The organism is Frankia nepalensis, assembly GCF_016786325.1.
GTDB lineage: Bacteria > Actinomycetota > Actinomycetes > Frankiales > Frankiaceae > Pseudofrankia > Pseudofrankia nepalensis.
Map to the genome: position 1 here is coordinate 697 of NZ_JADWYU010000094.1, position 57,671 is coordinate 58,367.

General features: G+C 70.5%; 50 protein-coding genes (1 of these 50 running past the window's edge). 18 read left to right on the forward strand and 32 right to left on the reverse strand.

All coding sequences use genetic code 11. From position 1 onward, the window contains the following. Nucleotides 1-49: 49 nt before the first annotated feature. Nucleotides 50-373, reverse strand: a complete 324-nt coding sequence (locus I6A81_RS07470) for an FDXHR family putative zinc-binding protein (RefSeq protein WP_202999625.1) — start codon at nucleotides 371-373, stop codon at nucleotides 50-52. A 782-nt stretch (nucleotides 374-1,155) separates the two neighbouring features. Here I6A81_RS07470 and I6A81_RS07475 point away from each other — a divergent pair. Together I6A81_RS07475 and I6A81_RS07480 are read left to right on the forward strand one after the other, a co-directional pair. Then, nucleotides 1,156-2,187 carry an ABC transporter ATP-binding protein gene (locus tag I6A81_RS07475; RefSeq protein WP_202999623.1) on the forward strand — a complete coding sequence of 344 codons (1,032 nt, stop codon included), beginning with the start codon at nucleotides 1,156-1,158 and terminating at the stop codon, nucleotides 2,185-2,187. A 5-nt stretch (nucleotides 2,188-2,192) separates the two neighbouring features. Further along, a complete protein-coding gene (locus I6A81_RS07480; RefSeq protein WP_202999646.1) occupies nucleotides 2,193-2,957 on the forward strand; it encodes an ABC transporter permease in 765 nt (254 codons plus the stop codon). A gap of 120 nt (nucleotides 2,958-3,077) precedes the next feature. Here I6A81_RS07480 and I6A81_RS07485 read toward each other — a convergent pair whose 3' ends face one another. The 5 genes from I6A81_RS07485 to I6A81_RS07505 form a co-directional block, all read right to left on the reverse strand. Next, nucleotides 3,078-3,467 carry a hypothetical protein gene (locus I6A81_RS07485; RefSeq protein ID WP_202999644.1) on the reverse strand — a complete coding sequence of 130 codons (390 nt, stop codon included), beginning with the start codon at nucleotides 3,465-3,467 and terminating at the stop codon, nucleotides 3,078-3,080. A 633-nt stretch (nucleotides 3,468-4,100) separates the two neighbouring features. Beyond that, nucleotides 4,101-6,080 carry an ABC transporter ATP-binding protein gene (locus I6A81_RS07490; protein WP_238428197.1) on the reverse strand — a complete coding sequence of 660 codons (1,980 nt, stop codon included), beginning with the start codon at nucleotides 6,078-6,080 and terminating at the stop codon, nucleotides 4,101-4,103. Nucleotides 6,081-6,439: 359 nt separating this feature from the next. Continuing rightward, nucleotides 6,440-7,057 carry a lasso peptide biosynthesis B2 protein gene (locus I6A81_RS07495; protein ID WP_307874524.1) on the reverse strand — a complete coding sequence of 206 codons (618 nt, stop codon included), beginning with the start codon at nucleotides 7,055-7,057 and terminating at the stop codon, nucleotides 6,440-6,442. Between the two features lie 4 nt (nucleotides 7,058-7,061). Beyond that, nucleotides 7,062-7,499 carry a lasso peptide biosynthesis PqqD family chaperone gene (locus tag I6A81_RS07500; RefSeq protein ID WP_202999621.1) on the reverse strand — a complete coding sequence of 146 codons (438 nt, stop codon included), beginning with the start codon at nucleotides 7,497-7,499 and terminating at the stop codon, nucleotides 7,062-7,064. A gap of 644 nt (nucleotides 7,500-8,143) precedes the next feature. Continuing rightward, the gene (locus I6A81_RS07505) at nucleotides 8,144-9,049 is read right to left on the reverse strand and encodes an AfsR/SARP family transcriptional regulator (protein ID WP_202999619.1); all 906 of its coding nucleotides are present in this window, start codon (nucleotides 9,047-9,049) and stop codon (nucleotides 8,144-8,146) included. A gap of 312 nt (nucleotides 9,050-9,361) precedes the next feature. Between I6A81_RS07505 and I6A81_RS07510 the strand changes: the two genes are divergently transcribed. After that, complete coding sequence (locus I6A81_RS07510; protein WP_202999617.1) at nucleotides 9,362-10,261, forward strand: class II glutamine amidotransferase; 900 nt, start codon at nucleotides 9,362-9,364, stop codon at nucleotides 10,259-10,261. Nucleotides 10,262-10,312: 51 nt separating this feature from the next. On the opposite strand, the gene I6A81_RS07515 is transcribed toward I6A81_RS07510, so the two are convergent. Then, the gene (locus I6A81_RS07515; protein ID WP_202999638.1) at nucleotides 10,313-11,281 is read right to left on the reverse strand and encodes an AraC family transcriptional regulator; all 969 of its coding nucleotides are present in this window, start codon (nucleotides 11,279-11,281) and stop codon (nucleotides 10,313-10,315) included. 115 nt (nucleotides 11,282-11,396) lie between these two features. On the opposite strand from I6A81_RS07515, the gene I6A81_RS07520 reads away from it, so the two are divergent. Both I6A81_RS07520 and I6A81_RS07525 read left to right on the forward strand, forming a co-directional pair. Next, nucleotides 11,397-12,275 carry an NmrA family NAD(P)-binding protein gene (locus tag I6A81_RS07520; RefSeq protein ID WP_202999615.1) on the forward strand — a complete coding sequence of 293 codons (879 nt, stop codon included), beginning with the start codon at nucleotides 11,397-11,399 and terminating at the stop codon, nucleotides 12,273-12,275. A gap of 64 nt (nucleotides 12,276-12,339) precedes the next feature. Next, entirely contained in the window at nucleotides 12,340-13,248 is a 909-nt protein-coding gene (locus I6A81_RS07525; RefSeq protein ID WP_202999613.1) for an SDR family NAD(P)-dependent oxidoreductase, read from the forward strand. 374 nt (nucleotides 13,249-13,622) lie between these two features. Here I6A81_RS07525 and I6A81_RS07530 read toward each other — a convergent pair whose 3' ends face one another. From I6A81_RS07530 to I6A81_RS07550, 5 genes are all read right to left on the reverse strand, one after another. After that, the gene (locus I6A81_RS07530) at nucleotides 13,623-14,003 is read right to left on the reverse strand and encodes a helix-turn-helix domain-containing protein (RefSeq protein ID WP_202999611.1); all 381 of its coding nucleotides are present in this window, start codon (nucleotides 14,001-14,003) and stop codon (nucleotides 13,623-13,625) included. Beyond that, a complete protein-coding gene (locus I6A81_RS07535; protein WP_202999609.1) occupies nucleotides 14,000-14,407 on the reverse strand; it encodes a hypothetical protein in 408 nt (135 codons plus the stop codon). The genes I6A81_RS07530 and I6A81_RS07535 overlap by 4 nt, the downstream gene beginning before the upstream one ends. 293 nt (nucleotides 14,408-14,700) lie before the next feature. Further along, entirely contained in the window at nucleotides 14,701-15,228 is a 528-nt protein-coding gene (locus I6A81_RS07540) for a helix-turn-helix domain-containing protein (protein ID WP_202999607.1), read from the reverse strand. A gap of 241 nt (nucleotides 15,229-15,469) precedes the next feature. Beyond that, on the reverse strand, nucleotides 15,470-15,730 hold the full coding sequence (locus tag I6A81_RS44745; protein WP_202999605.1) for a helix-turn-helix domain-containing protein: 261 nt from the start codon (nucleotides 15,728-15,730) through the stop codon (nucleotides 15,470-15,472). Between the two features lie 283 nt (nucleotides 15,731-16,013). After that, a complete protein-coding gene (locus I6A81_RS07550; RefSeq protein WP_202999603.1) occupies nucleotides 16,014-16,682 on the reverse strand; it encodes a hypothetical protein in 669 nt (222 codons plus the stop codon). A gap of 206 nt (nucleotides 16,683-16,888) precedes the next feature. On the opposite strand from I6A81_RS07550, the gene I6A81_RS07555 reads away from it, so the two are divergent. The 3 genes from I6A81_RS07555 (at nucleotide 16,889) to I6A81_RS07565 (ending at nucleotide 18,759) form a co-directional block, all read left to right on the forward strand. After that, nucleotides 16,889-17,365 carry an HflX-like GTP-binding protein gene (locus I6A81_RS07555; RefSeq protein WP_202999601.1) on the forward strand — a complete coding sequence of 159 codons (477 nt, stop codon included), beginning with the start codon at nucleotides 16,889-16,891 and terminating at the stop codon, nucleotides 17,363-17,365. 225 nt (nucleotides 17,366-17,590) lie between these two features. Continuing rightward, nucleotides 17,591-18,310, forward strand: a complete 720-nt coding sequence (locus I6A81_RS07560; RefSeq protein ID WP_202999599.1) for a hypothetical protein — start codon at nucleotides 17,591-17,593, stop codon at nucleotides 18,308-18,310. After that, nucleotides 18,307-18,759: a hypothetical protein gene (locus I6A81_RS07565; RefSeq protein ID WP_202999597.1), complete on the forward strand. Its 453-nt coding sequence runs from the start codon at nucleotides 18,307-18,309 to the stop codon at nucleotides 18,757-18,759. Before I6A81_RS07560 ends, I6A81_RS07565 begins: the two co-directional genes overlap by 4 nt. A gap of 127 nt (nucleotides 18,760-18,886) precedes the next feature. On the opposite strand, the gene I6A81_RS07570 is transcribed toward I6A81_RS07565, so the two are convergent. The 18 genes from I6A81_RS07570 to I6A81_RS07655 form a co-directional block, all read right to left on the reverse strand. Further along, on the reverse strand, nucleotides 18,887-19,297 hold the full coding sequence (locus tag I6A81_RS07570) for a type II toxin-antitoxin system VapC family toxin (RefSeq protein WP_202999595.1): 411 nt from the start codon (nucleotides 19,295-19,297) through the stop codon (nucleotides 18,887-18,889). Further along, nucleotides 19,294-19,542: an antitoxin gene (locus tag I6A81_RS07575; RefSeq protein WP_202999593.1), complete on the reverse strand. Its 249-nt coding sequence runs from the start codon at nucleotides 19,540-19,542 to the stop codon at nucleotides 19,294-19,296. The genes I6A81_RS07570 and I6A81_RS07575 overlap by 4 nt, the downstream gene beginning before the upstream one ends. Before the next feature lie 271 nt (nucleotides 19,543-19,813). Continuing rightward, complete coding sequence (locus I6A81_RS07580) at nucleotides 19,814-20,845, reverse strand: helix-turn-helix domain-containing protein (protein WP_202999591.1); 1,032 nt, start codon at nucleotides 20,843-20,845, stop codon at nucleotides 19,814-19,816. An 82-nt stretch (nucleotides 20,846-20,927) separates the two neighbouring features. Continuing rightward, nucleotides 20,928-21,134 carry a hypothetical protein gene (locus I6A81_RS07585; RefSeq protein WP_202999589.1) on the reverse strand — a complete coding sequence of 69 codons (207 nt, stop codon included), beginning with the start codon at nucleotides 21,132-21,134 and terminating at the stop codon, nucleotides 20,928-20,930. Nucleotides 21,135-21,168: 34 nt separating this feature from the next. After that, a complete protein-coding gene (locus tag I6A81_RS07590; protein ID WP_202999587.1) occupies nucleotides 21,169-21,363 on the reverse strand; it encodes a hypothetical protein in 195 nt (64 codons plus the stop codon). A 78-nt stretch (nucleotides 21,364-21,441) separates the two neighbouring features. After that, nucleotides 21,442-21,720, reverse strand: a complete 279-nt coding sequence (locus tag I6A81_RS07595; RefSeq protein ID WP_202999586.1) for a ribbon-helix-helix protein, CopG family — start codon at nucleotides 21,718-21,720, stop codon at nucleotides 21,442-21,444. Between the two features lie 127 nt (nucleotides 21,721-21,847). Further along, the gene (locus I6A81_RS07600) at nucleotides 21,848-22,267 is read right to left on the reverse strand and encodes a DUF6924 domain-containing protein (protein ID WP_202999585.1); all 420 of its coding nucleotides are present in this window, start codon (nucleotides 22,265-22,267) and stop codon (nucleotides 21,848-21,850) included. A 119-nt stretch (nucleotides 22,268-22,386) separates the two neighbouring features. Further along, nucleotides 22,387-23,418, reverse strand: a complete 1,032-nt coding sequence (locus I6A81_RS07605; protein WP_202999584.1) for a NucA/NucB deoxyribonuclease domain-containing protein — start codon at nucleotides 23,416-23,418, stop codon at nucleotides 22,387-22,389. Between the two features lie 917 nt (nucleotides 23,419-24,335). After that, nucleotides 24,336-24,560 (reverse strand): hypothetical protein, encoded by a 225-nt coding sequence (locus tag I6A81_RS07610; protein ID WP_202999583.1) that lies wholly within the window; start codon nucleotides 24,558-24,560, stop codon nucleotides 24,336-24,338. Then, a complete protein-coding gene (locus I6A81_RS07615; RefSeq protein WP_202999582.1) occupies nucleotides 24,557-26,917 on the reverse strand; it encodes a type I restriction-modification system subunit M/S in 2,361 nt (786 codons plus the stop codon). The genes I6A81_RS07610 and I6A81_RS07615 overlap by 4 nt, the downstream gene beginning before the upstream one ends. Nucleotides 26,918-27,217: 300 nt before the next feature. Further along, complete coding sequence (locus I6A81_RS07620) at nucleotides 27,218-27,637, reverse strand: hypothetical protein (protein WP_202999581.1); 420 nt, start codon at nucleotides 27,635-27,637, stop codon at nucleotides 27,218-27,220. 52 nt (nucleotides 27,638-27,689) lie between these two features. Further along, the gene (locus tag I6A81_RS07625; protein WP_238441461.1) at nucleotides 27,690-28,037 is read right to left on the reverse strand and encodes a hypothetical protein; all 348 of its coding nucleotides are present in this window, start codon (nucleotides 28,035-28,037) and stop codon (nucleotides 27,690-27,692) included. 3 nt (nucleotides 28,038-28,040) lie between these two features. After that, nucleotides 28,041-28,328 carry a hypothetical protein gene (locus tag I6A81_RS07630; RefSeq protein WP_238428195.1) on the reverse strand — a complete coding sequence of 96 codons (288 nt, stop codon included), beginning with the start codon at nucleotides 28,326-28,328 and terminating at the stop codon, nucleotides 28,041-28,043. A gap of 341 nt (nucleotides 28,329-28,669) precedes the next feature. After that, entirely contained in the window at nucleotides 28,670-29,239 is a 570-nt protein-coding gene (locus I6A81_RS07635) for a GNAT family N-acetyltransferase (protein WP_202999578.1), read from the reverse strand. After that, nucleotides 29,236-30,516 carry a helix-turn-helix domain-containing protein gene (locus I6A81_RS07640; protein WP_202999577.1) on the reverse strand — a complete coding sequence of 427 codons (1,281 nt, stop codon included), beginning with the start codon at nucleotides 30,514-30,516 and terminating at the stop codon, nucleotides 29,236-29,238. Before I6A81_RS07640 ends, I6A81_RS07635 begins: the two co-directional genes overlap by 4 nt. Nucleotides 30,517-30,691: 175 nt before the next feature. Next, a complete protein-coding gene (locus I6A81_RS07645) occupies nucleotides 30,692-31,825 on the reverse strand; it encodes a coiled-coil domain-containing protein (RefSeq protein WP_202999575.1) in 1,134 nt (377 codons plus the stop codon). A 384-nt stretch (nucleotides 31,826-32,209) separates the two neighbouring features. Beyond that, nucleotides 32,210-32,626, reverse strand: coding sequence for a recombinase family protein (locus I6A81_RS07650; protein ID WP_202999573.1), 417 nt, complete (start codon nucleotides 32,624-32,626; stop codon nucleotides 32,210-32,212). Next, a complete protein-coding gene (locus tag I6A81_RS07655) occupies nucleotides 32,623-33,120 on the reverse strand; it encodes a hypothetical protein (protein WP_238428194.1) in 498 nt (165 codons plus the stop codon). The genes I6A81_RS07650 and I6A81_RS07655 overlap by 4 nt, the downstream gene beginning before the upstream one ends. Before the next feature lie 384 nt (nucleotides 33,121-33,504). Between I6A81_RS07655 and I6A81_RS07660 the strand changes: the two genes are divergently transcribed. The 8 genes from I6A81_RS07660 (at nucleotide 33,505) to I6A81_RS07695 (ending at nucleotide 53,734) form a co-directional block, all read left to right on the forward strand. After that, complete coding sequence (locus tag I6A81_RS07660) at nucleotides 33,505-34,908, forward strand: hypothetical protein (protein ID WP_202999572.1); 1,404 nt, start codon at nucleotides 33,505-33,507, stop codon at nucleotides 34,906-34,908. Between the two features lie 526 nt (nucleotides 34,909-35,434). Then, nucleotides 35,435-40,738, forward strand: a complete 5,304-nt coding sequence (locus tag I6A81_RS07665; RefSeq protein WP_202999571.1) for a DEAD/DEAH box helicase — start codon at nucleotides 35,435-35,437, stop codon at nucleotides 40,736-40,738. Continuing rightward, nucleotides 40,735-43,680, forward strand: coding sequence for a helicase-related protein (locus I6A81_RS07670; RefSeq protein WP_202999570.1), 2,946 nt, complete (start codon nucleotides 40,735-40,737; stop codon nucleotides 43,678-43,680). The genes I6A81_RS07665 and I6A81_RS07670 overlap by 4 nt, the downstream gene beginning before the upstream one ends. Further along, nucleotides 43,677-47,927, forward strand: coding sequence for an Eco57I restriction-modification methylase domain-containing protein (locus I6A81_RS07675; RefSeq protein ID WP_202999569.1), 4,251 nt, complete (start codon nucleotides 43,677-43,679; stop codon nucleotides 47,925-47,927). Before I6A81_RS07670 ends, I6A81_RS07675 begins: the two co-directional genes overlap by 4 nt. An 85-nt stretch (nucleotides 47,928-48,012) precedes the next feature. Continuing rightward, nucleotides 48,013-50,328: an McrB family protein gene (locus I6A81_RS07680; protein ID WP_202999568.1), complete on the forward strand. Its 2,316-nt coding sequence runs from the start codon at nucleotides 48,013-48,015 to the stop codon at nucleotides 50,326-50,328. Beyond that, entirely contained in the window at nucleotides 50,325-51,530 is a 1,206-nt protein-coding gene (locus I6A81_RS07685; RefSeq protein WP_202999567.1) for an McrC family protein, read from the forward strand. Before I6A81_RS07680 ends, I6A81_RS07685 begins: the two co-directional genes overlap by 4 nt. 425 nt (nucleotides 51,531-51,955) lie before the next feature. Beyond that, entirely contained in the window at nucleotides 51,956-52,861 is a 906-nt protein-coding gene (locus I6A81_RS07690) for a hypothetical protein (RefSeq protein WP_203031749.1), read from the forward strand. A gap of 21 nt (nucleotides 52,862-52,882) precedes the next feature. Further along, nucleotides 52,883-53,734, forward strand: a complete 852-nt coding sequence (locus I6A81_RS07695) for a class I SAM-dependent methyltransferase (RefSeq protein WP_202999564.1) — start codon at nucleotides 52,883-52,885, stop codon at nucleotides 53,732-53,734. An 84-nt stretch (nucleotides 53,735-53,818) separates the two neighbouring features. Here I6A81_RS07695 and I6A81_RS07700 read toward each other — a convergent pair whose 3' ends face one another. Further along, complete coding sequence (locus I6A81_RS07700) at nucleotides 53,819-54,175, reverse strand: hypothetical protein (protein WP_202999562.1); 357 nt, start codon at nucleotides 54,173-54,175, stop codon at nucleotides 53,819-53,821. On the opposite strand from I6A81_RS07700, the gene I6A81_RS07705 reads away from it, so the two are divergent. Next, the gene (locus I6A81_RS07705) at nucleotides 54,162-54,356 is read left to right on the forward strand and encodes a hypothetical protein (protein ID WP_202999560.1); all 195 of its coding nucleotides are present in this window, start codon (nucleotides 54,162-54,164) and stop codon (nucleotides 54,354-54,356) included. The two genes, I6A81_RS07700 and I6A81_RS07705, sit on opposite strands and share 14 nt — an antisense overlap. Nucleotides 54,357-55,007: 651 nt before the next feature. Here the strand turns inward: I6A81_RS07705 and I6A81_RS07710 are convergent. Continuing rightward, a complete protein-coding gene (locus I6A81_RS07710) occupies nucleotides 55,008-55,994 on the reverse strand; it encodes a phosphotransferase family protein (protein ID WP_202999558.1) in 987 nt (328 codons plus the stop codon). A 384-nt stretch (nucleotides 55,995-56,378) separates the two neighbouring features. On the opposite strand from I6A81_RS07710, the gene mobF reads away from it, so the two are divergent. Further along, nucleotides 56,379-57,671: the beginning of a MobF family relaxase gene (gene mobF, locus I6A81_RS07715; RefSeq protein WP_203010136.1), read on the forward strand. 3,417 nt of this gene lie beyond the right edge of the window; the window shows 1,293 of its 4,710 coding nt (coding positions 1-1,293); its start codon is at nucleotides 56,379-56,381; its stop codon lies beyond the right edge, outside the window.

The following is a 57,671-nucleotide window of genomic DNA, read 5'->3' on the forward strand; positions in this document are numbered from 1 at the left end:
CCCGGCCGTGCCGCCGCGGCCCCCCCCCCGGGGCGGACGGGCGAGGCGGTCAGGAGGCCTTGCGGACCCTGCTACGGCTCGGCGGCTCGATCGGGATGTAGGTCGGGCACGCGGCCAGGTGCTCGTCGAAGCCCGCGAGGTCCGGCCAGTGGCCGTGGCAGCCACGGCAGTGCGTCGCGTCCTCCTCGGTCCAGCGGTGGTCACAACCGCCGCAGCTGGCCGTCACCGGAATGTGCCTGGCCCCGCGGCCCGGCTGGCCGAGGCCGCGCAGGGGGACGGGGAGCGTCTGCTGCACGCCGGCCGCCCGGCCGGAGTCCCTGCCGGACCGGCGCCGCCGGTCCGGGAGGTCCGGGGTGGCTCGACCGGTGGTCACGGCAGACGCCCTGGCCGACGGCTCACCGTGACCGGCGGCCGGAACCGGCTGGACCGGCGAGGACGCGACCGGCGGCGAGGCGGCAAGGGATGCGGACGAAGGGGACCGGCGGGCAGGCACCGGGCCATCCTGTCGCACCCCTGTCCGACCGTCACGGGGCACCCCTCCTACCCGCGGCCTTTCGGGCCGTGACCGACTTGACAGTGATCCTCCATATCGGGTCATACCCTGACCACCGCGTGGCCGCGCGCGTGACCAACCCCACCACCGACCCCGGCTCCTGGGCTCGCCCCCGGCGGGCCGAGCTCTTGGCTGGTCGTACCAGCGAATCCCCGATCGCTTTCGAACATGAGTTCGGATGATATGCGGCTCGATCGCTCCGGCGTCCGACGGTCGACCGCCGGGCGAGTCGCGCCCGCGCGCCGCCAGCCGCACTTCTGGCGCACGGCGACGGTCCACGTCGCGGCCGGCCGGTGGTCCGGTGAGCTCGCCATCGGGAGCGGGGGTCGGCCGGGCCCAGAACCGTAGGGTTAGCCGGATGGTGACGGGCTCGTCCCAGCCTGTTGACTGTGGTGACGAGAGCCAGGTAGCCGCGACTGGGCGCCGGGCGATCCCACCACCGTGACGCCGACCTTGTGTTCTCGATGCCCTCGACGTTCCCCGATGCCCTCGACGCGGCCGCTCCCGGCTGGCGGCGCGGCGGAAGGGTTCTCGGCCTCGCAAAAAAGTGATATCAGTTTGATAGTTGATAACCAGGAAGCCCACCCGACCAAGGGAGAGTGATGATCGAGGCGCGCGGGCTCACCAAGCGTTACGGTCGCACGCTTGCCGTCAACGATCTGTCCTTCACCGTGCAACCCGGCCGGGTCACCGGCTTCCTCGGGCCGAACGGAGCGGGCAAGTCGACCACGATGCGGATGATCCTCGGGCTGGACCGCCCGACAGCCGGGGACGTCCGCATCGACGGGAAGCGGTATGCCGACCTGAAGGAGCCACTTCGACACGTCGGAGCCTTGCTGGACGCGAGGTGGGTTCATCCGAACCGGTCTGCCCGCGCCCACCTGCGCTGGCTGGCCGTCTCCAACCGACTGCCGGAGAAGCGGGTCGGCGAGGTGCTGGAGCTCGTGGGCCTGACCCAGGTCGCCGGCCGGCGCGCCGGCGGGTATTCGCTGGGCATGTCGCAGCGACTCGGCATCGCCGGCGCGCTGCTCGGCGACCCGGGCGTGCTGCTGTTCGACGAGCCGGTCAACGGGCTCGACCCGGAGGGCATCCTCTGGATCCGCCAGTTCATGCACCGGCTGGCCGCCGAGGGCCGGACGGTGTTCGTCTCCAGCCACCTGCTGTCGGAGATGGCGCTGACCGCGCAGGACCTGGTCGTGATCGGCCGGGGCCGGCTGATCTCCCAGACCAGCACCAGTGCCTTCATCGAGGCGGCCTCCGGCAGCACCGTCCGGGTGCGCGGGCCGGAGCTCGGGCGGCTGCGCGAGGTGATCGTCGCCGGCGGGCTCGCGGCCGACGACGCGCCGGCCTCCGACGAGGGCCCGGCCGCGCTGGTCGTCCACGGCGCGACCACCGACGCCGTCGGCGAGCTGGCCGGCCGCGCCGGCCTCGTCCTGCACGAGCTCGCCGCCCAGCGCGGCTCGCTGGAGCAGGCCTTCATCCAGATGACCGGCGGGGATGTCGAGTACCGCACCGGCACGCCGGTCGGCGTCGCCGCGCCGGCCGGCGGCCCGGTCATGGCCGTTCCCGGCCAGCCGGCCGGTGCCGGGATCCTGAGTGGCGCCGCGCCGGCAGGGAAGGGGGAGCCGCGATGACGGCGTTGACCTTGGTGAAGGTCGAGCGGATCAAGCTGTTCTCGACCAGGTCTCCGTGGTGGTGCATCGCGGCCGCCATGGTGCTCACGGTCGGGTTCGTCGCGCTCGCGGCCGGGCTGATAACCGACACGGACGCCCAGGAGTTCACCGCCCCGCAGACCCAGGGGCCCTACCGGTTCGGGTTCATGATCATGATGATCATGGCGGTCCTGGCCGTGACGACCGAGTACCGCTTCGGGACGATCCGGGCGACCTTCCTCGCGGTGCCGAACCGCACCAGCGCGCTGCTCGCGAAGGCCGCCGTCATCGCCCTGGTGGCCGCCGCCGTCGGCGAGGTCGCCGGCGTCGCCTCCTGGGGGCTGGCGAAGGCGATCCGGGGGTCCGAGGCACCGCTGGACTTCTACACCGCCCGGGACTACCGGGTCGTGTTCGGCGTCGGCCTGTACTACCTGGTGGCCGCGGTCTTCGCCGTCGCGATCGGGGTGCTCATCCGGCAGTCCGCCGGCGCGATCGCCCTGGTGCTGCTGTGGCCCCTGCTCGTCGAGAACCTGATCCTGATCATCCCGAGGGTCGGCGACGACATCCAGAAATGGCTGCCGTTCACCGCCGGGAACAACTTCCTCGCGGCCGGGACGGACCACGTCGGCAACGCCGGCGACGGCCCGGGCGACATGCCGTTCGGACCCTGGGGCTCGCTGGTCTACTTCGCGGTCATCACGGCCGCGCTGCTCGCCCTCGCCCTCGTCACGGCCAAGCGCCGCGACGCCTGACCCCGCGCCGGCCGCGACCGGCGGCGCCGCACCTGAGATCGCCGGCTCCACGCCCGGGCCCAGGGCCCCGACCCCGTCGGGTCCCCAGGCCTGGACCGGGAGCCGGCGATCCGCGTTCGGTCAGGCCCCGGAACCCCAGGGGTCGCGACCGGCGTCGCCACGTTCGGTGGCCTTCATCCGGGCCTCGTGCACATGCCGGCGGCCGCCCGTGAAGCGGATCCGGATCCGCTCGTCGGCCTCGACGAACGGCCGGTAGTAAAGATCGTCATACTCCTCGACGATCTGGAACGTCCAGCGCCCGTCAAGCACGTTGCGCCCGAACAGCTCCCGGCGCAGCTGCGCGGCGGCGCGCGGGTGGCCGGCGGCGGCCAGGTCCTCGATCGCCTCGGCCAGTGTCTTGTCGGCGTGACCGGACAGCTGGTGGAACTCGTACAGCGCGCCCCGGGCCCGTTCCACCCATTCCAGCGCTTCGCTGAGCTTTCCGACGGCCGCGCTGGTCGCCTCGTCCACCTTGGGCGCGGTGCGGTCCTCCCCGGGCTGCCGGGTCGTCGCGGGATCCGCCGCTGCGGCGGACGGCGTGGTACGTGTCACCCTGACGGCATGCCCCGTCACCGCGAGCCGACACGTCCCGCGCCGCGGCTCGCCGGGCGGCACGAACATCGGCCGGCCGCGGCAGTGCTGGTGGCGACGGCGCTGGTGGCGACGGCGCTGGTGGCGACGGCCCGCGCGCCGATCCGCCGACCCCGCTCACGCCGCCGCGCGCGAGCGGTGGCACGGAAAGTCGGGTGTCTGCACTGACCGGCGCAGATCGGCAGGGAGCGGCACGGAGCGCGGAACCGCTAGGAGTCAGTGGAACAAGCAGAAGGCCGACCGCGAGGCGCCATCGCCCGCGGCGCTTCCACTGAATCTTGCATGGTCCCGGAACGCCGAACCGGGCCCACAACTGACGATCTCCAGCCCGTCTCAGCCTGGTCCGGTCCGTAGATCGCCAGATCTGCGCCGAAATTCAAAACGGACAGGAGTCGCCAGATTGCGCACACATCTGACGATCAAGGAAGTCGCCGGGCTTCTGGCGGCTCCTGATCGTCAGATGTGTGCGCGAATCAGCGGTCGAGCACCCCGACCAAGATCACAGGAAGGGCCTCAGGTCGTCGCCGGGGCCGTGGCTTCCAGGTCGGTCGCGGACAGGCGACGGTAGAGCGGACAGGTCTCGACCAGCCGTTCGTGGGTACCCGTCGCGATCACCTGACCCTCGTCCAGGACGACGATCCGGTCAGCGGCCCGGACCGTGGACATCCGGTGCGCGATGACCAGCAACGCCCTTTCCTGGGCGATGTCGTGCATCACCTGCGTGAGCGCGCGCTCGTTGACGCTGTCCATCTGCGAGGTCGGCTCGTCCAGCAGCAGCACGGCCGGTCGCGCCAGCAGCGCCCGCGCGATCGCGACCCGCTGGCGTTCCCCGCCGGACAGCAGCACGCCATGGTCGCCGACCTCCGTCCACACGCCGTTCGGCATCCGGGTGACCAGCTCGCCCAGGCGCGCTGTCTCCACGGCCTCGTCGATCTCGGCTTCGTTCGCGTTCGGGGACGCGTAGGTGATGTTGTCGCGCAATGAGCCCTGCAGCACCGGAGCGTTCTGCTCGACGAGGTTCACCTGACCGCGGGCGGCTTCTCGGCTCATCGCGCGCACATCCACGCCCTGGAGCAGGATCTCGCCGCGGTCCGGGTCATAGAACCGTTCGAGCAGCTCGAGTGCCGTCGACTTACCGGCGCCCGACGGCCCGACCAGCGCGATGTGCCCCCGCCCCGGCACGGTGAACGAGACATCACGCAACACGGGCTGGCTCGGGGTGTAGCCGAACCACACCCCGCGGAACTCCACCGCCGGCGCGCCGGACGATCCGTCCTCCCCGGCGGGCGCACGGTCCACGGCACGCGCCACGGGGTTCGCGCGGCCCGTCGCCGCGGCCACGCGGCTCCCGCCGGCCTCGGCCGCGCCGTCGGCCCCGGCCGCCCCCGCCGGGATGACCCGGATCAGGCAGCTGCCCGCAGCGTCATCGGCCGACTCCGCCCGGCCGCCCCGCTCCCCGTCACGAGGGCTCGCCGTGATTGGCCGGCCGTCGAGGCCGGCCGCCGGGATCCCCTCCAGGCCAGGAGTCCCCTCCAGGCCGGAGGTCGCGTCGAGGTCGGGGACCGCGTCGAGCTCGGGCTCGCGCGGCAGCGCGAAGACGGCGTCGACGCGGTCGAGCGCGCCCATCCCGCGCTGCATGATCCCGGTTGCCTCGATCAGCTGCGACATCGGCATGACCAGGTACGTCGCATAGAGCAGGAATGCGACCAGTGAGCCGAGCGAGGTGACGCCGTGGGCGACCAGCACGCCGCCGACCAGCAGGACGACGAGCACGGAACCCTGCACGGCCAGCTCCATCGCCGGCGCGATGACCGAGTTGAGCCGGGCCATCCGCACGCCGAGCCGGTAGGCCTCCCGGGAGTGCGCGTCGATCCGCTCGGCCTCGCGGCCCTCGGCGCGGCTCGCCCGCACCGTGCGGATCGCGGCCAGCGAGCGCTCCAGGTCGGCGGTCATCCGGCCCAGGGTCGCCTGGCCCTGCTCGGAGGTGGTCCGGATCCGGCGCAGCGCCGTGAACACGCCGACGCCGGCGACGGTGACCGCGACGACGACCAGCAGGAACAGCCGGGCGTCTATGTAGATCATCAACGCGATCGCGCCGAACGCCCCGACGAGGCTCGTCAGGAAGGCCGCGAAACTGTACGCGACGGCCTCCCGGACTACCACGGTGTCGGTGTTCGCCCGGGAGATCAGATCACCCATCCGCCGCTCGTCGTACACGCTGATCCGCAGCCGCAGCAGGTGCGTGACCAGCCGTCGGCGCAGCCCGAGCAGGACGCCCTGGCCGGTGCGTTCCAGCAGGTAGTGCCCGAGCGTGTTGATCAGCGCCTCACCGACGAACAGCACCAGCAGAGTGATCAGCAGCCAGGACGCGACCCCGCCGTGCTGGGCGCCGTCGATGACGCGCTTGACCAGCAACGGCTGGATCACCCCGCACAGGGTGCCGGCCACCGTCAGGCCGACGCCGAGCAGGATGGGCCGCTTGTGCCCCCGCATCAGCCGCCAGAGCCGCCCGAACGGGAGCCCGCCGAGCCGCGGGCCGCCGGGACCGGGCCGCGGGCCTGGCGGACCGCCTGGCCATGGGCCCGGCCCAGGGCCTGGGCCGCGGACCGGACCTGGCCCGAACCCGCCGGGCGGATCCGGTGGGAATCCTGGCGGGCCGGTCATCGGCCCTGGCGGTGGCCCGCCCGGCGGGGCGTTCCCCCCGGGACCGGACCCGTCCCCGCGGCCGTCCGGCCCACCGACGAGCCCGGGGGCTCCGAGGCCTGGCCCTCGACCGGGCCGGCGACCAGGCCCCGGTCCGGGGCTTCCGGCGACGCCGAACTCGGGCAGGTCGGGGTAGCCCGACACGCCGGTCACCGCGTCACCACCGGCGCTCGGCGCCCCGCCGGCGCGGCCGCGCCTTCGGCCGTGATCACGGCCTGGGCCGAGGCCGCGCCTTCGGCCGTGGCATCGGCAGAGGCTGTGGCATCGGCAGAGGCTGTGGCATCGGTCGCGGTCCCGGGCATGGCCGGGACCGGGCGCCGCGGTTCGGCCGTGTCCCATCGCGCGCGGGTGGGCGCGACGGTCATCAGCGGGCGGAAGTAGCCGTCTGGCGCGCTCTCGCCGACCAGATGACCGTCGACCTCGACCCATGCGTGCGCGGCGAACGGCGCGACGGCGCGCACGCCGACGCGCCACGTGGGCCAGCTGCCCGACATCCGGCACAGCAGGGCCGTCGCCACCGACCGCGGCAGGCAGCCGCTCTCGTTCCGGCACAGCTGGCTGACCGCGGTGACGTCGTCCCCCGCGCGCTGGGCCGTCCCCCAGGTCGCGGGGACGGCGCCGCGGCTGGCCGCGGCGAGCACCGCCCGGATTCTGGCCGGCGGCTGGGTCGAGAGCGCGCGGGCCGCGGCCACCGCGAGCCGCGCGCGCAGGCGCCGGCCCATTGGCGGCTGTGGGGCTGGTGGGCGCACCGACATCGGCGTCGTCACGTCGTCAACCTCCCTCGCGTCGGCCCGCTCGGTGCGAGCCTTCCTGCCGTGGGTTCCCGCGGTGCCGCGGGGTCGTGCCGCGCGCGCGCCGGTCGAGCAGCCTGCGCATGGTGCCCTTGGCGGTCCCCGCGCCTCTGGTGTCCAGCGCGGTCCTCGCGCCGGCTCTGGACGTCCCGGCGGCGCGGCCGGAGACAGTCACCAGGCCCGCGACCGACAGCTCGTCGACGAGTCGGTCGACGTCGGCGCGCGCGGTCGCGGGCGCCACGTCGTACTCGTCCAGCAGGGCTCGGGCCGCGTGCGCCTGGTCGCCGCCGTCGAGGAGCACCCGCAGCGCGAGGGCGGCCGTCGGGTTCAGCGTCCAGTACCGGCCGGACCGCTGGTCGAGCAGCGCCGTCCCGAAGTCGGTGTCCGTCGACACGACCTGTTGGCTCAACGTCAACATGTCCACTCCAGCGGCTCGGCGTCACGGCGCGGGCCGTGACGGAACGGCGCGGCGCCCGGGTGTCCCGGCAGGTGGCACCTGGCCGGGTCTCACGGCGAGACCAGCCGGGGCGCGCCGGAGCCGGTCGGCGCCTCGTCAGCGCCAGGTGGCGGGGCCAGGGCGGGATACAGAGGTTCGGATGGGCCTGGGTTCGGATGGCCTGGTTCGGATGGCCTGGTTCGGGTGGCCTGGGTTCGGATGGGCCGGGTTCAGGTGGGCCGGGCCGGCCTGAACTCAGCGACCGGTGGCCGGGCCGGATGGCCTCGCCGTCTGGGTGAGGGCGCGCCGAGGTCCGGGGGGACGACGCGCTGAGCCCTCCGGGGACATCCCTTCGGCAACCAGCACAACCGCCCAGCGCGATGCCTTGGGCGCGGTGGGCGGTGCCCTTGCCCGCGGAGGTACCCGGGTCGTGGCCTCCGCCACGACTGGCGGTCGCCTTCGGCAGGCCGTCCTGACGACACCTGGTCGTCCGTAGGCCTGGGGCAGCCGCCGGGTTCTGCCTCCGCGCGCCTGTATCTCTCCGATCGACTCTGTTCGGATCCGCGTCCGATGGCCGCGCGGGCGGTTGAAGTGGGCATACCCGGCCTGGATTCAGCGCGGGTTCATCACGGTGGGTGAGACCGCCGGGGCGGCGCGGCGTCATCCTCGGCGCCGTGCAGGACGCGCTGGTGCGCCTGGCGCAGGTGCTCGCCGGGCTCGATGCCGAGCTGTTCGGTCAGTGTCCGGTACACCGTCTGGTACGCGCGGAGCGCCTCCGCGCGCCGGCCGTCCTGGTCGAGCGCGGCAACCAGCTGCGCCCACAGGCGCTCCCTGGTCGGATGCTCGATGGCGAGGGCTCGCAGGGCCGGCAGCACCCGGTCGTGCTGGCCGAGCCGCAGCCGCGAGTCGACCAGGTTCTCCCACACCGCCCAGCGCAGCTCCTCGAGGCGGGTGGTCTCGGCGACCACCACCTCGGCCGGCAGGTCCTCGTACGGCCGGCCACGCCACAGCGTGAGCGCGTGCTCAAGCCGACGCGCGGCCTCGGCGGCCCGGCCGGCGGCCAGCGCCTCGTCGCCGGCCCGGGCGTCCGACTCGAAGAGGTCCACGTCGAGCTCGCCCGGTCGCAGCGCCAGGGTGTACTCCCCGCCCCGGCTCCTGATCCGGCCCGCCGACTCGGGCGCCGACGGGTCACGGTCCCACTCGTCGAGCTGGTCGCCACCCGCCGACGGCGGCAGGGGTGGCAGCGCGTGGCGCAGCTCGGAGACGTAGGTCTTGATGTTGCCGAGCGCGGACCTCGGCGGGTTGTCCTCCCACAGCGCCACGCCGATCTCCTCGGTGCTCACCCAGCCGCCCGCGTGCAGCAGGAGCAGGGCCAGCAGCCTGCGCTTCTTGCGCTGCCCGATGAACACGGGTTCCCCGTCGCCGGCTCGGACGCCCAAGGGCCCCAGCGTCACGAACCGGGCCACGCCCACCTCGCCGCCCAGCTGGGGAAGGCCGCCCAGCTGGGGAAGACGGTCACTGATAGTGGCCACGTCGGCGGTCTACCCGGGCACGCCGCCGCCAGACGGGCCGACCGGGCCGCGGGGGCGAAGCGCCCACGGCGGGCTACCTCGGTGGGTGACTCGGTGGGTGCCGTCGGTGGGTGCCGTCGGTGGGTGAGGACGGCCCGGGCCGATGAGGCGGTCAGGCGCGGCGTGACGGGGGGCGGATCGGGGCACATCCACAGTCCGCGAAGGAACCGTGGTCCCGAGAAGGAGGGCGCGAACGTGTTTCCTGCCGGCAGCGAGCCCTGGTCGACCGAGAAAGGCCCTGGCGCCGCCCGCGACAGCTGGGCGGGGTAGCCCATGTGTCACATGTTCGCGCTGACGAGCGGCGCGCGGCCGGTGGAGGCCACGTTCTGGCTGCTCGACGCACCGGACACGGACCGGGCACAAACGGCCCGCGCGCCGGATGGAGCCGGTCTTGCCGTGTTCGGCCAAGGGGGCACCCCACACGTCATCAAGCAGCCGATCACGAGCCGGATCGGCGCCGATTTCGCCCACCAACCGCGAACCGTCGTCTCGTCCACTTTTGTCGCTCATGTTCGGCATGCCTCCACCGGACGGGCAAACCTCGCGAACACTCATCCGTTCCAGCATGAGAACCGGGTGTTCGCCCACAACGGAGTCATCGAGGGCTTGGACCGGCTGGAGGCCCAGCTCGGCGAGGATCGCGCGATGGTCCAGGGCGACACGGACTCCGAACGTTACTTCGCCCTGATCAACCGAGAGATCGCCGCCCGGGACGGCGACGTCGGCGCCGGCATCGTCGCGGCCGTTCAGTGGATCGCGGCCAACCTGCCGCTCTACTCGGTCAACATGGTGCTCGCCACGGCCGACGAGCTGTGGGCGCTCCGCTATCCCGACACGAACCGGCTGTACATGCTGCGCCGCGAGCCCGGCGGCCGCCACCACCGCCACCTCGACCACGCAAGCCCGTTCAGCGAGATCAGGGCCCGCTCGCTCGACCTGGCGGACCGGCCGGCCGTGGCCGTCGAAAGCGAACGGATGGACGAGGATCCCGCCTGGCGCCTGATGACCTCCGGCGAGCTGCTGCACGTCGCCCCCGACCTCACGGTCACCTCCCGCGTCGTGATCTCCATCCCGCCGGCCCATCAGCTCTCCCTCGACGACCTCCGTCCCGAGGCCGCCCGCTCCCAGACGGTCAACGTCGACCCCGCCGACTCCACCCCCGCCGTGGCCTGACCGGCCGCCGCGCCACCGACGCCGCCCGCCGCGGCAGGAGCCCGAACGGCTTCATCGCGAGCCGAGACCGACCGAGTCGAGACCGGCTGTTCTTTCGTCGCGGTAGCGCGTGGGCGACACTCCGCGGACGCGTTTGAATGCGACGCTCAACGCGAACGCGTTGGCGTAGCCAACCTGGTGGGCGACGCTTTCAACGGTGAGGTCGGACGTGCGCAGCAGGTCGGCCGCGAGCGCGATTCGCCAGCCGGTCAGGTACCTCACGGGAGGTTCGCCGACCAGCGTGGTGAAACGGCGCGCGAAGGCCGCCCTGGAACAGCCCACTCTTGAGGCAAGGGACGCGACCGTCCAGGGATGGCCAGGGTCGTCGTGTATCAGCCGCAACGCCGGACCGACCAGCGCGTCGCTGTAGGCGCGGTACCAGCCCGGCGCCGCCGTCTCCAGGTGGTCGAACCAGGCACGAATCGTGGCGACGAGGGCGATGTCCAGCAGTCGGTCAAGCACGATCTGCTGGCCAGGACCGTCCCGGCCGAGCTCGTGCGCCAACAACGTCATCACCGGGCTCTGCGGATCGGCCTTTGGTACCAGCACAATGTCCGGTAACGCGTTCAGCAGCCGCTCGGTCACGTCATTGCCGACCTGGTAGGTCCCGCTCGCCACGATTGCCGAATCATCGCGGGAGCGTCCACTGGTACGCGATCCGAGTCGCAGGTCGTCCGTGACGTCGACACCGTCCATGGTGATCACGCGATTGTCGGCGCCGACGACGACGTCCGGGACGGTACATGGATCGTCGCCGACGGTGTACGGGGCCGGGCCCTTGATGACGGCCACGTCTCCCGTGCGCATCAGTACCGGCTCGCCCCGGTCCGGCACGATCCAGGCATGCCCGCGCTGCGCCGTGGCCAGCGCGAGGGCAGCTCCGTCGGCGATGCGCAATGCCCACGGAGGCTCCAGGATCGCCCGGCAGAACGCCGTGGTACGCGCCCGAACCCCATTCAGTAGATCACCCAGCGGATCCACGCGCTCAAGCGTAGACGCAGAGACATGGAATCGGGACCACCAGATATGGATCGACACCACGCTCGCGGGTCTCCTGGATACCAACGAACCAGCCCAACAAGCAGGGAGAAGCCCGATGTACACGATCACAGGGGCGACCGGCCACGTCGGCGCGGTGGCCGCCCAGGAGCTGCTGCGCGCGGGCGCGCCGGTGCGGGTGGTGGTCCGCGACGCGACCAGGCGCGAGACGTGGGCCCAGCACGGAGCCGAGACCGCCGTCGCGGACTTCAACGACCAGGTGGCGCTTACGCGGGCGCTGGGCGGAAGCGACGGGGCCTTCATCCTTCTGCCCACCATCCCGACCGGTGGCGACGCCGAGCACCGCCAGCTCGCGGACTCGATCGCCAGCGCGGTCGGCGCCAGCGGCGTCCCCCACGTCGTCCTGCTGTCCTCGATCGGCGCCGACCTGGCCGACGGGACCGGGCCCATCCGCTGGCTGCACCACCTGGAAAACCGGCTGCGCCAGACGGACGTCCTGCTGACGGCGATCCGTTCCTGGCATTTCCAGGAGAAGGTCGAGACGATTCTCGGCGCCGCCCTGCACGCCGACATCTATCCCGTCTTCGGCGAGACGGCCGACGTGCCCACCACGATGATCGCCACCCGTGACATCGGGAAGGCGGTCGCCGAGGCGCTGCTCGCGCCGCCGCCGGCCAGCGAGGTCATCGACCTGGAAGGGCCCGAATACACCGAGCGGGAAGTCGCCGCCGAGCTGGCTGCCGCGCTCGGGAAGCCTTTGCGGGTCGTCACCATTCCGCGGCCGGGATGGGTCGACGCCCTGGTCGGCGCCGGCCTGCCGACGCCGTTCGCCCACGAGCTCGCGGCGCTCTACGACGCCGAACAACGAGGCGACCTCCAGGCCCGCGGTAACCGTCGGCTGACCTGCGCCACCCCGATCGACGAGACGGTTCGCCGCGTCGTCGCGGCCTCCGCCGGCCCGATTCCCGCGACGTGACGGCGCCCGGAGCACCGCCTTCCCAGGCGGCGCGGCTCAGGCGGCCGGCTTCGGAGGGGGCGGCATGCCGACGATGGTCATGACCGGCGGCACCTCGGGATTCGGCGCGCACGCGGCGCGGCGGCTGACACTGTCGAACGACGTTCGGCTGATCCTCGGCGCGCGCCGGCCGACGTCCGCCGGCGAGTTCGTCCCGCTCGACCTGGCGGAGCTCGACTCGGCGCGAGCCTTCGCGAAGGCGGTCCACGAGCGGCTCGGCGGCGTTCCGGTCGACGCGCTGGTGCTCAACGCGGGCGTGGTCCTTCCCGACGTCACCGGTCGAACCCTCGACGGCCTCGAGACGACCTTCGCCGTCAACCACCTCGCGCACTACCTGCTGGCGCGCCTACTGCTTCTCACCCTGGCGGACGGGGCCGTCGTCGTCCTGACCACGAGCGGCACGCACGACCCCGACACCCGCTCCGGGCTGAGGCCACCACGGCACGCGGACGCGGAGCTGCTGGCGCATCCGGATCGTGACCCCGGCCGTGACACCCGGCCGCGCCGGGCGGGCGAGCACGCGTACACCGCGTCCAAGCTGTGCGTCGCGCTCACCGCGCGGTCGCTGTCCGAGCACCCCGACGCGCGGGCCCGGCGCGTCAGGGTGGTCGCCTACGATCCCGGGCAGGTGTTCGGAACCGGGCTGGCCAGGGACCTGCCGTTCCCCCTGGGGACGGCCTGGTCGCTGCTGGGCACGCCGGCGCTGGGGTGGCCGCTGCGCAGGCTCAACCGGAATCTCAACAGCCGCGCCGCCGCGGGACACACCCTGGCCGACCTGGCTCTCGGCCTCGCGAAGCCGCCGAGCGGACGCACCTATGCCGCCCTGCGAAGGGGACGGCTCACCTGGCCGGACCCCTCCAGACTGGCCCGCCGAGACGACGTCGCGCGGGCGCTCTGGAACGACAGCGCCCGGCTCGTCGGCCTGCCAGGCTGAACGCGCCGCGGTCGGGCGGCGGGCCGCCGCCTGGTGAACGCCGTCCCGGTCCGCGCGCCGCCATACCCACCCCGACGCCCACGACAAGCTTCAGGGACTTCCGGACGATCCACCCAGCGGACAAACGTGCAGGTAGAGAGCGGAGGGCGTGGGATTCGAACCCACGATGAGGTTGCCCCCATAGCGGTTTTCAAGCCAAGATCATCTTATGTCGCCAAGTGTCATAGATGGTTGCGCGATGCCGCAAAGTCCAACAACCGCAGGGGTTTTCGGGACGCACCCTGACGCCGGCCGCCGCCCGGTGCCGGCCGGTGTCGGGGCGTCCACGCCCACAATGATCTTGCCGTGTTGGGGTGACGACGCTGCTTGCGTTGTCAGGCGACCCGAGCGCCGCGAACGCTGCCGAGGTCGAGCTCGATGCGGCGCCCGTGGACGGTGACGACGATGCTGGCCGCGTCGGCGCCGGTCGCGGTGAGGTAGTCGTAGAGAGTGGACAGGAGCATGTCCTCGCGGCTTTCGAGACGGGAGACGGCGGCCTGGCCGACGCCGAGCTTCTTGGCAACCTCGGCCTGGGTCATCTGGGCGGCCTTGCGGATCATCGCCAGGTTCATGGCGTAGACCCGGTCCATCTCCTCCGCTGCCGCGTGCGCCTCGGCGACGTCGGCGGCGAGCTGTGGATCGGACAGGAGCCGGTCCAGGTGGTCGTTCCCACGGACGAACTTCGACGGCGGCTGCGGCGTGGCGTCCTCGGTCATGGCTTCTCCTCGTAGGATGTCTCGCGCTTCCACTGATCGATCATCGGATCGGCTCTGGCAGCTACCCCGTCGTAGAAAACGTCTCCCAACTTGGCCTTGTCGGCGGCGAACAGCGTGACGACCACGGTGCCGGTGCCTGGGGGGAACCAACAGATCAACCGGACAGCTGCCCGCGGGTCGTAGGCGTGCGAGACCCGCCAGAGCGGGTACCGGCGGGACTGCCGTACCCATCGGAGGGTCGCCGTCTCGCCGTCCCTCGTGGGCGGGTCCGTCAGGCGTCGCAGCTGGTCGAGCGCACGGGCGGTGTACGCCAGGAGGAGACGCGAGCGTTCGTCCCCGGCGCGCGCCTCCTCCTCGAGGCGGTCGAGCCATCGACCGAAGTCCTCGGGCCAGTCGATGTCCACCTCAACAGCATTACATCGAGGGGATATTCCATGCAAGGCATGTGCACAGTGACGGGCGGCGAGTCGACGCGGCCTGATTCTGGCCGCACCGGTGCGGCCAGTGGTCGCGCGCGGTCTGGCACACGCCGGAGTTCGCCCGCGACGCGGAGCTATGGGTCGTTACGCTCGGGGGTGTGCCGGTGGGTCGGCTACCTCTGACATACGGCGTACTGGCAGCGCGTTAGGAGGGAAGTCCGCGAGGCCGTCCGTGGCGATCACGTCGACGCGGGTGCGAGGAACGCCGAACACGTCCGTCAGCCTTGGGTCTTCTTGCGGGCGGCCTTCAGTGCCGCCCGTGTCGCGTCGGGGTCGTCGTCGTACAGGCCAAGACGCTCGGTGTCGGCGACCATGCCGGCGAAGGCGAGGTCGGCGGCGCGGCGTTGGCGTCCGCGGTATTCGAGGAGATCGTCGAGGCGGACCCTGCGGTGGCGGCTGGGCTTCTCGAACGGGATGACTCCCGTCTCCAACAGCCGGATCAGCGTGGTCCGCGAGATCCGTAGCAGGTCGGCTGCCTCCTGGGTGGACAGCAGCAGGCGATGCGGCGCGACCGTGACCGCTAGGCCCGCCTTCATCGCGGCGGCGACCCGCAGGAGAACGTCGTACATGGGCTCGGGCAGCTCGACGCTGCGCCCGTCGGGTCCAACGGTCAGCCGAGGACGCGGCTCGGCCGCTTGCCGGCCGCAGTCACGCAGGGCGGCGAGGAAGTCGACGATCTCGCCGGCTTCCTCGTGTGGCAGGTAGGTCTCGGCGTGCAGCGGCTCGTTTCTCGCTGGCGACGTCATGACCGCCTCCGAACTCGATCGATACGAGCGGCACGCTCGTTTTGCTCGATTCTGACCCTGCCAGATCCTGATCACCCGTCTGCCGGAGCGCGCCGCCACCCCGTCGGCTGGACGGTTCGTCCCGCGTCGCCGGCGTCGTCGCTCAGTCAGCGAAACATTTGGTCCGCACGAGGCGACCACAACCGTGAGGCCACCCCGCCGACCACCCTGGCGCGGATCAGGTCGGTCTCGCCGGCGGTGGTCATTCGGTCAGGCCGAGTTCGTTCTGTACGGCGGCCAGGTCGGCGAGTGCCTCGCGCCGTCGGGGGCGCTCGTTGTCCAGGAACGCCCGGATCGACGAGACGCGCACGCGGTGGTGGGTACCGACCTTGCGGAACTCCAGCAGGCCGCGGTCCATCAGCTTGCGGACCCGGGGACGTGACATGCCCAGCAGCAGCACCGCCGCCTCCGTCGGCGTGACCTCGGCGGCGCGGGGCGTCGCGACGAGTTCCTCGCCTCTCACCCGGGCGTCGAGCAGCCGCGAGACCAGTTCGAATTCACCACACGTTGCATATTCTCGAAGGCGTCGCCGCCGAGGGCGAAGAATGGGCTGCCAGATCATCCCGAAAGATAGTCGCTCACACGGACCGACTGGCGTCGGCCAAGTCGGACGGTGATGCGATCGAGATCCGTCCTCGGCGGCGACCTCGTTCGACAGCGCAGCGCATCCGCCGGGCGGACCCGGTCATGGTCTCCTCGCCCGAACAGGTTGATCGGGATGGCGGCGCCTGAGTCGACGACTGGAGTCAGTGAGTAACCGGGTATCCGATCTGCTCGGCATCTGACCGGATGTCGGCGAGAGTGAGATCCGGGTTCAGCGCGGTGACGGTCGCGTCGTCGAGCGGACGAAGCGCCCAGATGTGCCTTACGGCGGCGGTGTCGAGGGTGACCTCGTGGTAGTCGGTGGCGAAGTCGAGGTAGGTGTTCGGGCTGGGGTCGCAGAGCGGGACCAGCAGTTCCGCGCCGTCAGGACTCGTGCCGTGGCCTCCGTGGGGCGGGAGATCGATCGTGCCGGTCTGCCAGCGCTTGTCGTGGGGCTGGCGCCAGAGTACGAAGGTGGCCTCCAGTCGGCCGTTGTAGCTGAAGGCGGGCTCGGTGACATGGGCGTGAAAGGCGTCTGGGACGGCGTCGACCAGCCCGGGCCACAGATCGCCGGTGCGGGCCGGGCTCATGGGTGACTCGTGGGCGAAGCCGCGGATGAACGCCCCGGCCGGGCCGAAGACGATCGAGTAGGCGTCCCCGCTGCCGTCGCGCATTGAGGCCATGTCCTCGCCGGGTGACCAGGTCGCGTCGAAGGAGTAGTAGCGGAACTGCCACTCCGGGCACACGATCGCGTCAAGCATTGCCAGCGCGCGGCAATGGTCTCGCAGGGGCGGGATGTCGGGCAGCCGGGCGGCCACGTCGTACACGTTCACCCGAGTATCGAACCAAACCCGACAAGACGCCTCCGGCAACGGCGCAACGATCAGGCCGTCGGCCGTGGGCGGCTGCGCGGCGGGCCGTCGGGTTCTGGCCGTGTCCGGCGTGTGCGGCGCGGGGTGCATCTCCATCAGGGGTGGGCGCGAAGAAACCGCCTGCGCGTGGCTCGCACACTCTGGGCTGGCAGCTTCCGACCGACCGGATGTCCCGCGACGCGAAGCGGCTGACCCAGGATGCTGTCCTGGTGACCTCCATCGGTTCCGGGGTCCTGGTGGGGCTGTTCTCGGCGAAGGACCGCGACTACCAGGTCCGACTCGACATCCTCGACGCACGGGTGACGGCGCTGGGCGGACATGTGCTGGAGCGGTTCGTCCAGTGCAGGGGCGTCTCCGATGGCGGGGTACGGCTGATGACCGCCCCACTGTCCCGGCGTTTCCTCATCGGTCCGGGAAAACTCGAAGAGATCGCGACGACCTGTTCGAGCAAGAACATCGACGCCGTCATCTTCATCAATGATCTGAGCGACTACCAGCGCCGTTGGCTGTCGACCCGACTCGGGCGTCCAGTACTCACCCAGGCCGACCTTGACCTGTCAGCGGAGAGGCTGATCAGCCCGACCCGATCTCAACCTCTCGCAGGCCAGGGCCACAGACCCAACCGCCGTCGCAGTCGCAGATAGTCACTTCATCACCGGCCAGTGCCTCACCATCGACGGCAGCTGGTGCCTGACATGGCCCAGAGATCTTGCCCCGAGAAACCGTGACCAGGGGGACTGGTCGCGGCCACGGGACAATCGCCGCTGGCGGATCGGCGGCTGGCCGCCCCAGGATGGTTAGCTGATCCGATAGCACCGGCACATCCATGACGGCGTCGAATTGTCCGTGGCGGGCGGTACGGTCCGCACGTGGTGACGCCTGTCTTCTACGCTCGACCCCAGGTCGGCGGCCGCATGCTGGGTGTCGAGCCCGCGCTCGCGAGCTGGGACAGGGCCGGGTCGCCTGGCCAGGCGCGGTCGGCTGCCTTCATCGACGACGTGTGTATGGCCGTCGCCGGGCAGGCCCGGGCGACGCCCGGTCCGCTCGCCTTGCGGCTTGAGGTCGGGCTGGCGGACACCGTGCCGCTGTACGCGCTGAACGATCTCGACAACTACCTGTTCCCGCTCATACCGAAGCTGACCGAGCGGACAGGGCGGGCCTTCGCCTCCGTGCGGGCGACCAAACAGCACGCGGCGACGTCGTCGGTAGAGGTAGGCCCCGCGGTACCGGCCGACGACCCGCGCGGGGCGCACACGTTCGAGGTGACCACGACGGCGTCGGCCAGCGCGACCGCCTACAAGGAACAGATCCGCGACCAGATCGCCTCCGCCAGCCCGTTGCCGGGCGACGGCGTCGCATTGCAGCTCGCGTTCGTCGTCGGTCCCCGCCGTGCCTGGCCGAACCTGTGGAAGGCGACGATCGACGCGCTCGGCTCGATCCTCGGCCACGATGACGGCGCCCGCGAGTGGAACGCCCGTGACGGCCGCATCGTCGACCTCGGGCTGCACTGCGCGGTCGACCCGGCGGCGGGCAACGAGGTCACGATCGCGATCCGCGCGTCGACGATCGGCGAGGAGGCAGCCGCGTGACGGAGATCCTGCCCGAGGTACCAGCCGGCGACAGCAAGGTCCAACGGGACGCGGAGACCGAGGCGGTGGCCCTGCTGTCAGCCAAGGTCGGGGTGCCGCTGGCGCCGACTCACGTCGTACTGGCCGACGGCAGCTGGGTGGAGATCGACGCGGCGAACCTGGACGAGCGGGTGATCGCGGAGGTGTGGGCACATCAGGGCCCTCCCAAGGGCGCGCAGCGGAACAAGGTGCTCACCGACGCTCTGAAGCTCGTGTACGTGGAGGCCGAGCGGGGCGGCCAGTGGCGCAAGATCCTCTGCTTCACCGACGAGCAGGCCCGGGACGCCTTCACCCGCAGGAGTTGGTATGCCGGTGCACTGCGCCACTACGGCATCGAACTGGAAGTCATCGAGCTACCGGCCCAGACCCGGGCCGCGATCCGCGAGGCACAGAAACGGCAGTACCGATGACCAAACCCGGCGCCACGCGTAGGCGCACTTGTGACGCTCCAGCGCCACGATCGTTGCGGCGACGGTCGCCTTGGCAGGTGGAGCGTCTGGAGTCTGTTCAACCGCGGCGTCGTCGCGCCTCGTACGGTCAGGCCGTCCAGTCCTCGCAGCTCAGGCCGGGGACCCTGCTGAACTCGGAGCTGTTGGCCGTGACGACCGTCAGCTCGCGCCGGAGGGCCTGGCCCGCGATCAGCACGTCGTAGGCGCCGATCGAGTTTCCGGCTTTCTCCAGGACGGCGCGCACCTGGCCGGCGGTCCGGGCGTCCTCGTCATCGAAGTCCAGCAGGTCCATGTTGCCGGAGAGCAGTACCCGAAGCCGGTCGGTGTTCTCCTTCACCTGGCTGCTCTTCGCCACGCCGTACCACAGCTCGAACAGAACCACGGACGACAGCGCCAGATAATCGCCGGACGCCTGGGCCGACCGGTACCGTTCCCGCACCGCCAGCGGCTTGTTCCGCAGCAGCGCGACCACGGCGTTCGTGCCGAGAAGGTAGTTCACTCGAAGAGGTCCTCGCCGACGGGCGCGGGCGGCTGGTTTCTGCCGTCCTCGAACAGCGGTACATCGGCAAAGCGATCCAACTCGGCGAACCACGCATCGACATCCGAGGCGATCGGTTCCAGCAGCACACCGTCTCCTACGTGACGGACGCGCACCCGGTCACCGGGCAGCCGGAACTCCTTGGGCAGCCGCACGGCCTGACTCCTGCCGTGCGTGAAGATCCTCGCGATCGCGGTCTCCGCCATGATCCCTCCCCTCGCCGGTGGTAGCTACTCGACGATGATAGCTACCAATAGTATGCATCACCCACGTGTCGAGCGTGAGGCGCAGCCGGCGGGCTGGCCGTCGGCCCCAGCAGACCGCGGCCCGTCCCGGCGGGCTGGACAACCCGGGCCGTGACAGGCGGGAAGGGGCTTCGGGTGACTCGCCACCCGGGCCGCAAGGAATCAGTGGCGTGGGTCTGACCGTGTTCCGTCGCGCATCGTCCGGGCCACGCGGCCCAGGAAGATCACACGATTACCAGGCACGGGTCCACCTCGGGTCAGGGTTCCAGGCGTCGAGGATCTCGCGTCCGCGGCCCTCGTCCTGCGCCAGGTCGAGTGCGACGAACAGCGGATGCGCGAGCGGCCAACGCCAACCGCCACCTGGGAGGTCGAAACGGCGGGCGCAGACGGCCGCCACCGGCGCGGCCCGTACCGAGGCGGCGGCCCGGGTCGGCGTCGCGGTGGTGCCAAGGAGCGTGGTCGCGCGCCGAAGCACCACCTCGTCTGGGACGAAGAAGTCAAGCGCCTGGTCGGCGCGGGCCGCGACCGGAGCGCCATAGGCCGCGGCGGCGGTCGTGTCCGTCAGCGCCCAGCCGGTCTCGGCCGCCAGGTCAGCGAGACCAAGACGCAGAGACTTGGCAACGCCGCTCTGGTCGTCCGGATCTGGACATGTGGTGAGGAAGGTGCGGGTGCTCGGCCACTGCTCGGCGACCTGCCAGAACAGCCGCGCATCTACTACCGCGTTCGCCGAGTCGACGAGCTGGTCGCGCCGCAGCGCCGCGAGCACTTGCGACACCGTGCTCGCCGACCGGCCGAGGCTACGCGCCAGCTCTCGGACGGCCGCGCCCTCCTTCGGTTGCAGGAGCAGAGCGATCGCGACCTCAAGCCCAGCCTTACCGCCCAGGGCCCGCGTCCGCACGCCGCGTTCGCCGATCGGCGTGACCTCGGCGTCGATCACGAGGCTGCTCGAACGCAGCGCGATCCGGCCGCGCAGGTCGTAGTAGCCAGCTCGCCGCTCGATCAGCATTCTCCGGGCCGCCTCGGTCACCCGGTCTCCGACGACCAACAGGACCGCGCCGCCAGCCCCGGCGGGCTCGCGGTCGACGGCCAACAGCTGCGCCGCGATGTCCTCGGACACCAGCGATCGGCGCTTGAGCTCGACCGGGACCGCGGCCCCCTCCGGGTCGACCACCAGGTCGACCCGGCCATCGGGCCGGCTGGCAGGCGGCTGGGCCTCGACTCTCAGCTGAAGGAGGGCATCGGCCACGAGCACTTCCGTGTCCACGCGGCCAGCGTCCCCGGTGTTCGCTGTTCGGTCAATACCGAACAGCGAACAGGGTGACGAGGACGATGGAGCGCATCGCGGCCTACGCGACGTCCCGGCGGCGTTCGGCGTAGGTGTACGCCAGGAACTCGTCGAGCTCCTCGTCGGACTCGAAGATGTCCACGGCCATTTCGTCCAGGTCCGCGGCGGTCCGGATCGGCCTGGCGACGACGGCCTCGATCAACTCGTCGACCGACAGTCGGGGCCTTCTCGGAGGGAGCACTGGCCCGCCAGCACTGCTTGTGGTCATAGCGCACCTCCCCTGCGTGGCTGAACACCTGGGGTCAGCCTTGGGTCTTCTTACGGGCGGCCTTCAGCGCGGCCCGCGTTGCGTCGGGGTCGTCGTCATACAGGCCTAGGCGTTCGGTGTCGGCGACCATGTCGGCGAAGGCGAGGTCGGCGGCGTGGCGTTGGCGTCCGCGGTATCCGAGGAGACGGACGAACGTCAACGGTGGCTGCGGCGTGGCGTCCTCGGTCATGGTTTCGACCTTCGGCGGAGCTTGCCGTTGAACGCCGCCAGTCTCATCACCGCGGGCCCCTTCCTGGTAGCGCGGCGGTCAGGCCACTTCGAGGTAGGCGCGTAGCGCCTGGCGGATGACGTCGCTGGCGTTGGTGTGGTCGGCCTGCGCCCTGGCGGCGAGCGCCGCCCGCAGTTCGGGATCGAGCCGGACTGGCACGACCTCCCCCGGCGCCGACCCGAGAGGGCGGCGGCCACCACGGCGGCGCCGGCCGGCCACGTCATAGCCGGCCTCCGCCTCCGCGGCCAGTTCCGCTACCAGGGCATCGGTCACGGGTACGCCGCGGGCGGGGGGCGCGGCCGGCCATGGGAAAGTCATGTTCGATGGCTCGGTAGGGTGGTCGGGTCTGTTCGGCGTCGTCGGCGAGCCGGCAACGGGGCCGCGGCGCGGTCCCGCTGTGCTGTCAGCGTAAACATTCACGTGCTTTGGTGATGTCGGTGGACTGTCAGCCTCCGCTGGCGAAACCGCGGAAAACCCCATCCGGATCGGCGCTGTCGGCAAACACGGAGAACTGCAGGTTACCTATCGACAGGTTGTTCTCGACGCTCCACATCGCGGCCGGTATCACTCGGAAATGGCGCCCAGCCCCGCTGCGCGGCTCGACCGCGACGACAGGATTTTCCGGATCGCTGATCGTCATGTGGTCGACGATGAAGAGAACGCCGTACTGCTGGGCCCCTGGAAGTGCCACCACCTGGTCGACCGTCAGATCAGCCAACTCGGGGTCATTGACGAAGAACAGGTGCGCGTCGAACCCCTCGGGTGACGGCATGACGCTCGCCGCGCACACCGCTTCCCAGGCCGCGTCGTCCGAGAAGTCTGTGCGTACCAGCAACGAGCCGTACAGTTCTGGCAAATCTGACATGGTTGGAGTTTAGCGGGGTGGTGACGGTCGTTGCCGGACGTGGAGGGCGCCCGCACGCTGAGCGCGAGCCGCTCGGCGTGCGGGCGCACCGTCTTCTCAACCGTGGGCGCCGTAGAACGTCACAGGTTGACGTGCACCCAGAACGGGTCGCCGTTCATCACGCGCCAGTCCTGGTAGAATGTGCTGATCGTTCCGCCCTGGATGTTCTGCTCGGTGTTCAGGACCATGCAGACGCTGGCGCCGATCGAGCCCGTCTGGCGAGGAAGGCCGAACCAGCAGTAGTCGAAGGTCCGGCGATGGTTCAGCCAGTCCGGATCGTCTCCCAGGCCCTCGTTGGCCGACTTGAAGGGATACTCGTCGCAGCTCCGATCCGTGACGGCCGGGCTCTGGTAGCACGCGCGGTTATAGGCCCGGTCGTTCTTCGCCGTGTCAGTCGAGCGGTGAAGCGGGGTCGTGTTCGTCGCGCCGGGCAGTCCCGAGACCTGGGCCTGGAAGATGTGCGAGGCGATCTCGGGTGTGGTGGTCGAGTTGAAGTCCATCTCCTCGGCCACCCAGGGGATGACGCAGCCGGCGGAACGACCCGCGAAGGCGTTGTCGCAGCGGAACTGGTTCTGTTGGTAGATCGGAGAGCTCGCCGGTGGGTACCCGGCGACAGTAGCGACCATGTTCCACCGCGCGGTGCAGTTCGCGACGGCACCAGCCGCCGTGGCCGTCGAGTTGAGGGAGGACTCGCCGATACGGAACTGCCCGTTGAGAGGTGACAGCGGCTGGGATGGAAAACTCTGCGCCGCGAGGGTGCAGCCGCTCACCGTGGAGGCGGTTCCCGTGATGGTGGCGGCGAGCGCGTCACCCCATCCGGCGTAGGGAACAACCATGATCTGATAGAACATCGCGGTCTGGTTGGGGTCTCCGTAGACGAACTCCAGCACCCTGATGCTGACCTCGCCGGTTATCACCGTCGCGCCGTCGACGGTCCTGCGGGTGACGAGCGTCGCGCTGGTCGTCCTGCAGCCCTGCCAACGTAGCGCCCACCAGTTCCCGTCCTGATGGTCGGCGCACCAGCCCGGAGGGATGAGGGAGCTGGGCGTGACCTGGCCGGCCCTGCCCTGGTCACGTGCCTTGCTGTCGGGTGGGCCGACCTCCACGCACATCTGCCCGCCGTCCTTTGCCACGGCCGTGCAGGACGAAATGGGCGCGATGGCCTGTCGGCCGGCCGCCCCGGGGTCTGCCATAGGAAGCGGCGGGCCTTCTGGAAGCGGAGACCCGGATGCGCGCGGCGCGGATGCCGGGGTCTCGGCCTGGGCCGCGGATGTGGTGGACACCAGACTGGACGCGACAATGCCGGTCAGCGAGGCCATGAAGGCCAGCCTGAACGCAAGGCGTTTGTTTCTTTCCGACTTCCGTGAAGCCCGTCCAGGAAACAGGATTCGCATTTCGCTCCTATGGGTCATAGGGAGTGAAGCGAGCAGCTGGACTGTATCGGACTTGATTGGCGAGACGCAAGATAATGCCCGAGAATGACAGAGCGCAACCATCGGGACGTATCGGTCCAGGGGAATCGCCTGGACGGTGACCGTCGGTGTGTGATTCAGGGGCCGCCGTGGGCAGATGGCCATCTCGAACGGGCCTTCGGCGGCCACCCTGCTCGGGCCGCCCGACGGGCCGCCGCGTGCCGGGTCCGTTCCTGGAAATGAGCCGACGGCGGGCCGGTCGGCGGGTGACGATGGAATCGCCCCGCCCGCCGAGGACGAGGAGGCGATCCCCACGCGCCGCCGAGACCTGCTCAACGCCGGCATCCTCGCCGCCACCGCCGCGACTGCCGGCGCCGGCGTCATGGCCGACCCCGCCGCCCGCGCGGCTGGCATCTCCCGCGCCATCGCCGCCTCGACGCCCGACCCGCGCCGTACCGGGGTTTCCACGCCACCTGACGCCCACAACGATCTTACTGTCAACTCGCCGAACAGTGTCGAGAGACTGCATCGCCGGCGACCGGCCACACTCGTCGGGAAGGCGGCGCGGCGGCGCTGCTGTCCGAGGTGGACATCCGGTCATCGGCCCCAGCGCCGCCTCAACCCTGGCCGTCCCCCGAGGCGGCCAGGAAATGAAAAACGGTTAGGAGGAACATCACGGTCGCGGCGAAGGCGCATCCACCGCATTGGATCGCAGTCACGACGGATGCGTGATCCGCCATCTGCAGGATGCCGCCAACCAGAGCGACGATGACGCCTACCAGCACGGCGATCATCACGAGGAGGATGCGCACGGTTCCCGGTGAGTTCGGCGCGGCACTCATCTGGGTTCCTCCGAAAGGGTTTCGGTGATCAGCAGGCCGGCGACAAGCTGGTCGGCGACCTCGGCCCGAAGCCCCTCGGCCGCGTCGGCGAGGGCTCGGTGGGCGGCGATCTGGTCGTCTAGGTCGGAGAGGACCGCGCCGATGCGCCGCTGCTCGGCGAGCGGTGGCAAGAGCACAGGAAGTGAGCCGAGAGTCTTGGTGCTGATGGAGGGAATCGCGGTCGCGGATTCCGCACGCCTGGTGATCCACTCCTGGGCTGGCCTCGAGGACAGCAGCGCCAGCAGATACCCGGGGTTCACGCCCTCGTGCGCGCGCAGGCGCATGAGGTTGGTGCCGAGCAGCCAATCCGCCTCGGCGGCGCGTACCCTGGCGACGGGCCCGACCGTGCCGGTCCGAACAAACAGGATGTCGTCCTCGCGCAGCGCGAAACGCGTCATCTCCGTCGCGTCGACGCGGGCGACCATCTGTGGCGAATCCGTTCGGATACGCCGATCCTGCAGGTCACGGGGCAGCACCACCGGGATCCCATCGGCGGCGCTGGACCGGATTTTCTTGATCACCTGGTTGGACGGACCGGCCTGTATGGCGCACAGATCTCCCAGCACGGCACGCGACCATCCATCAGGAAGATCGTCGGCCGCCGCGTCTCCACTGATCGCCGTGTCACCGCTCCGCAGGACTATGCCTGCCGCTTTCTCGTCCGCCGTGTGGGCGGCATGCATCTGGTCTGCCAACGCCGTGGCCGGGCACGAGGGAACCCGCACCAAGCAGTCGAGCGAGGTGGCGGGTGCCAGATACTCAGCTGGATCAAGCGAGTATCCAAGTCGCGCGATCTGGGCTGTTGGCACGGCGCGGGCCGCCCCGACCTTGCTCATCACCTCGGCGAGATCGGCCGTGCCTCCCGCCTGGGTCTGCCAGAGCCGGAGACAGGCAGTGACGGCGTCGATCTCCGCGGCAGCGAGACGCCGCTGGTTATCGACTATGGGACCGGGCCCTCGCACCTCGACGAATAGCACGTCGTCGCGGGCGGTGCCCGGGGCTCGCAGACCCCACAGCATCACCGCAACTCGCGTCGTCGCAAAGAGCCGTCGAGGCAGTGCGACGACGAACTCGACAGCGCCGGTCTCGATCATCCGCTGCCGGATGAACTGTTCCCGGGGATCATCGGACGCAGCCGCGCGGTTTGGCATGAGCATGGCAGCCAGGCCGCCCGGCTTGAGCGACGCCAGCACGTGTTGTAGCCAGGCGTAGTTGTCATTGCCAGGGGGCGGCGGTCCGAACAGCCAGCGCTCGTCCGGACGGCGCGCAGAGCTCGCGTTGAACGGTGGGTTGGTCAGGATGAGGTCGGCGAATGGGCCCGGCGCGCCGAGCCAAGGTGTCTCCGAACCGAGCGTCAGGTGAACCTGCCCACCGTGCAGGTTGACGCCCATCTCGGCGAGTCGACACATGTCCGGATCGGGGCCGGCGGCGGACAGCGGGCCCGACCCGCCCGCCAGACGCGCTCCCACCAGCAACTCGCCCGCCCGTCCGTAGGGGTCGTGCAAGTGGACGTTGCTGTCCGGCTCGACAAACAGCGCGGTCATCAGATCCACCAGCGAACGCGGGGTGGTCGAGGAGCGGCCATCCGGGCGAGCCCACAGGTCATAGCGACCGAGCAGGTCACGGAATGTTTCCGGTGGTAGGTCCTCACACAGCCGGATGAGCTGTCCGACGTCCTCCACGGCCGGTCCGCCGAGCGCGCTGAAGGTATCGGCGGTCGCCTCGGGTGCCGACGGCAACCCCTGAGCCCGGCGGCCGACGTTGACCCGACGGCCCAGTCGCCTCATCAGTTGTCGCGGGTCGCTCTGCTCGTCGGTCGCGATACGCACGTCGTCGCGGAGCCCGGCCCACGACGCTGGATCTCTGTGGCGTAGGAAGAGCAGGCCAACTACAAAGTGGAGATAGGCGGCCTCGGATCCTCCGCCGCGGATGCGGCGTCCGAGCGGCCCGAAGATTTCCGTGAGAGTTTCCTCGGCCGCGGCGTGGTCCGCCTGCTGCCGCGGGCCAGCGTTGGCCGACAGCCGGGTGGCGCGCCGCATCCGGTCGGCGTAGGTAATGCCGTCGGGTTCGCCGGCTCGCCGCTGGGCTTTGGGCACAGGGCGATCGGCGAGCCAGACCAGCATCTCGCTGAGGCGGAAGCGTTCCATCGCACCGTCGGCCACGGGCCGGGGAAAATCTGCGTGGCGACCCTGCCAGATCGTCACCGTCTCGCGGCTGACGCCCGCCCAGTCCGAGATCTCACGACGGGTGACCAGTGGGTCGGTGCCCGCGCTCCACTCCCTCCCCCGATCTGGGGGCGCTGTGCTGTCTGAACGCATGTGTGCATCGTGGCGGGAAGGGTCGGACAGCGGCAAATGCGCATCGCGATGCGCACCTCGCATGACGAGTCCCGGTCGCGACCACTCGAGGCGAGCACTCGCTCTACCAGCGAAGATGCGGTCCACGAAACGACCGGACCGACGCCATAGGGTTAACAGCAGTCCGAAACCCGTCCTGGCCTTCGCCGGCAAGGTGGGGCCTACGGGGCGTCCCGTAGCGAAGCATCCACGAACACGCCGGTCGGGTTCCGTCACGCCCAGACACCAGTCGCGCGGACCGGACCGGCATTGCCAGCGTGATCATGATGTTCCTCGGATGCTCTGCAGGAACTTTCCCGACCCGTCGTCGAGAACCCAGAACAACCAGCCGTTGCGGTGCGGGCTGACGCTCGGCTTGTAGTGGCCGACTACGGCACGAGCCGCGCCGGTCGGCGTCTTGAAGCTCTGTCCCCCCAGCGGCCCGGACGTGATGTCGATCCGGGACGTCTTCGGGTCGTACCTAGCCTGCGTGCGGCGCCCTTCGTAGTCGGCGTACACCGCCACCACACCCATCGCCTCCGAATGCTGCTTTCCCTCCGTAGCTGACGACGCAGGCGAGGTCGGCATGCCTGTGTCAGCTACCAGACGGGCCACCACCTCGCCTGCCGTGCACCCGCTCATCCGTGCCGCCAGGGCAAGCGAGCGGTAGGTTTGATCGTCCACCTCGACCGAATGCGTCACTTTGACCTCCCTCCCAGAGGGTAGAGCAAATGGAGGAGTTTAAGCAAGATCTTTAAGTGATCGCAGAGCCAGCTCCAATACCAGGCCGATCTTGCGCAGCGAGCTCGGCTGCGCCCGCCACGACGCGGGCCGGCGCGCAGGCCGGCGGCGACCAGCCAGTTCCGGACCTCTGCGGCCGTTCGTCGACGAACACGGCTCCGCGCCAGCGGCTGATCTTGACCTTGAACAGGAGGACGTCGTCGATCGCGCGGATGCGCTCGTGGGGGTTGTCTGGGTCGGCGAACTGCTCGGCGGCCTTCCGGAGCAGGGGATGGCCGACCTGGTCGAGCGGGGTGCGCGCCGAGGGCATCGGCAGTTGGTGGTCCTCGCATAGACAGCGCAGGGTGGGACGGACGGGCACGGGTCACTCGTCCCAGTCGCCCGCGCCGCCGAGCTCCGCGATCCGCTCAGGCGACATCCCGGTCAGGGCCGCGACGCTCGCGCCGAGCGAACCGTCGAGCACACGCATCGACTCGACCATCCCACGGCGGACCTCCTCGCGGCGCAGCTCAAGGTAGGCCCGGGTCGCTTCGGCCACGAAGTCCTTCTTCGAGATGCCCAGGAAGTGGGCCGCCTGCGAGATCAGCTCATCGGTCTCCGGGTCGACCTTCAGCGGAGCCTGCCGTCGAGCACCAACAGTCGCCAACGCCATCTCACCTCCCGCTCCTCAGTACCTAACGACCGCTGTCGGACTCGCTGTCTAGAACTTCGGCTCAGCAAGGCGACCGCAGCCGGTCTCGCCGCTGGGAGCCACGCCGGTCGGGCTGCCCGGGGAGCGAAGTGACCTGGTACAGGTGACCGCGCTCCACGCTGGCGTGCCCGCTTCTCGCTCCTCGCCCCGGCGTGCGCAGCGGTCGGCTACCGGCGCTGGTCGCGGTAGCCGACGGGTGGGATTCCTGGGAGATCGTGGCGCAGCCACGATCTCCATCTGTGCCGGACGGTATGGCGGTGTCTCAGGTCGTTGTAATAGCCCGCCTTGGTCGAGAGGCCTGTCTATGGCAGGTTGGCCTGCTTCTCCCAGGTCTCGCGGGTGATCTCATAGATGTTGCGGAGATCGCCGCCACGGTCGATGGGGCCTTCGGCGAGCGTCAGGCCAAGCTTCTCGGCGACGCGGATCGAGGCCGCGTTCTCCGGGTGAATGATGCTGATCACCCGGTCGCGGGGGTGTCCGAGCTGGGTGAAGGCGAACTCGAGGGCCGCGGCGCCGCCCTCGGTCGCGTAGCCCTGGCCCCACCGGTCCCGGCGGATCGTCCAGGCGACCTCGATGTCCGGCCAGCCGTACTCCTCGTAAAGCCCGGCCCGGCCCAGGAACTCCCCGCTCTCCTTGTCCCGGGCGATCCACATCCCGAAGCCGTTCAGCGCCCAGTGCCCGATCTGGAACGCCGTCATCCCCCACACCGCGCGGGTCGTGCTGGGCGAGCCGGTGTAGCGCGACATGTCGGGGTGGCCGGCCATGGCCAGGTACGGTTCGACGTCCTCGCCACGCCAGCCCCGCAGGACCATCCGTGGCGTGAGGACGGTCGGGATCGTGACGACGTCGGGTGTTCCAAAGGTCAGGGTCATGCGCCGCTCCCGGGAAGTGCGAGGGCCGGGGTGACCAGTGCGCCGAGCGCCTGGACGTCCGGGTCCGAGGTCCACGGCCGTAGGTCTCGCCAGACCCGCCGCGCACCGGACATGATCGTCGATGTGAGGTGGCCGGCCGGGACGTCGACGGCGGCGCGGGTGGCCGCGACCGCCCGGCCGGGGTCTGGCTGAGCCTGCAGCAGATAGGCGAGGGCCAGGCACAGGTGGGCATGGGCCTGCTCCTCGTGGTTCGCGGGGTCGACGAGTGCCAGCGCGTCGCGGGCGTGCCGCTCGGCCGCCGCGCCGTCGCCGAGTTCGATCGCGCAGACGGCGCCGAACATGGCGGCGCTGCCTGGGCTGAACGGCGACGAGCCAGGCCGGGGCGCAACGGAGGTGCCCGCGGCGGCGCGCATGTCGGCGAGCACGTCGACGGTGGCCTGGGACCGGCCGAGCCTGGCCAGGCCGCGCGCCTCGTACGCGGCAAGCCGGGCGGCGAGATACGGCGCGGCGCCCGGGCGGGCCCGGGCCGCGACCTGGGCCGCCTCGTCCCAGCGATGGGTGTAGTAGGCGATGCTCGACCGCAGACCGGCGAGCGAGCCGACGAGGATGTCGTCCGCGACCTGGCTGGCATACCGGTCGGCGAGGTCGCAGAACCGGCGGGCGTCGCGGTACTGGCCGGCGGCGAACGCGAGCCGGCCGAGGTAGTAGGTCAGCTGGCCGCCGAGCCGGGTGGTCCGCAGGTTGTCGGTGACGGTGAGCCGCCGGTCGAGCATCGTCTCGACCTGGCGCCAGGCGCGCGATGCCGATGCGAGCAGCTGTGGGTGGGGCGTCGTGTCGTAGTGGAGCGCGAGGTCGGCGACGTCGTCCTTCAACTCGCCGAGCGTGACGGACGCGCCGAGAGTGTCCATGCGGCGGACGGTGTCGATCGCGAGCGCCGACAGCGCGGCGAACTGCCTGCGATCCGTGGCGACCTCCTCGGCGTCGTCCCCCGCAGGCCCCGAGCCGGTGAAAGCCGCGACCTGTCCGCGCGGGCTGGGCGAGCGGGCCGCGCGCACCAGCGCGACGAGTGCCCCGCCGGCGGCCAGCTCCCGGTCGAAGGCTTTGAGCATCGTTTCAGACGGCACGATCCGGCCGCGCTCGCACTTGGAAATGATTGTGCGGGTCGACTCGGCGTCATAGTGGGGAATCCGCCCGGCCAGGCCGGACTGGGTCAGGCCCGCGGCCCTCCGCCTGTTCCTCAGCTCCTCGCCGAGCCGGACAGCCAGCGCGTCCTCCATGCGTGCTCCCCGTGAGGTTGGCAGGCAGTCCTGTCCCGGGCCACGCCGGGCCGTCAGAGAATTATGCGGAGCGTCATGCGCCAGGAACAGTGCGGGGCATCTACGACGAGGTGACGATTGTCGCCGGCGTTCCTTTCATTGCGTCATTGCGGGCGCGGCCAGGCGGGGCCTGCCGTCATGGTGTCGGCTCGTCCAGCGGTTCGTCGGCTGGTGCCCGGCTGGTCTGCTTGATCAGCGAGGCCAGTTCGGCGCGGGCGTCGTCACGGGCGGTTTCGGCGGTCTGGCGGGCGGTGTCGGCGCGGGCGGCCCGGTCGATGGCGTCGCGGGCCTCTGCGCGGGCGGCGTCGAGATGCGCGAGGGCCTGGTCGGCGCGGGCCTGGTGGGCGGCGACGGTTTCCTGCGCCGCCGCGAGGAGCTGTTCGGTGGTCTCGGTGCGCAGCCTGGCGATCTCGGCCGTCTGCCTGGCGGTTGATTCCTCGATCCGGGCGGCGGCGAGCTGCCGTTCCGCTTCCTGGCGGGCGTGGTGGGCCTGGTCGCGGTCGGCTTCGGCGGCCTGGATGTGGGCCGTGGCGCGGTCGAGGTCGGTGCGCAGGTGGGCGGCCTGGGTTTCGGCGATGTCCGCGCGGTGCCCGGCGGCTTCGGCGGCGCGCCGGGCCTGGTCGCGGTCCGCGAGGGCGGCGTCCCGGTCGGCGAGGGCCGCGTCGCGGGCGGCGTCGGCGATGTCGGCGCGGCGGGTGGCGTCGGCGGCGCGGCCGTCGGCGGCCTGCGCCCGGCGGGCCTGGTCCGTCGCCTGTTCTGTCGCGGCCGCGGCCTGTTGACGGGCCTGGGCGGTCTCGGCGCGGGCGGCTTCGAGTTCTGCCTGCATCTCGGTGGTGGCGTCTTCGGCGGTCAGCCTGGCCTGCTGCTCCGCGGCCAACGCGACCTCTGCGTCGGCGACGGTCTTGAGTGCCTCGGCGCGCACGGCGGCGAGTTCGGCGGCGACGGTCTCCGGGTCGGTCGCGGTCCCGAGCAGTTCCCGTGCGGCGCCGGCCGCCGCCTCGAAGTCGGCGAGCAGTTCGGCGAGCCGGTCGACCGTGGACCGCAGCGACGCGCCGGCGAGGCTCGCCGGCCGTTCGGCGCCGGCCGGCTCCGCCGGCGCGGGGGCGGGCTTGCGGGAGCGGCGGGCGCGGAACGCGGTCTGCGCGGTGTGGTCCGGCCGGGCGCAGTACCGCGGCGCCGGCCCGCCGGTCGCCGGCGGCGGCGCGGCTGGCTGGCCGCACCCCGGATACGCGCAGACCGTCCGGTCTGCGACATCCATTCGTTCGTTCATTCGTTCAGGATATGTATGGGTTGGTCGATGCTCGTCGGTTTTTCACAGGCGGGTGAGCGCGAGGGCCGCCCTCGCGGTCGCCGTGCGAGCCACCTTCCCGGCATCGCACCCGGTGACGACATCGCCGGGGACATCGCGCGGGGCATCGCCTTCAGCCGAGTTCCAATCGGCGGCGATGCCCCGCACGAGGGCCGCGGCGATGGCCTGCGCGATGCGTGGTGGCCAGAAGCTGGAGGGTTGCCCTCGTCCGTGGGAGGGAGATCAGGCGGTGGTGGTGGCCTGGCGGCGGAACTCGATGGGGTAGCGGCGGGGGGTGCCTTCGCGGAGCCCGGTGGCCGGCGCCAGGCCGTGGGCCGATGGTCACCTCGAACAGGGCCTCGGCAGTCAGCCGGGCTCGGCCCGTCCGGCCCGGTGGTGTCGGCTCGGCCGTGGTGGGGCGTCGGCCTCGGCCGAGGGGCCGGTGCCGTTGGGGTTCACGGTGCGGATCTCGTGGACGACGGTGGTGAACCGCTCGTCGACCTCCGCCCCGGAGGCTGGGGTGGTGGGTAGGTGTGACAGGTCGGGGATCAGGAGCAGTGTGTCTGGGTGGAGGGCGATCGTGTCGACGGCGAGTGCGAGGCCGGGCCGGTCGCTTTGGTTGGTGGTGGTGTCGCGGTCGACGAACACTTCGATCAGGTCGAGGCCGGTGCGCTGGGCATGGGCGGTGAGCTGGCCGTCGAGACCGTTGATCCGGTCCTCGTCGGCGTGGGGGACGCAGACGTAGCCGACAGCTGGGCGCGGCGTGGCCGTCGCGGTGCTCACGCCGGCACCGCCGCTGGCGGGAGGGTGATCGGCGTCAGGCTGGCGCGCCAGGCGGTGATCTTCTCCCGGTGGGTGATCTCCCAGACGACGCGTAGCTGTGCATCTTCCCAGGTCAGGACGGTGACCGGGTGGGGGACGACGACGGCGCCGGATTCCCAGGTGCAGCGGGGTCGGGTTGGGCAGGTCACCAGTGGGACCAGGTCGGTGCCGGCGGCGGCTCGTCGCTGGTCGGCGAGGAGCCGGCCGACGGCGAGGGCGAGCATGATCTGCCTCGGGGAGGCCAGTGCGGGGCAGGCGACGGCGACGCGCGCGCCGGCTGACTGGGCGGCCCGCCAGGCGGCGGTGTCGATGGGTTGGTGGCCTGCCGGGATCCAGTCCGGCCACGGCGCGGCGTCGAGCAGGACGCCAGGTCGGGTGGGTAGCCGCACCGGTTCCAGGTCGGCGGGCAGCGGGCCGTAGCCGGCGCCGTCGAGGTCGATCATCAGGGGCGTCATCGGGCCTCCCATCGGGCTGACGAACCCGACTGGTGGCGTGCCACAAGACCTGTGGTGCGCGCTACCAGCCGCGACGGCCCGCGCCAGCTGGGCGGTGGGCCGCGGCCACGATCACCGGGGGCCGCCCGCCGTCGCCACCGACACCTCGGCGATGGCGTACCCGGCGACCGTGGCCGGCCGGCGCTGGGGTCGTCTCGCCCGTCATCCCGCCGTCTTGCGCTGTCGGGCCGCCGTCTTGGGATGGCTGGATCGCCGTGTTCCCGCCGTTTGGCGGACGTCTTACCGACGTCTCGGGACGGCGCGTGGTGGCGTCGTGACAGATCGGCCGAATGTCCGGATCATGGGGCCTGACCTGCTACGTCGGATTCCCCGAGGGAGGCGGCCATGCCCCAGGACGACCCGCCCCGCACCCTGCTCGCCCTGCGCCTGCGCGAACGCGGCCTGACCGTCGAACGCTTCGTCAAGGAGTTCAACAAGGCCGCCCGCCGCGCCGGCCCCGACAGCCGCGACCACGCCATCTCCTACCGCCAGGCCACCCGCTGGGTCAGCGGCAACATCCCGTCCCTGCCCTACCCGGTGTCCTGCCGCGTGCTGGAAGCGATGTTCGGCGACGACGCGGCCACCCTCCTCGGCCCACCCGACGGCCCGCCGCGCGCCGGGTCTATTCCCGCAAACGGGACGACGACAGGCCGCTTCGCGGGTGACGATGGAACCGCCCCGCCCGCCGAGGACGAGGAGGCGATCCCCACGCGCCGCCGAGACCTACTCAACGCCGGCGTCATCGCCGCCACCGCCGCGACCGCCGCGACTGCCGGCGCCTTGGTCGACCCCGCCGCCCGCGCGGCCAGCATCTCCCGCGCCATCGCCACCTCGACACCCGACCCGCTGACGCTCGCCCAACTCCAACACGGCATCCACCGACTCGCGACCCTTTACGCCGTCACCCCGCACGCCGAGCTCGTCGCACCGGTCGAACATGCCTGGGACGAGGCCGAGGCTCTGTTGGAAACGCGGGTATCCGGCACCGCACGCCGCGACGTCGAACTCGTTGCCGGGCAGTGGGCGTACTACCGCGGACAGCTGGCATTCGACCTGGGCGACGACCCGACCGCGCTGACGTTCCTCGTGCTTGCCGGACAGCACGCCGACGCGGTCGGCGACACCCTGCTCGCCGGGTCAGTCGCCGTCATGCGCTCGGCCGTCTCCTTCTTCGCCGGCGATTACCGGACCGCAGCCCGGCTCGCCGCGCAAAGCCAGCCCGGTGCCCACCCCTACATCGCGCCGATCCTCGCCGGCGGACTCGCCCGCGCACTCGCGCTCACCGGCGACACCGACGGCGCTCTCGACGCGCTGCGCACCATGCAGAACACGATCTGGACCGGCGAGCCGCTTCCCGGCCCTGACGCCATTGACGAGGAGGGGTGCGAGCTATTTACAGCCGTGACGCTCGGCTACCTCGGCCTCGGCAAGAAATCCGAAAAGCACGCCCGCACCGCCCTCACCCTGCTGGGCGGAAGCGGACGGCACGTCGCGCTCGCCGGCACCCATCTCGCGCTCGCCCGCGCGTTCCTCCGCCGGAGCAAACCCGAACCCGAGCAGGCCGCCGGCGCGATCCAGGACGCACTGGCCGTCGCCGCCGGCAAAGACCACGGCGCCACCACCCACCGCGCCGCCGCGATCTGGCGCCACCTCCACGCCAACCCTGGCTGGACACACCTTCCGGCCGTCCGCGACCTTGCCGACCAACTCCCCGCCGGCCGTGCACTATCCCCGGGCGACGTCATCTGACCGGCGCCGAGCTGAACGTTGAAGGCCACCGGCGAGGCGAACCGCCAGCCCGACGGGAACTACGTATCGAGATAGCCCCCTTTGAACATTCGACGTCGACTCTCGTGACGTCCAGTCCGCGTGCTGGCCGGCGCCGTTGCGGCGCCCGTAAGGGCTGGCTGTGGCGACGGCGGCGGCGCCTGCGTCGGCTGCCGAGGGCCTCCCGCCGCGCCGACACACAGGGGATCATCGAGAACGTCGACGGCCCCGGCGATCGGGCTGAACGACCTGACGCCAGTGAGCGAGACCCGGGTCGGACGCGGAGGCCCGGCCGCTGCACCAGCGGGCGGTGGCGCTCGCTGAGGCGGTCTCCGGCCCGGACCGCCCGAGTCGGCGTGCCAATCATGCCATCGGCGATGATCGCAGAGATGTCGTGCCATCGGAGTCATAGCGTTGGCACTCCCTGGATACGGACGCATATGGATCTGTCGGTGCGGCGCACTACTGTGTGGTCCACATCGGGGTGGGATGGTTCGGGGGTGCGCTGGTGGACGTGTTCGCGGTCCGTGAGCGGCTGGTGCGGGACTATGAGGAGTTTGTCCGGGGATTCCTGACGATCCGTGACAGCCGGATCCGTCAGCATGTCGAGGACGCGGTCCGTGGTGGGTTGCTGTGGCCGGAGGCATGGCTGTCGTTGAACCCAGCGTTCGAGCCGGGCGGCGAGATCGCCGACCTTGCCAGCCCCAGCGGCTCGGGCCCGGATGCGGGGGTCCTGCACGCGGGTTGCGTGGACATCTTCCAGATCCATGGCAAGCCGATCCGGCTGCACCGCCACCAGCGTGACGCGCTGGAGCTGGCCCGGGCCGAGAAGAGCTACGTGGTCACGACGGGGACCGGCTCGGGTAAGAGCCTGACGTACCTCGTGCCGATCGTGGACCACGTGCTGAAGGTCGGCACGGGCGGCGGCCTCAAGGCGATCATCGTCTATCCGATGAACGCGCTGGCGAACTCACAGTTCGAGGCGTTGAAGGGCTTCATCGGCCAGGACACGCGGGTGACCTGCGAGCGCTACACATCGCAGGAGAGTGAGGAAGACCGGCGGCGGATCCTGGAGAACCCGCCGGACATCCTGCTGACGAACTACGTGATGCTTGACCTGATCCTGACCCGGCCGCATGAGCGGCGCCGGCTGGTCGACAGCGCGGGCGGGCTGCGCTACCTGGTGCTCGACGAGCTGCACACTTATCGGGGTCGGCAGGGCGCCGACGTGGCGATGTTGGTGCGCCGGGTCCGGGAGGCATGTAACAGCCCGGCGGTCCGTTGCGTGGGCACGTCGGCGACGTTGTCGACCGAGGGCACGCGCGAGGAGCAGCACGCGGAGATCGCGAAGACCGCCTCCCGGCTGTTCGGCCAGGAGGTGCTGCCGAAGCATGTCGTCGACGAATCACTGCGGCGCGCGACGGCGGACCTGCCACCGGACCCCGTCGCGCTCGCCGCGGCTGTGAACCGGACCCAGCTTCCGGACGACCTGGCAGGGGATCCCCTGGCGAGCTGGGCGGAAAGCCAGTTCGGCCTCGACAAGCCGGAGAAGCCCGGGCCCGGCGATGTCTTGCCGGACGGTTCGCTGCGCCTGGTACGCCGCAAGCCCCGCACCCTGCAGCAGGTCGCCGCCGACCTCGCCGCCCTGACCTCCCGGCCGCAACAAGCTTGCGAAGAGGCGTTGCGGGCGACGCTGCTGGCGGGTAGCGATCAGCGTGACGAGTTCGACCGGCCGATGTTCGCGTTCCGGCTGCACCAGTTCGTCGGGAAGGGTGACACGGTCTACGTGTCACTGGAGGCCGAGGACGTCCGCCATGTGACGACCCGCCGGCAGCTGGTGCATCCGGAGAAGCCGGAAGCGATCCTCGTACCGCTGGTCTTCTGCCGGGAGTGCGGCCAGGAGTACCTCGAGGTCACCCACGTCGCCGGTCGGTTCAAGACGGACGGCGGGTTGAACGAGGCCGAGGACGACGAGCACGGCGGCTACCTCTACGTCTCCACCGCGAGCCCCTGGCCTCGGGGCGCCGACGCGGTCAAGGACCGGCTGCCCGAGTCGTGGCTGGACCCCGATGGGTCGCTGCCGAAGAACCGGCGCGACCAGCTGCCCGAGATCGTCCGGGTCGCGTCGGACGGTCGCCAGCTCGACGACACCGCCGGTGGCGCCGGGGAGGGGATCACGGCCGCGTTCGTGCGGGCGCCGTTCCGGTTCTGTCTGAACCCGGGGTGCCGGGTGTCCTACGAGTCGCCCCGCCAGCAGGATTTCTCGAAGTTGTCGAGCCTGGGCTCGGAGGGCCGCAGCTCGGCGACGACGGTGCTGAGCTCCAGCCTGCTGCGGGTGTTGCGGGCTGATGAGGACTTGGACGCCGAGGCGCGCAAGCTGCTGGCGTTCACGGACAACCGGCAGGACGCGTCGCTTCAGGCGGGTCACTTCAACGACTTCGTCCAGGTGAGCCTGATCCGGGCCGCGCTCTATCGCGCCTGCGAGGCGGCGGGACCGACAGGTCTCACCCATGACGATCTGCCACGGCGGGTTGTCGAGGCGATGGCGCTGCCGCGCGAGCGGTACGCCGAAGCGCCCCGGGCAAAGGGCTCGTCGCAGCGGGAGAACGCTGACCAGGCGCTGCGCCGGGTGGTGGAGCAACGGCTCTACCTGGATCTTCAGCGTGGTGTCCGGATCACGATGCCGAACCTGGAGCAGGCGGGGCTGCTGGTGGTCGGCTACCGCGACCTCGACGAGGCGACGGCGGACGACGACGCCTGGAAAGGCACCTCGCTGGCGGGGCTGGCGGTGTCCGTCCGGGAAAGGCTGATCAGTGTTCTGCTCGACGAGATGCGCCGTGGCCTGTCGGTGCGCACGGAGGCGCTGACGGACGAGGGTTTCGAGAAGACGCAGACCATGGCGGCCGATCATCTGAACGAGCAGTGGAGGCTGGAGGACAGCGACCGTTTCGTCGCGCCGCGGCTGCTGCCTCGGGCGAAGCGGAAGCACGAGCTGCGAGACGACCAGTACGTCTCGGGCCGGTCGGCGTATGGCCGCTACCTGCGCCGGGAATTGCACCGGTTGACGGGCCACCCGTGGTCGGTCGACGACGCCGAGGTGGAGATCGGCCGAATCCTGAAGGTCCTCTCCGATGGCGACCCGGACACGGGCGAGGACGGCTACGGCATCCTGCACCCGGTCGCCGAATCCTCCGAACGCCGAGGCCGCAACTGGCAGGCGGGCGGCCAGGCCGGCAAGAAGGACGCCGACGGCGTCGGCTACCAGCTGAAGGCCTCCGCGCTGGTGTGGAAGGCCGGTGATGGGAAGAAGCGGGCACCGGACCCGCTGCGGATCACGACCGGCCGCGACGGCGGCCAGCCGAACCGGTACTTCGTCGAGCTCTACCAAGACCGGGCCCGCGAGTTGGCCGGGTTGTTCTCCGCCGAGCACACCGCCCAGGTGCCCGCCCCGCTCCGCGAGGAGCGGGAGCACGCCTTCCGAGACGCCAGACTTCCGGTGATGTTCTGCTCGCCGACCATGGAGCTGGGCGTCGACATCTCGTCGCTCAACGCCGTGATGATGCGCAACGTGCCGCCGACGCCGGCGAACTACGCCCAGCGGTCCGGCCGCGCGGGCCGGCAAAGCCAGCCGGCGTTGGTTGTCACCTACTGCACGACCGGTAGCGCGCATGACCAGTACTACTTCGCCCGGTCGCGGAAGATGGTCGCCGGGGCCGTCGCCCCGCCGCGGATCGACTTGTCGAACCAGGACCTGGTCACCTCACATGTGCAGGCGATCTGGCTGGCCGAGTGCACTGCCGAGCCGCTCGGCAATTCGCTGGTCGGCGTCTTGGAGGCCGCCGGCGACGAGCCGTCGCTGAAGTTGCTGCCCGAGGTCGTCGCGATGTTGTCCGACGAGGACGCCGCGCGGCGCGCGGCCGGCCGGGTTCGCCGGGTGCTCGCCGAGACCCCGGAGATCGTCGACGACGCGCCCTGGTACGACGAGGAATGGGTCGACCGGACGATCCGCGGGGCATTGGACAACTTCAACCAGGCTTGTGACCGGTGGCGGACGCTGTACCGCGACGCGCAGCGGGAGCTGGACGAAGCCAACCGGTTGATCAAGGATGTGACGACCTCCGGGAAGGCGCTCGCTGACGCGCACAGCCGTCACCGGGAGGCGTCGGCGCGGCTGAACCTGCTGCGGAATTCCAGCACGTCGCTCTACCAGTCGGACTTCTACACCTACCGCTACCTGGCCTCCGAGGGCTTCCTGCCCGGCTACAGCTTCCCGCGGCTGCCGGTGTCCGCCTTCATCCCCGCGAAGCGCGGCAAGCAGGTCGAGGGCGACTACCTTTCCCGCCCCCGATTCCTGGCGATCAGCGAGTTCGGCCCGGGTGCGCTGGTCTACCACGAGGGCGCCCGCTACGAAGTCACGAAGGTCGCCCGGGCACTGCGCGGCGACACCGGCGGCCAGCCGCGGCTCGACCTCGAGTCGATGAAGGTCTGCGGCAGGTGCGGCTCGTGGCATCCGTCCACCGACGACGTCTGCGTGTCGTGCGGGGACGAGCTGCCGGCGGCGATGACGAACCTGCTGCGCATGACGACGGCAAGCACCGTGCGGCGGTCGCGGATCAGCTCGGACGAGGAGGAGCGCCGCCGCCAGGGCTACGACATCCGCACCGCGGTGTCCCTGCCGGCCGACGGCGCCGACCCGCGGTTCGAGGCGCACGCGACGGCGCCGGACGGCGCGGTTCTGGCTCGGCTCCTCTACGCCGGCGCCGCCGAGCTTCGCCGGCTGAACATCGGCCTCAAGCGGCGCAGGTCGAAGGAACCAACCGGCTACCGGCTCGACGCCGCGACCGGCCGATGGGCACGGCGCAAGGACCAACCGACCGAACCCGATGACATCACGGCCAGTGCTTCGTCCGACGCTCCGGTGCGTGGCGAGCTGGTCATCCCGTTCGTTACGGACAGGCGCAACGCGCTCGTCCTCGACTGGCAGGGTCCGATGTCGTGGAACGAGCGGGACGCGGCGCTGGCAAGCCTGCAGTACGCGCTCAAGCGGGCGATCCAAGCCGTCTACGACCTGGAGGACTCTGAGCTGGCCGCCGAGGCGCTGCCGACCGTGCGTGACCGCGAGCGCATCCTGCTCTACGAGTCGGCCGAGGGCGGCGCCGGCGTGCTGCGCCAGCTGCTGGCCGACGACGGCGCCCTCAGCACCGTCGCCCGCACCGCGCTGGACCTGCTGCACTTCGGTCTCGACGGGTCCGACAACAACGCCCCCGAGGGGGTGGACGAGCGCTGCGCAAAAGCCTGCTACGACTGCCTGCTCTCCTATGGAAACCAGCCCGAGCACGAGCTGCTTGACCGGTTCGCCGCCCGGCCTCTCCTGCTCGCCCTCGCTGACAGCTCCACCGGCCTCGCGGAACCTGCCCTGGCCCAGAGGGCTGCGCCGACGCGGCGGCCCGCGCTGACGGTTGCGCAGTCGCCTACCGGGCCGGACGGGCCGAGCGCCGGGCTGGCTTGGGTGCCTATGGCAGCGACGGAGGCGTTCATCGACTGGCTGCGCGACCGCGGTCATCGGCTGCCTGACGAGGTTGGCGCGCTGGTCGCCGAGGCCGATGCCCGGCTCGACCTGTGGTATCGGTCCGACTACGGCGATATCGCTGTCTTCGTCCGGCAGAGCGCCGCCGACGAGCCGGTGGACGCTGGCACGGCAGACCGGCTGGCGGCGCTCAACTGGAGTGTGATCGAGATCGGACCGGAACAGGAGTGGGCGGCGCAGGTGGCAAGGTTTCCCAGTGTCTTCGGCCCCGGAGTAGCCGCATGACCACTACGGCCGAGACAGCCCCGAGCCCGTTCGCGATCGGTTCGCTGGTGCGCGCCCGTGGGCGCGAGTGGGTCGTGCTGCCAGGCACCACCGCAGAGCTGATGCTGCTGCGCCCACTGGGCGGCACCGAGGACGAGGTCGCCGGGGTGCTCCCCTCGCTGGAACCGGTCGAGGCGGCGAGGTTCCCCCGACCGGACGCGTCCGACCTGGGTGACGCCGCGAGCGCTCGGCTACTGCGCTCGGCGCTGCGCCTCGGGTTCCGCTCGTCTGGCGGCCCGTTCCGCAGCCTCGCCGGACTGGCGGTCACGCCGCGCTCCTATCAGCTGGTGCCGCTGCTGATGGCGTTGCGGATGGACACGGTCCGGCTCCTGATCGCCGATGGTGTTGGCATCGGGAAGACCGTCGAGGCGGGGCTGATCGTCGCCGAGCTGCTCGCCCAGGGCAGCGCCAGCCGGTTCACCGTGCTGTGCTCGCCGGCGCTGGCCCAGCAGTGGCATGACGAGCTCGCGGAGAAGTTCGGCCTGCGGACCACGCTGGTCCTCGCTTCGACCGCCGGCCGCCTCGAACGCGACCTGCCGCCGGGTGAGTCGCTCTTCGAGCATCACCCGTACACGATCGTCTCGACCGACTTCATCAAGTCGGCCCGCCGCCGCGACGAGTTCCTCCGCGCCTGCCCCGACCTGGTGGTCGTCGACGAGGCCCACACCTGTGTCGCCGCCGACGACGGCGCGAACGCGACTGGCCGCGCGACCCAGCAGCGCCAGGCCCTGCTCACCGGCATCGCCGCCAACCCGGAACGCCACCTGCTGCTGTTGACCGCGACCCCGCACAGCGGGAAGACGGCCGCTTTCCGCGCCCTCCTCGGACTGCTCGACCCGGCGCTGACCGACCTACCTGACGACCTGTCCGGTGACGCACGCCGCCGCGACCGGGAGCGGATCGCCCGCCACCTGATCCAGCGGCAACGCGCCGACATCCGCGAGTACCTCAAAGGCACGTCGCTCCAGGAGACGACGGAGTTCCCGGACCGGCAGACGGCCGAGGAGTCCTACCAGCTCACCGGCGCCTACCAGGACCTGTTCGACGACGTCCTCGCCTACGCCCGCGAAAGCGTCACCGACCCGTCGGGCGGCAAGGTCGCCCAGCGGGTTCGCTGGTGGTCCGTCCTCGCGCTGCTGCGCGCCCTCGCTTCGTCGCCGGCCGCCGCGGTCGAGACGTTGCGCAACCGCGGCGGGTTCGCCGACGCCGAGGACGTCGCCGACGCCGACGCGATCGGCGAGGCGACCGTCCTCGACCTCACCGACGCGGCCTCGGTCGACGGCGCCGACACCAGCCCCGGCGCCCAGCTCGACGCCTCCAAGCGCCGCCTCGCCGAGATGACGAAGGCCGCGGAGAAGCTGTACGGGCCCAAGAACGACGCGAAACTCGCCCGCGGCATCGAGATCGTCAAGAAACTCCTTGATGGCGGCGACGCCGTCGTCGTCTTCTGCCGTTACATCGCCACCGCCACCTACCTCGCGAACGCCCTGCGCGAGGCCAAGGGCTTCGCCGGCGTCGAGGTCGCCGCCGTTACCGGCCAGCAACCACCCGACGACCGCGCCGCCACCGTCGCCGATCTCGCCGAGCGCAGCGCTGACACGAGGAAGCGGGTGCTTGTCGCGACCGACTGCCTGTCAGAGGGCATCAACCTTCACCAGCACTTCTCCGCCGTCGTCCACTACGACCTGTCCTGGAACCCGACCCGCCACGAACAGCGCGAGGGCCGCGTAGACCGGTTCAATCAGCCCGCTCGGGTCGTCCACGCCGTCACCTACTTCGGCGCCGACAACCCCATCGACCGGCTCGTCCTCGACGTGCTGCTCCGCCGCCACGCCGCGATCCGCCGCGACACCGGCGTCTCCGTCCCCGTCCCCGTCGACTCGGACACCGTCCTGTCAGCCGTCCTCGAAGGGCTGCTCAGTACGAGGACCGCGCCCGGCCAAATGGAGCTGGAAGGGATCGGCGAGGCGGCCCGCGCGGACCTGCTCGCCCGCTGGACCTCAGCCGCCGAACGCGAACGACGGTCCCGCAGCCTGTTTGCCCAGGAACAGATCCGCCCCGAGGAGGTCGCCCGCGAGGTCGAGGCGATCCGAGGCAGCCTCGGTGGGCCGGACGAGGTCCGGATGTTCACTCTCGGCGCGTTCGGGTCGCTTCGGTCTCCTGCGCACCCGCGCGGCGACGGGCGATTCAACGTGGTCACAGCCGGCCTCCCGCCGACCCTGCGCGACGAGATCAGCCGAGAAATCCTCGACGCTCGCCGTGGCCGTCCCGGCCGGCGGTCCACCAGCACGGCTGTGGACGATCTGTTGCTCACCCCGTCGCTGCCGGCCGCGCCCGGCGAGGTCGTCCTCACCCGCACCGACGCGACGGTCGAGACCCTCGCGCGCTACGTCCTCGACACCGCGCTCGACCCCGTCGGCATCGACGAGCCCGACCGCCCGGCCCGCCGCTGCGGCGTCATGGTGACCAAGGCGGTCGACAAACGCACCACTCTGCTGCTCGTCCGCTACCGGCTTCACCTCGCCCTGCCCGGCCGGGCAGGCATCCGGCCACTCGTCGCCGAGGAGGCCCGCATCCTCGCCTTCACCGGCACCCCCGCCGACCCGACCTGGCTCGACGAACAGGCCATCGCCGCCCAGCTCGACGCCCGTCCCGCCGCGAACTACCCCCGCGACCTCGCCGCCGCCGATATCAGCCGCGTGATCAACCGGCTCGACGCGGTCACCGGCCACCTCGACGACGTCGGCGACCAGCTCGCCGCCGACCTGCTGGCGAGCCACCGCCGCGTCCGCGAAGCCGCGGGTTCGACCGGCAACCTGGTCCGCCGCGGCCTGACCGTCAAAGCCCAACGCCCCGCCGACATCCTCGGCGTCTACCTGCACCTTCCGGCGGCCCAGTCATGACCACTCCGCTCCCGTCCGCGCGAGGCGCCCGTACTGCCGGAATCGTCGGCGCCTTCACCGCTGTCCGCACTGTCGGCGGCCTGCTGCCCGCCGACGCGCTGATTGCCGTCGCCGCCGGCCGCGACCTGTCCGGCCTCCGCCCGGCCGACTACGGCTTGGTCGACAAGGAAACTCTCCGCGAGGCGGCGAACCGATCGTTCACCAGGCTTCAAGCGGCGTGGGCTGACTTCCGCCGAGTCGTCCCAGCGGGGCCGGTTCTTGGCACCGAGACGACGCCCACCCGGCGCTGGCTCCAGGTCCTATTCACCGAGCTGGGCTACGGCCGTCTACCAACCGCGCCAGCCGGCGGTATCGCCGTCGACGGGTCCGCAGGTAGCAAGAGCTATCCAGTCTCTCATCTGTGGGGCAAGAGCCCGATCCACCTGCTCGGCGCTGGGATCAGCCTCGACCACCGCACCGCGGGTGTCGCCGGCGCCGCCGCGTCCGCGCCTCACTCCATGGTCCAGGAACTGCTCAACCGGGCACCCGACCTGCTCTGGGGCTTCGTCTCCAATGGGCTGAGGCTTCGGCTGCTGCGCGACTCGGCCTCGCTCGTCCGCCAGGCTTACGTCGAGTTCGACCTCGAAGCGATGTTCGACGGCGAGGTCTTCGCTGACTTCGCCCTGCTCTGGCTCGTCGCCCACGCCAGCCGGGTCGAGCCCCGCCCCGACAGCGATGCCCGCCCCGACACCTGCTGGCTTGAAAGGTGGCGCACCGAAGGCATCAGCCGCGGTACCCGCGCCCTGACCGCGCTGCGCGACGGCGTCAGCCAGGCACTCGTCACCCTTGGCCGCGGCTTCCTCCGTCATCCGGACAACACCGCTCTGCGCGCCGCCCTCGCCGACGGCACACTGCCCAGCCGCGAGTACTACCGGCTGCTGCTCCGCGTCGTCTACCAGCTACTCGTCCTCTTCGTCGCCGAGGACCGCGACCTGCTCCACCCATCCGGTGCCACTCCGACCGCCCGCGACACCTACACCCGGTTCTTCTCCACCGACCGGCTCCGACGGCTCTCCCGCCGCCGCTCCGGCGTCTCCGGCGCCCGCCACCACGACCTGTGGACCGCCCACCAACTCGTCCTCGCCGGCCTCGGCGACGAACAGGGCCGGCCCGAGCTTGGACTGCCCGGTCTCGGCGGCATCTACGAGCCCGAACTACTCGGCCCACTCGGCGCCGCGACAATCACCAACGCCGACCTGCTCGCCGCGGTACGCGCGCTGTCTGTCACCCGCGACGATTCCGGCCTGCCCCGCCAGGTCGACTACCGCAACCTCGGCGCCGAAGAACTCGGCGGCATCTACGAGTCCCTCCTCGAACTCGTCCCCCAGTACGACGTGGCAAGCGGAGAGTTCATCCTCGACGTCGCCGCCGGCCACGACCGCAAGACCACCGGCAGCTACTACACCCCGCCTGGCCTCGTCGAAATCCTCCTCGACGAGGCACTCGACCCGGTACTCGACGACGCCGAGAAGTCCGGCACGACGGCGGAAGAGAGGGAGAAGGCCCTCCTCGCCGTCACCGTCTGCGATCCGGCGTGCGGCTCCGGCCACTTCCTCGCCGCCGCCGCCCGCCGGATCGCCCGCCGCCTCGCCGCCGTCCGCACCGGCGAAGCCGAACCTCCGGTCGCCGCCACCCAGACCGCCATGCGCGACGTCGTCGCGCACTGCATTTACGGCGTCGACCTCAACCCCATGGCCGCCGAACTCGCCAAGGTCGCCCTCTGGCTCGAAGCCCTCGACCCCGGCCGGCCGTTGTCCTTCCTCGACGCCCACGTCAAGGTCGGCAACGCGCTGATCGGCGACAGCCTGCTCGACCCGAAGCTGATCGCCGCCCCGGAAGCGGGCGACCCGCTGCTCGACGGCGCCCGCGTCGGCGACAAGATCGAACTCGTCCGGCTTGCCCTGCCCGACGAGGCGTTCACCGCCAAGGTCGGAGACGACAAGGCCCAGGTCGCTCACTACCGCAAGCGCAACCGCGCCGAGCGCAAGGCGATGGAGAACCCCGAGTCCTCGCTCTTCGCCCTCGGTATCCACAGCGAGTGGCGGTCAGCCTTCAGGCAGGTCGCGGATCTGCCTGAAGACAGCCTGGCCGCCGTCCACCAGAAGAAGAACGCGTGGGCGAAGGCCGAGTCCGACGGGACGATGCTGCGCGAGCGGCTCGCCGCCGACGCCTGGTGCGCCACGTTCGCCTGGCCCCACCGGCTCGACCCGGACGCCGTCCGCCGGAGCGAAGAACGGGTCAAGAACAAGGTCACTCCGCTGGGGCCGGAAGACCTACGCGCCGATCCGCCGCCGCCCACCGCCGAGACCATCATCAGAATCCGCGAGGACGGTGCCGCCGCACTCACCAGAGAGCAGATCAAGGAGCTTACCGAGCTTCGGGAGAGCCACCGCTTCTTCCACTGGCCGCTGGAGTTCCCCGAGATCCTCCCTGGCGGGTTCGCCTGCGTACTCGGCAACCCGCCGTGGGAACGGGTCAAGCTCCAGGACGAGGAGTTCTTCGCGACCCGCGCCCCCGAGATCGCCGACGCCCCGAACGCCGCGGCCCGTAAGAAGCTGATCGCCACGCTGCCGGATGAACGTCCACCACTCTGGGACGAGTACCAACGCGCGCTCCGCGCCGCCGACATCGGAAGCGGGTTCGGTCATGACTCGGGCCGCTACCCGCTGACCGGACACGGCGACATCAACACGTTCCAGCTCTTCGCGGAGCACGATCTTGCCATCACCGCCCGGCATGGCCGAGCAGGTGTCGTCCTCCCAACCAACATCGCGACCGGTGATACTACTGCGCCCTTCTTCCGACACTTGGTTGAGACATCGACCCTCGCCGGCTTTCTCGACTTCGAGAACGAGGCGAAGATCTTTTCGGGCGTTACCAATAAGTTCCGTTTCGCAGTGCTATGTGCCACCGGCGGCCTCCGGCTTTCCCATACATCGCTAGCCTTTTCGACCCGGCACCTGCAGGATCTGCCGGAGCGGCGGTTCGTCCTGCTGCCTGACGAGATTCTGCTGGTTAACCCGAACAGCGGGACGCTGCCGGTCTTCCGCTCCCGCACCGACGCCGAGATCACCATCGGCATCCACCGCCGCGTCCCGGTCCTCGTCAATGGCGACGAGAACCCATGGGGCGTCTCGTTCCTCCGCATGTTCGACATGGCCAACGACTCGTCGCACTTCCGGACAGAGAAGCAACTACGCCAGGATGGCTGGACCGAGGAAGGTGACGCCTTCGTTCGCGGCAATGAGCGGATGCTTCCTCTTGTTGAGGGCAAGATGTTGCACTTGTACGATCACCGGTATGCGACCTACGAAGCGGCGACGCAGGCGCAACTTAACAAGGGGACCCTGCCGCGACTAAATGATGACCAACATGGCGACCCGGATTTGGTAGCATGGCCGCAATACTGGCTTATTAATTCCGCGGTTCACGACAGACTTGGTGATCGCTGGAACCGTGAGTGGCTGCTGGGTTGGCGCGATATAACGACGAGCGTCAACGAACGCACTGTGATCACATCGGTATTTCCTGCCGGCGCGGTTGGCCACACGGAGCCGATTATCTTGACAGATAACCGCGAGTTCGCTGCTCTTCACGCCAATCTCTCGAGTGTGGTCGTGGACTATGCCGCACGCCAGAAGATCAGCGGCGCACACCTCACCTTTGGTAACATGGAACAGCTCCCAGTGATGCCGCCGACGGCATACTGCGTCTCCGCCTCATGGGATTCGGCAGTCGAGCTGCGGGACTGGATTGCCGAGCGAGTGCTGGAACTGTCGTACACGTCGTGGGACATGGCGCCCTATGCCGACGACCTGCACGACGATGGTCCGCCGTTCCGGTGGGACCCCGAGCGGCGTGCGCAGATCCGGGCCGAGTTGGACGCGGCGTACCTGCACCTCTACGGCCTGAATCGTGCCGAGGCCGAGCACGTCTTGGACTCATTCTTCGTCCTTCGCAAGAACGAGGAGAAGGCCTTCGGCACGTTTCGCACCCGCACCCTCGTCCTTGCGGCCTACGACGCCATGGCCACCGGCCACTTCGTCTCCCCGCTGACCCCACCTCCGGGCGATGGCCCTCGCCACACCGACGATGGGCGCCGAAGGATCATCGCCCAGAATCGCGATAGCAGCCCGGCCGCACAGGAGGAGATCGAGGTCGACGACCTAACTGGCGCCCTCTTCAAGCCAAAGGGGACACTGTTCTGATGCCCGCGTCGGGCGTCGCAGTCGGAGGATCGCAGGAGCATGCATTGCCTACTGCTTGGCCCTTGAACTCGGTGGAGGTACGCCGGTGAGCGGCGAGGATCAGGTCTATGCGGCGGCGCGGCTGGTGCTGGAGCGCGGTTTCGTTCAGGACGACTCCGTCTTCGCGCCCGGCCGGTCTGTGTGGACCCAGGAAAACGCCTTGGACCTCGCGTACCGGCTGGAGCATCCCCCGGCGGGGCCGGGCAGTTTTCTGGACAAGCTTCGGGTGGAGCTGGCGGACGCCAGCCCGGAGGTGGTCCAGCTCGCGGCTGAGGTCCTCTACCTGCACTTCCTGCCGGTGCTGGGGATGAACGGCTCGACGAAGCGGCTCGCGCTCCGGAAGGTGTTCGACGAGTCCGCAGGCGCGTTGAAGCTGCCCGCCGACCTCGACGGTGCTCTCGACAACGGCGTCATCTGGGTGGGGATCGCGTACTACCGGTACCGGCCGGCGCAGGTGATCTGGCTGGCCAGCGTCGTCGCCGCGGTGAAGGCCCTTGCGCCGGAGCTGCGCGCCGACCTGTTGAAGAGCCCGTGGGACTTCCGAGACCTGCTCGACCAGGTGCCGACGACGACGGCCGCCGGTCAACGCCGGGCGCTGTTGCACCTCGCCTTCCCGCGGACGTTCCTCAACAGCCTGCGCGCCGACCACCCTGGCGCGATCATGGAGGCGTTCGGCTACCTGGCGGGGCAGCGGCCGCGCGGCGACCTGGAGGCGGACTTTGCCGCCTTCTGGGAGGCGCTCAGCCTCAAGGAAGGCCGGCCGATCGACTTCTTCCAGCCGCCGTGGCGGGATCAGTGGATGACTCCGGCGACCGAACCCGAGGGGACGGCCTCGACTCACACCGGCTGGCTGGTGCGCGGCGCCAACATCTCGCGGACCAATCTCGTCCCGGAGTGGCTGCGCGACGGCTACTGCTCGATGTCCTGGCCCGACTACCCGGACATCCCTGTCGGGCTGTCGCGGACGCAGCTCGCGCAGCTGGTCCGCGCGTCGGAGCCCGGCTTGCGACCGAGCCAGGAAGGCAACTGGATCGGGCTGCTCGACCGCTTCTTCAATCGGATGCAGGTCGGCGATCTGGTCGTGACCGTCGATGGTCCCCAGGTCTACGTCGGCATTCTCGACGGGCCGCCGACCTGGGAGCAGAAGACTCCGCTGGCCGACCGACGTCGCGCCGTCCGCTGGCTCAATGCCGACAAGCCGATCAACCGGTCCGATCTTTCGGAGGCGGCGCAGAACCGGCTGCGCGGGCAGCTCACGGTCAGCGGCCTCGGTGACGAGGCGGGCGAGTTCCTCCAGTTGGCCCAGCTTGAGATCGGCGCGGAGGTTATTGACCCCGCTCCGGTCGACGACCCGGCCGTCGCGGCCGCATTGAAGGCAGCGGAGACGACCTTCAAACCCGAGGTCCGGCCCCAGCTCCAGGACCTGCCGGCCCCCAGCCAGGAGTTCGCTGACAACCTGCTGGTCGACCTCCCGTGGCTCACCGAGACGATGGAGCTGCTCAACGAGAAGAAGCAGATCGTGCTCTATGGCCCGCCCGGTACCGGCAAGACCTATCTGGCGCAGGAGATCGCTGAGTCTCTCGTTGAACAGACGAACGGTGAGTACCGGCTGGTGCAGTTCCACCCTTCGTACGCCTATGAGGACTTCGTCGAAGGCTTCCGCCCCTCGACGGCCGGCGACGACACCTTCAAGTTCGCCAAGGAGCCTGGCCCGTTCCGCCGCCTGGTCGCCGCTGCGCTGGCGAACCCGTCTGGGGCCTACATCCTGGTGATCGACGAGATCAACCGGGCGAACCTTGCGAAGGTCTTCGGAGAGCTGTACTTCCTCCTGGAGTACCGGGACAGGACGATCCAGCTGCAGTACTCCCCAGAGGACGACTTTGCGCTGCCGAAGAACGTCTTCCTCATCGGCACGATGAACACCGCTGACCGGTCGATCGCGCTGGTCGACGCCGCGATGCGGCGCCGCTTCGCCTGGCAATCCCTCTTCCCAGGCGAACCGCCGGTCGCGGGGATGCTCCGTCGCTGGCTGGCGGACAATGGCAAGCCAGCCCACATCGCCGACCTGCTCGACGAGCTCAACAGAGCAATCGCAGACCGGGACGCCGCCATCGGCCCGTCGTACCTGATGAACTCCCGGGTGGCGACGAAGGACGGACTCGCCCGGATCTGGAAGACACAGATCCTGCCGCTCCTTGAGGAGCGGCACCTCGGCGAGCATCCCGACGTCCCCGCGTTCGTCCGCCAGCGCTACGGCCTCGATGTGCTCCTGCCCACGGTCACGCCGCCGGTCCCACCCCAGCCGGAAGCGGACGGGATTGACGCGGGCGACGGCACCGGCGAGGCGCCGCCGCCGGCATGATCACGCCAATCGTCGTCCGCGAGCACAAGAGCGTCACCGTCCCCGGCCTGCCAGCCGACGTCGCCCGGACGTTCGCGGCGACTGGTGCCGTCGCCGTCAGCCGTGATCTGGAAGGCGCCGTCTGCCTGGCCGCGTCGTCGACGGTCGGGGTGGTGCGCGCGGGTGACTTTGAGCTGGTGATCCGCCCGAAGGTCGGCGTCGGCCGCCTTCTCTGGCTTGTCGGTCACGCCCGCGACCAGAAGGGCTGGCGTGACGACGACGTCGACCTGGCCGAGACCGACGACCTGGTGACCGGTCTCGCCGTAGCGTTCACCCGTCGGGCCGGCCGCGCCCTGGCCGCCGGTGTGCTGCGCGGCTATCAGCCCGTCGCCGAAACTTCGCCTGTTCTCCGCGGCCGGCTTCGCGAAGCCGACCAGCTGCGCGCCCGCCTCGGCCGCGCCTACCCGCTGGAAGTCGCCTATGACGACTACTCCGCGGACATCCCGGAAAACCGGATCCTGCTCGGTGCTACCCGCCGCCTGCTCCGCCTGCCCGGCATCCCCGCAGCGACCCGCGCCGCGCTGCACCGCCTCAACGTCGGTCTCGCTGAGGTCGCCCCGTTGCCGGCCGGCCTACGCGCCCCGGCGACTCCCGAGACCAGGCTCAATCGTCGCTACCAGTCAGCCCTGCGCCTAGCCCGCCTCGTCCTTGACCACCGCGGTCTCGATATTCCCGCCGCCGACAGCCCCGCCGGCCCGACCCTCGCGGCGACCGGCTTCCTGTTCGACATGAACCGCGTCTACGAGGACTGGCTGACCGCAGTGCTCCGCACGGCGCTCGAACATCACGGCGGTGCAGTCGAGGGGCAGAAGGTCATCCGCCTCGACGAGGCTGGGAAGCTCGCACCCCGTCCGGACATCACCTGGTGGCACGGCGACCAGTGCGCGGCCGTGCTGGACGCGAAATACAAGGCACCGAACAAGGGCTTCCCCAGCGAGGACGTCTACCAGCTCATCGCGTACTGCACCGCCCTCGACCTCGCCGAAGGTCACCTGATCTATGCGGGTGGTACCCCCGATGTCCATGTGATCCGAGGCCAAGGCCCCAGGATCCACGTGCATGTACTCGATCTCGCCCGCGACCCGTCGGACCTTCTGCAACAGATCGACTACCTCGCCGGACACGTGGCCGCCTGCCGCACACGGACGCCTGCCTTCTCATGACTGCTGAAGGCCAGTAGGGCCGGCATCGCGTTACTTTCGACCCTGAATGACCCACCACTGACGAAGTGGACACCCCAGGCGGAGACGCTCGGGTGCTCCGTGTCGGCGGCCGAAGCCAGGACTCATATCTTCTCGAAGTCCGCTTGGTCGAACGTGGGCATGAGTGCATTGGCGAACGGTGACGTTCCGACCACGCTGGCGGCACGCTTCCAGTACCGTGGCATCGATGTGATTCGCCGTGCTGCCTGGAAGGGACCGGCTCACGTTGGGTAGCGATCTTGTCGGATGACGCCGGCGCCCCATGGGCGGGGTTTTCCGAGGCGTGGCTCCTGGGGTTTCGTCGTATCTACGCCATCTTCGTTGTCCGCGGAAATCGCGACCCGCACCGCACCGCCATGCGGAGTCCGTGGGCCATGTTCCGTCTGATGTTGCTGTCATACGGCCCCGGTCTGATCGCCGTCGCAGTATCGGTGACGGCGATCGGCGGAGCGTGGGACCTGTCCGGCGAGGACCTGCTGCTCTTCGCATTGCTGGGAACGGTAAACGGCGGTATGCTCGGAGCAGCCTCACTGGCGTGGACTTTTCCTCTCCGGCGACTCGGCACCATCGACGACCTGATCCGTGAGAGCGCACACCGAGATCGAATTGTGTCCCCAGTGCTGCGTGGTTACGGCTTCTGGCAGGCCAGCTTACCGATCGCGGCGGCGGTGATCCCCTTCATAGTCCTGCTGATGCGCGGCGACTTCGACGCGCGAAATATCGCGATCACCGCCAACCTTGCATGGAGTATGTTGTTTCTCGGGAACGTCAGCTACTGGCTGATAGTTCCGCCGATTATGGCGATTCTCATGCGGAAGTGCACAGACCTCAGCCTCCGGTGGAATGATCCGGCGCGCACGCCAGGAATCAGAACCCTCTCGGAGGGGTACGCATACTCGGCGATCTTCCTGGCACTCGGGGCTTTCGCCGTCACCTTACCGGGTTTGTTTGGCGGCTCGCCGTTGCTTGGCAGCTATCTTCCCTATCTCTATGGGTTACTGCTCGGACTCTCGTTGTGGGTAGGCGCGTTCACGCAGTTCATGCTTTTCACGATCACGCGGCGTTTTCGCCTTCGTATGATGGACACGCTGGCCGGGAATGACGCGTACCTGCTGTCCGAAGTGCGTGCCACGGAAATCTTTGAAAAGGTGCGAGCTAGCGAGAACGCACCCAGCACGCGGGCCGCCTATGACATGTTTGCCGGGGCGCCCAGCCTCCCATATGGTACCGGTCTCATCGTCCAGTACGCGGCAGCCATCTTCGGGTCTGTTGTCGGCTTCCTGCTACAATGACGCCGACGAACGGAGCCTAGGGTGCCAGAACGCGACGCGAACATTAAGGCGGTTCTTCGGTACTACGATCGCACGGAGTCACGGCTGGGCTACCTGTATCTGCTGCACGGGACGAAGCACTTCGGCTGGTACGAGGCCGGGGACCCCGGGTGGCGGTTCTCACCGGCGATGCGCCGCATGGAGCATCAGCTCGGACGCCGGCTCGGTCTCGATGCCGGTTCCCGGGTGCTCGACGCCGGCTGCGGCATGGGCGAGGTCGCGCGCACGCTCGCAACCGATTTCACCCTGGACGTCACCGGAATCGATATTCTCGACTTCAACCTCGACGAGGCCCGGCGCCGGAGCGAGAAATCCGGGCTCGCCGACCGCACCCGGTTCGTCGAATGCGACTATCACGACCTCTCCCAGTTCGCCGACGGCCAGTTCGACGGGGCCTACACGATGGAGACGTTCGTGCACGCCGCCGATCCCGAACGGGTGCTGGCCGAGTTTCACCGGGTTCTGCGCCCCGGCGGGCGGCTCGTGATGTTCGAGTATTCGCGGACACCGGAGGAGTTGTTGGATCCGGCCGCGCGGGCGGCGTTCGACGCCGTGTGCGAGCTTGGCGCGATGCCGACCTGGCACCGTCTCAACCACGGCGACCTGGAAGGCCTCCTCGAATCGGCGTCGTTCAAGGTCGAGGCGGTGGAGGACGTGACGGCCCGCATGCTGCCGATGCTGCGCGCGTTCGCGCTCCTCGGCCGCCTGCCGTACGCCACCGCGCGGCGACTCGGCAAGACAGCGAAGGCCGTCAACGCGATGAGCGGCGTCGAGATGTGGAAGCACCAGGACGCCTGGCGCTACAACATCTACACGGCCGCCAAGAAGGCATAGGCATCGCCACCTACTCGCGCCCGTCGGCCAGAGCCGCTGCTCACGGAGGCGGCCGGTGGGTTTGCCCGGAGGCCGGGCTACGAGCTATGACGACGTCGTTCCCGAGCTGTCTATGTTCCCGACCATGCTGGTCGGGGCGAAATAGGAGCTGCCTCTCGTCCCATAGATACCGATGTGCGCCCCGCCCGGCCCCACGCCCTCGATGATGTTGGTCATGCAGACCCTGGTGTCGAACACCGTCGTCCCCCCGCCGGCCACCGGTGGGAGGCTCACCGTGACCTCCTCGAGGCCTTCGCTCACCAGGCCGACGCCGTCGCTCTCCCACACCAGGGTCACCTTGAGCCAGCCAGCGGGGGATGGGGCGGTGCCCCAATTCGACAGCTTGATCCTCAGGGAGCCGCACACGTAGTCCGAGCCAGTGATGCCGATGAACCGCCTCACCCAGATCCTCATGTCCGGTGCTCCCGCGGTCTGGGCCGGGGGCGGCGGCGTCGTGCTCGGCGCTGGCGTGGCCGGGGCCACCGGGGTCGGTTGCGGTGCCCGCGACGGCGTCGCCGGTGGCCGCGGGGCTGGCGGCGCCGTCGAAATGACCGCCGCGGGCCGCGGAGCCTGCGACGACTGAGTCGTCATGGGGACCGCCGCGGGCCGCGTCACCGGCGGCGGCTTGGCCATGGCTGGGCTGGCGGCCGAGGGCGGCGCTGCGGCGGGGCGGGGCGTTCCGGACGCGGCCGGGATGGTCGCCCGCGCGGCGCCGGTCCGGCCCGGCGAGGCAGGTGCCGTCGGCGCGGGGCCAGAACCGGCCGTCGGCCCGGCCGTGGAGGCGGGGGTCGCCGACGGCGAGGGGGTCGTGGTGCCGGGCCGGTCGCCGACGCCGAACTCGCCGGCCGCGAGCGCGGCGGAGGCCGTCGTCGCGGTCGGCTCACGCGGCCCGTCGGCCTGCGTGCCGGCGGCCCCGGTACAGCCTGCCGCCAGAAGTCCGGCAAGCAGCGCGGCATTCACCGAACGGCCGAACGGACGGACGCGTGGACGCCGCATAGAACCTCCTGGTAGAGCGCCCCAGGTGGCCTTCTGGTCAGCGCGCGCCAACTCTGCCATAGCGGTACGCCACAGACATTCCGTGCGAGCCCGCTCGGCGAGGAATGTTCGGACGCTGTCACCCCGATTGGCTGGTGCCCGCATCCCCAACGGAATGCCTACCTCGCAGGTAGCGGCGCGCTCACCCCACGGCTCAGCTCACGTGGGACCGAGCTGAGGTCGACCTCGGCCACGCTGGTCAGGTCAGGTGGGCCAGAACGGCGGACAAGGCCGGGTAGCTGGCGCGGACGCCGTCGGCGTTGCCGAGGCGATGCCGTTCGAGTCTGACCGCTCCCAGGTGGCGGCCCTCGTAGATCTGCTGGCGTAGCCGCGCGGCGGGCGAGGTGTCACGGGGTCCGTAGCCGTCCCAGAACGCGACCCGCTCGTCCTGTTTCGTCAGCGCCATCCGGATCGTCCAGTCCGCGGCGCTGTCGCCGAACCAGGTCCGGTCGAGGTCGAACACCCCGGTGATCGTCGGCTCCGGGGTGGTCTCGTGGAGCATCACGTTCACCGTCCACAGATCACCGGCCAGCAGCCGGGGCTCGGTCACCTCGTCCAGCACGGCCCGCCGGTCAACGGCCACGGCGATGACCCTGCGCAGGTCGGCCGCGTCCAGGCCGGCGCCGTCGAGATCCGTCACGACGGCCTCCAGCGAAGCGATCACCGCCTCGCTCCACGAGCCGTAACCGGGACCGGTGACCGGGCCGAAACGCGTCCCGCGCACCCCGTGAACCCGCCGCGCGATGGCGCCCAGCTCTCGGAAGAAGACCGGCCACAGCGCGCGCGGATAGTCGCCGAGGCGGCTCGGCGCCGGCACGCCATCCAGAAGGGTCTGGACCATCCAGTCCCGGCCGATCAGCTCCTGTGACCAGTCCGCGGCGATCACCTTTGGCAGCAGCGGCGCGATCATCGCCAGGTAGGGCAGCGAGGCGTACTCGTTACGCATCAGCTGCCACTCCGACGCGAACTGCCGGCCTGGCTCGGGCGCGACCCGCAGGATCACCGGCCGGTCCCGCCCCGCCACCGTCACCCGGTACGTCGTGTTGTATAGACCTGCCCCAAGCTCCTCGGCGGTGACGACCCGAACCTCGGAGCCGAACACCCGGCCACAGATCGCCCGGATCTCGCCGGCCGTCAACGGCTGCTGAAACGCCCCAGACGAACGCTCGACCTGTCGCAACCGCATATCGCCTCCTCACCCGATAAGAACCACGGGCGCCACCAGTTGGCATCGGCCGCACGGTAGCCCCGGCAGGCGAGGGACACGGCCGCTCGAGGGCCGTCATCCCTACGGCCATCGCGCTGGGCATCGCGAGCGACATCGCCGGCCATACCGCCCGGCCCTGGTGGCTGTCGTCACCGGGAGGCATTGGCCCGGTCGCGATGTCTGGTCGGAGGGCTGGCGCGAGGGCCGCCGCGATGTTCCGGCCGGGCAGGCTGCGGTGCCGTCATGGCGTATCCCGGCCGTTCTGGGGCCGCCGTCCTCAGGCGTCCTGGAGTGCCCCATGCCGTATCTCGCCCACCACCGCCGCGGCCCTGGCCGGTACAACTCGGGGCCTGGTGGTCTCCGATGATCGCGACGGCAAAGGTGCTGCGGGTCCGGGCCCGGGAGCCGGAGCAGGTCGCTCGGGCCGCGGCCGCGGTGGTGGCCTACGTGCAGGGAGGCCAGCCGGAGAACGCGCTGGCCGGCTACTACAGCCGGGACCAGGCGCGCGGCCGGGCCCGGGGCCGGCTGGCCTCGCTCGTCGGTCTGCGCGGGGACGTTACGGGCCAAGCGCTGGCGCGGCTGCTGCGTGGCGAGCACGCCGTGACTGGCCAGCCGCTGCTGACGGGAGCCGGCTCGGCGGGCCGGACACCTCACCTCAGTGGTGCCGTTGGGCGGAAACCCGCCAAGACCGCCGGCGAGGATGGGGAGTGGCTGACCCTCGTGGAGGCTGCGGCGATCGCCGGGGTGAGCACGGCCTATCTGCGTCGGCTCGTCGGCCGCGCCGGCGACCAGCCGACTCCCGCCGACACCTCGGCGGATCCGACGACTTCGACCGTTCCCAGGGCCGGGCCATCCAAGGCCGGTGGACGTGGCGCGCCCGATTCCCCTGGCGCGGCCACGCCCGACGAGCAGGCGGGCGCCGGTGACGTCGTCGCGGCCGGCGCCGAATCGGGTGACCACCTGACCGGGGCGCGGGGACCGGACGGCCGGTGGCGGGTGCGGCGGGCCGAGTTCGAGCGGTGGAACGCGCGGCGGGTGCCGCCGGCGACGGTGCTCGGCTACGACCTCGTGTGCGCGGCGCCGAAGTCGGTGAGCCTGCTGTGGGCGTTCGGGGACGACGCACTGCGCGCGGACATCGGCGCCGCGTTGGACGCGGCGGTGGACGCGACGATCGGCTATCTGGAGCGGCATGCCGCGTTCGGCCTGGTCGCCGGCCGCGACCAGCGCTCACTCGGCCTGGCGGTTGCCTCCTACCTGCACGACGTGTCCCGCAACACCGAGGCCCACCTGCACGTCCACAACATCATCTTCAATGTGGTCGCGGTCCCCGACGACATCGATCGGTCGGCGGCGGGTTCCCATCCAGGCCAGAGCAGGCCGACGGTGCCGCCCTGGGCGTGGCGGACGGTCGACGGGGAGGTGCTGCTCGCGCACATCAGGACCGCCGGGTTCGTCGGCGCCGCGGTGCTGCGCCACGAACTGTCCCGCCTGCGCGGCGTGGCCTGGGAGCCGGTGCGCAACGGGGTGGCGGAGCTGGCCGGGTTCCCGCCCGATCTGCTGGCCGCGTTCTCGACCCGCCACGGCGAGGTGGAGGCGGAGTTCGCCCAACTCGTCGCACAGGGGCTGGAACCGTCCGGGGCGACGAAGGCCGCCGCG

Bases quoted from the DNA above. Each gene is read 5' to 3' on its own strand.
- I6A81_RS07475 (WP_202999623.1), top strand. From the start codon at position 1,156: ATGATCGAGGCGCGCGGGCTCACCAAGCGTTACGGTCGCACGCTTGCC.
- I6A81_RS07490 (WP_238428197.1), bottom strand. From the start codon at position 6,080: ATGCGGGGGCACAAGCGGCCCATCCTGCTCGGCGTCGGCCTGACGGTG.
- I6A81_RS07500 (WP_202999621.1), bottom strand. From the start codon at position 7,499: ATGTTGACGTTGAGCCAACAGGTCGTGTCGACGGACACCGACTTCGGG.
- I6A81_RS07510 (WP_202999617.1), top strand. From the start codon at position 9,362: ATGTGTCACATGTTCGCGCTGACGAGCGGCGCGCGGCCGGTGGAGGCC.
- I6A81_RS07520 (WP_202999615.1), top strand. From the start codon at position 11,397: ATGTACACGATCACAGGGGCGACCGGCCACGTCGGCGCGGTGGCCGCC.
- I6A81_RS07525 (WP_202999613.1), top strand. From the start codon at position 12,340: ATGCCGACGATGGTCATGACCGGCGGCACCTCGGGATTCGGCGCGCAC.
- I6A81_RS07530 (WP_202999611.1), bottom strand. From the start codon at position 14,003: ATGACCGAGGACGCCACGCCGCAGCCGCCGTCGAAGTTCGTCCGTGGG.
- I6A81_RS07540 (WP_202999607.1), bottom strand. From the start codon at position 15,228: ATGACGTCGCCAGCGAGAAACGAGCCGCTGCACGCCGAGACCTACCTG.
- I6A81_RS07555 (WP_202999601.1), top strand. From the start codon at position 16,889: ATGTCCCGCGACGCGAAGCGGCTGACCCAGGATGCTGTCCTGGTGACC.
- I6A81_RS07575 (WP_202999593.1), bottom strand. From the start codon at position 19,542: ATGGCGGAGACCGCGATCGCGAGGATCTTCACGCACGGCAGGAGTCAG.
- I6A81_RS07585 (WP_202999589.1), bottom strand. From the start codon at position 21,134: ATGACCACAAGCAGTGCTGGCGGGCCAGTGCTCCCTCCGAGAAGGCCC.
- I6A81_RS07590 (WP_202999587.1), bottom strand. From the start codon at position 21,363: ATGACCGAGGACGCCACGCCGCAGCCACCGTTGACGTTCGTCCGTCTC.
- I6A81_RS07595 (WP_202999586.1), bottom strand. From the start codon at position 21,720: ATGACTTTCCCATGGCCGGCCGCGCCCCCCGCCCGCGGCGTACCCGTG.
- I6A81_RS07600 (WP_202999585.1), bottom strand. From the start codon at position 22,267: ATGTCAGATTTGCCAGAACTGTACGGCTCGTTGCTGGTACGCACAGAC.
- I6A81_RS07605 (WP_202999584.1), bottom strand. From the start codon at position 23,418: ATGTGCGTGGAGGTCGGCCCACCCGACAGCAAGGCACGTGACCAGGGC.
- I6A81_RS07610 (WP_202999583.1), bottom strand. From the start codon at position 24,560: ATGAGTGCCGCGCCGAACTCACCGGGAACCGTGCGCATCCTCCTCGTG.
- I6A81_RS07615 (WP_202999582.1), bottom strand. From the start codon at position 26,917: ATGCGTTCAGACAGCACAGCGCCCCCAGATCGGGGGAGGGAGTGGAGC.
- I6A81_RS07630 (WP_238428195.1), bottom strand. From the start codon at position 28,328: ATGGCGTTGGCGACTGTTGGTGCTCGACGGCAGGCTCCGCTGAAGGTC.
- I6A81_RS07635 (WP_202999578.1), bottom strand. From the start codon at position 29,239: ATGACCCTGACCTTTGGAACACCCGACGTCGTCACGATCCCGACCGTC.
- I6A81_RS07640 (WP_202999577.1), bottom strand. From the start codon at position 30,516: ATGGAGGACGCGCTGGCTGTCCGGCTCGGCGAGGAGCTGAGGAACAGG.
- I6A81_RS07645 (WP_202999575.1), bottom strand. From the start codon at position 31,825: ATGAACGAACGAATGGATGTCGCAGACCGGACGGTCTGCGCGTATCCG.
- I6A81_RS07655 (WP_238428194.1), bottom strand. From the start codon at position 33,120: ATGACGCCCCTGATGATCGACCTCGACGGCGCCGGCTACGGCCCGCTG.
- I6A81_RS07660 (WP_202999572.1), top strand. From the start codon at position 33,505: ATGCCCCAGGACGACCCGCCCCGCACCCTGCTCGCCCTGCGCCTGCGC.
- I6A81_RS07670 (WP_202999570.1), top strand. From the start codon at position 40,735: ATGACCACTACGGCCGAGACAGCCCCGAGCCCGTTCGCGATCGGTTCG.
- I6A81_RS07675 (WP_202999569.1), top strand. From the start codon at position 43,677: ATGACCACTCCGCTCCCGTCCGCGCGAGGCGCCCGTACTGCCGGAATC.
- I6A81_RS07685 (WP_202999567.1), top strand. From the start codon at position 50,325: ATGATCACGCCAATCGTCGTCCGCGAGCACAAGAGCGTCACCGTCCCC.
- I6A81_RS07690 (WP_203031749.1), top strand. From the start codon at position 51,956: ATGTTGCTGTCATACGGCCCCGGTCTGATCGCCGTCGCAGTATCGGTG.
- I6A81_RS07705 (WP_202999560.1), top strand. From the start codon at position 54,162: ATGAACCGCCTCACCCAGATCCTCATGTCCGGTGCTCCCGCGGTCTGG.
- I6A81_RS07710 (WP_202999558.1), bottom strand. From the start codon at position 55,994: ATGCGGTTGCGACAGGTCGAGCGTTCGTCTGGGGCGTTTCAGCAGCCG.